Raw genomic sequence first — 57,671 nt, forward strand, 5'->3', positions numbered from 1 at the left:
CAAACCTGACGCAGACGTGCTGGATCATAGTCGATCCCTTCAACAGCATCTTTGTGGACAAACCATTTGGTCGTCACAATCGATTCTTGAGCCGAGACCGGCAGCACACGGAAGACGATAAAGTGATCGGACTGCATATGGTTCCATGAGTTCGGCAGGTGCAAGATTCGCATCGAGCCAAGCTGTGGATTTTTGATGCGGCCGAGGAGTTTCTGACAGGCGGCTTCACCATCGAGGGTCATTACCTGAGTGCCTTTTTTCAACGGCATACGCACAATACGGTTGCGCAGGCCAGGGCCAAAGCTGCGGTGTTCATGAGGGATTCCCTCAGCATCCCATTGCTCGGCTTGCTGTTTACAATGATCGATAAACTCTTGTGAGGCCCGTGGATCGTTGGTGTCATCCCATTCAAGCAGGGTATTGAGCAGTTCCGGATGGCTACCAGCGCAGTGATAACACTCACGGTTATTTTCCAATACCAGCTTCCAGTTAGCCTGCTCATACATGGTAGATTCCACCGCGAGTTTGGTGTTTTCCACATCATAAGGGGCCATGTACTCTTCAAGTGTGGTTAAAAACTCATCGAAGTCGCCTTCGGGTTCATTCTTACCTAAGCAAACGAAGATGAAGCCGCCAGCGGTTTTACAGAACGCTTTTTTCAGGCCGTGTTCTTTATTATCAAAGTTCTCATTCATTTCGGTGCCGGCGAACAGCAGATTACCTTTTAGATCATAGGTCCACTGATGGTAAGGGCATACGAGATTCGCGACTTTACCGCGGTGTTCGGTGCAGATACGCGAACCACGATGACGGCAGGTATTGTGGAAGGCATTGATACTGCCGTCAGCATCGCGGACAACTAATACCGGGTTTTGAGCAATTTCAACCGTAAAGTAATCGCCACGGGCGGGGATCTCGCTGGTCATGCCAACAAACAGCCACTCTTTCTGAAACACCTCTTCCACATCGATACGGAACATCAACGGATCGTTATACAGGGGTTGTGCTAGCGAGTAGTTTGCGGGGCGTGCTTCAAGCAGATTCGCCATCTCCTGGCGCGCTTCATGAATCGTGGCGCAGGTCGTATTGAGTAGGTCATTTGGGTTCATCAGTTGGGTCTTCCTTCAAAGCACGGTGTGCCGCTTAAATAGGGGATCAGGATTCACCCTGATCGGAATAGTGATATTGCATGGGTTTATCTTCTACCGAGGTGTGTTTTTGAGGTTGACTGTTAGCGACAGCATTCAGTACCTTTTTCGACCTATTATCGGTGCTGTTGTGCCGCTAGCGTTCCGCTTAGCACGGATCTGGTCGCAATAAGCAAATAAATGTCGTTAATGGTTAATAGCGCAAGGCGGTGTCGGCAGACAATGCAATATATGAGTATGAATTGATGGATCACGGCGTTTGTTCTGACCTGTAATGGCATGTTGGGGCGGGCCGCTGAGCTAGATAACTGAACCGATGCATTCCCGCGCACTGATGAGAGATACACCATGACTAACACCATTCCTGCTACCGTTGGTTCCGAGAGTTTTATTCCGGTTAATACCCAAACTTGGGTTAATGGTCGACACAATGTTCGTTGTGTCAAAGTGATTCAAGAAACCTGGGATGTGCGTACCTTCTGCTTTATGTCAGAACAGCCGGTAATGTACTTCTTTAAACCAGGTCAGTTTGTCACCCTTGAATTAGAGATTAATGCTGAGATGGTGATGCGTTCCTATACCATTTCCAGTTCACCGTCGGTGCCTTATAGCTTCTCGATCACCGTTAAGCGAGATCCTAACGGTTTAGTTTCTAGCTGGTTACATGACAACATGAAAGAGGGGGATGAACTGGCGGTGCATGGGCCTGTTGGGTTGTTCAACTGTATCGACTATCCCGCTAAAAAAGTGCTGCTACTGTCCGGAGGCGTGGGTATCACGCCGATGATGTCGATGGCGCGTTGGTGGTTTGATACTAATGCGGATGTGGATGTTGCCTTTGTGCATAGTGCCCGTACACCTCAGGATGTTATCTATCCGCGAGAGCTAGACCATATGTCGTCTCGGGTGGGAAATTTTGGTCTGCACCTTATTTGTGAAAAAATTGAAAGTGGTCAGGCGTGGCACGGTTATCGGGGTTATCTCGATCAGACTAAACTGGATATCATTGCGCCTGATTTCATGGAACGTGAAGTCTTCTGCTGTGGTCCCACCCCTTATATGAAGGCGGTTAAAGCACTGTTAGAGAATAGTGGCTTTGATATGAGTCATTATCATGAAGAGTCATTTGGTGCGACGCCGGTTGGAGTGGAAGAAGACGCGATAGAGAATGCTGAAATCGCTCAAGAAGAGGCGGATTTGCTGACGCAGGAGGATATGCTGCGGGTTGAGTTTGCCGATAAGGGTAAGAGTATTCAGGTCGCTCCCGGTGAAACCCTGCACACGGCGGCGGCTAAGCTGGATCTATTGATTCCTAAAGCGTGCGGTATGGGTATTTGTGGCACCTGTAAAGTGATGGTGAAAGAGGGTGAAACCAGTATGGAACATAACGGCGGTATTACAGATGATGATGTTGCGGCGGGCTATGTGCTGTCCTGTTGCAGTGTGCCGCTAACCGATGTGGTGATTGAATACTGAGTCGAGTGATTCCTTGCCCTCAAGCTAGCAGGGTACCGCGCTGTCGAGCGCGGTATCGCTGCCACCCTCTATAAGCCTCCTAGGCTCGATGTGCGCCTCTTTTGTCATTAATGATAACTCTCCTGTCGTGTGCCGTTTAGCCTGCGCCGGCGGATGATAACGTTGCTGCTTCAAGACAGTACCTCAAGACAGTACCGGCAAGCTAGTCTAACCTGAACTCAATGATCGCAATTTTAGGTGTCTGTATACCTGAATGCATAGCTTTGGTTAAGTTAACGGGTGTTTATAGTGTTGAATTAAACCGATGTAAGGCTATTCAGCGAGTAGTAGGCTTTACATCATCCGTTTTATCAAAGTGGCTATCATGATTGTGCATCAGCCGCTAAGCTTGCAGAGGTGAGCCGTCTATTGATATTAGGAGCGTTTATGAGACATGAAGAGTTACCTGACAATACAGCCGATGTACAATTAAACCTCCTGCATCGTTTGATTCGTGTTGCGATAAGGGTGCTGGCCCTATTGATGGTATTGGTCATCTACTGGAGTATCGCAGATGTTATCTATGTGCTTTATCTTAAACTCTCGACGCCCCCTTATTTTCTCTTAGATGTGGAAGATATCCTGCAGACATTTGGCGCTTTCATGATTGTATTGATAGCCGTTGAAATCTTTATCAATATTCGCTTATATCTTGGTTCGAATACAATTCCGGTGGAGTTAGTGGTGGCCACCGCACTCATGGCGGTGGCACGGAAAGTAATTGTATTAGATCTTAAACTCGTCTCGGCAGAACAGATCTACGGCCTTGCCTTGGTCACCATCGCTTTGGGGGTGACTTACTGGTTAGTCAAACAAAAAGCGGATTCTCGAACGAAGATATTCAAATCTGATACGCATAGCTGATAGAGTGGCTTAAGCGTCAGATGACCATGTGTTAACCATTAAGCCGTGCAGGGCTGCGACAATCTCGACTGAGGTTATCGCTTTCGCCCTGTTCACGGTATCCCTTATGATCGTTCTCTCAGGTTTAAACGGAAGCATCGATGCAGGCAGAGCAAGTTGAAATTGCAGGTTTTTTGAAACAGTATCCCCCCTTTGATGAACTACCCGATACCGAGGTCGATCAGGTCGCCTGTCAGGTAGAGATCAGTTATTACCGGGCTGGCAGTGATATTTTTCAGTTTGGCGATGAGATTCATGATCTGGCGGTAATCCGCAGTGGCGCCGTCGAAATCTATCGCCGTAACGGGGCGCTGTATAATCGACTCAGCGAGGGCGAAATCTTTGGTCAGTTAAGCCTCTTAATGAGTCAGCGAGTGAGATTGCCGGCTCGAGCGATAGAAGATACCTTGCTCTACTTTATTCCCGAATCTGTCTTTATGTCACTGTGCGAGCGTTATGATTCATTTGCCTACTTTGTCGAGGTGGATGACAACATGCTGCATCAAGCGGTGGTGAATAAGCAGGAAAAAAGTGATCTGATGGTGTCTAAGGTGACGGCGTTGATCTCTCGTTTACCGGTGATGGCTGATACCTCTGCGACGATACGTGAGGTGGCGCAAAAGATGACGGCAGCAGGGGTTTCTTCATTACTGATTATGGATTGTCCTCGTGATGGGCTTAATGAAGCCGCGACAATGGAGACCGATCAGTGTGCTGAGATGACATTGGCAGGCATTATTACCGATCGTGATTTACGCACGCGGGTCGTGGCGCCAGGGCTGGATCTGGAGGCTTCGGTGACCGATGTGATGACGGTTGATCCTATCACTCTCGATGTCGACGCCTATGCTTTTGAAGCGATGTTGACCATGTTGCGTTATAACCTCCATCACTTGCCGATACTGGAAGATGATCGGCCTGTGGGCGTATTGGCGACCTCCGATATTATTCGTTATGAATCGCAAAGCAGCTTGTATATGGTGAGCACGATTTTGCGTCAAACCAGTGTTACTGAGCTGGCACAGCTACAGCCGCAGATTAACGCTTGTTTTGTCCGCATGGTGGGTGAAGGGGCGAATTCGCATATGATCGGCAGTGCCATGTCGGTGATTGGTCGTACCTTTAAGCAGCGTTTGCTAGAGCTGGGCGAAGCTACCTTGGGGCCTGCACCTTTGCCCTATTGTTTTTTGGCGTTGGGTTCAATGGCGCGTGATGAACAGTTAGTGGTGACCGATCAGGATAATGCGCTGATTTTAGATAATCGTTATCTGCCCGCGTTACATGGCGAGTATTTTCAACAGTTGGCAGCCTTTGTCAGTGATGGGCTCGATCGGTGTGGTTACACTTATTGCACGGGTAACATTATGGCCACCAACCCTGAATGGCGTAAAACGCGGCAGGAGTGGCAGCAAACCTTTGCCGATTGGATTGATAACCCCAATCCTGAAGCATTACTCAACTGTTCGATCTTTTTTGATCTCGATGGCGTGTGGGGAAAACTCGATTGGGCTGCCCAATTGAATAGCTTTATCGCCTTAAAAGCGCGGCATTCTCCCCGCTTTTTGGCCAGCTTAGCGCGTAACGCCTTGAATCGGACGCCGCCATTGGGATTTTTTAAAGACTTTGTTATGGAGCAAGATGGTCAGCATGGCAGCTCTATTAATCTGAAACGTCGAGGCACTGCGCCGTTAACCGATCTGATCCGCGTCCATAGTTTAGCCGTTGGCGCAAAGGTGCAAAACTCCTTCGAGCGCTTGGATGATGTCGCCGACGCGGGCATTTTACCGCCGGGTATCGCCACGGATCTACGTGATGCATTGGAGTTTATTTCGATGGTCAGAATCCGTCATCAAGCGGCCGATGTTGAGGCCGGCAGAACGCCCTCGAATAATATTAAACCTGAAATGCTAACGGACTTTGATCGCCGTAATCTGAAAGAAGCGTTTAAAGTGTTGAGTAATAGTCAGCGCTTTCTTAAATTCCGTTACCCGATGGCGGGACGCTAGATGGTTAATAAACAAGCGATTGACTGGGCCGCACAGTTTCATGAAAGGGCGTTAAAAGCGACTGATGAGCGCTTACAGCGATTTTATCAACGGGGTGTGGTCGCTGCCGATACGCCGTTAGCTGAGGTACCGCTGGTGGCGCTAGACTTTGAAACCACCGGACTCGATCCCGCCCATGATGAGATTATCAGCATTGGCTTAGTGCCCTTTGATTGGCAGCGTATACGCCTCAGCGAAAGTCGCTATTGGTTACTCAAACCCAATCGAGGCTTGACAGAAACCTCGGTGCCTTTTCATGGTATTACCCATTCACAGTTAGATGATGCGCCGGATCTGATGCACATTTTAGAGGCCGTATTAGAAGCGATTGCGGGTAAAATCGTGGTGGTGCATTACCGTAATATCGAGCGGGAATTTCTCCATAGCGCGGTTAAAAAGCGCTTGGGGGAGGGGATTCGTTTTCCTATGATCGATACCATGGCGCTTGAAGCGATGCTTTATCGATATGGGCTGCTGAGCTTACTGAAACGGTTGATCGGTTGGCGACGAGAATCGATTCGCTTAGGCGATAGTCGTCAGCGTTATCATCTACCTCATTATGGTCAACATCATGCACTGACCGATGCGATTGCTACGGCGGAATTGCTTCAGGCACAAATTCGCCATCGTTACAGTGCTACAACACCGCTCAGTGAACTGTGGGTTTAGCCGAGTCTAGGTAAGTCTAGGTAAGTCTAGACAGTCTGATGCTTAACACCGCTATAGAGAGGGGCGTGCTATGGTTCACCACCGACGCTGATGGCCGGTGGTGAGTTCTCGGCTTGAATATTTGAATTTAAGCGGCAACACTGCCGTGTGGATCGATGACAAATTTCTTCGCCGCACCGCCATCGAAATCAGCATAACCTTCGGGGGCTTGATCTAGCGAAATCATCTGTACATTGACAGCCTTAGCGATATCGACCTTATCAAACAGAATCGCTTGCATTAGTGGGCGATGGTATTTCATCACCGGGCATTGACCGGTATGGAAGGAGTGCGATTTTGCCCAGCCTAAACCAAAGCGCATACTCAGCGCACCCTGTTTGGCGGCATCATCAATAGCTCCAGGATCTTCGGTGACATACAAGCCAGGGATACCGATAGCCCCGCCCGCGCGAGTCATCTGCATCGCAGAATTGAGTACGGTTGCTGGTGCTTCAGCGCCATGATTACAGCCACAGGCGTGAGCTTCAAAACCGACACAGTCAACAAAGGCATCCACCTCGCGCTCACCGAGAATCACTTCCAGCTTATCGGCCATCTCACCCTCTTGACGCAGATCGATGGTTTCACAGCCAAAGCTACGTGCCTGTTGTAAGCGCTCATCAATCATATCTCCCACAATCACGCAGGCCGCGCCTAATAGTTGTGCGGAAACGGCAGCGGCGAGGCCAACCGGTCCAGCACCGGCAATATAAACCGTCGAGCCTGGGCCCACGCCAGCGGTGATACAACCATGAAAACCCGTCGGAAATATATCGGATAGCAAGGTTAGATCGCGAATCTTTTCCATAGCTTGATCCGAGTCGGGGAACTTCAGTAGGTTAAAATCGGCGTAGGGCACCATCACATATTCCGTCTGACCGCCGACCCAACCTCCCATATCGACATAGCCGTAGGCAGCGCCTGGACGGGCGGGATTAACGTTGAGGCAGATACCCGTATTACCCTCTTTACAGTTACGGCAGCGACCACAGGCGATATTGAATGGCACGGAGACGATATCGCCAGGTTTAAGAAATTCGACATCGCTACCGCATTCGATAATTTGTCCGGTGATCTCATGACCTAGCACTAGGCCGGCTTCGGCAGTGGTACGACCACGCACCATATGTTGATCGGAACCACAGATATTGGTGGTTAGTACTCGCAGGATAACGCCGTGCTGACACTGACGTTTACCCATGGATAGTTCTGGAAAAGCGATCGCTTCAATCGCAACTTCGCCCGCACCTTTATAAACAACACCTCGGTTGGCATGATGGCTACACATGGTCACACTCCTATTATTTTTGTATTTTTATCACCCTTAAATGGGTGTCAATGCATGGTATTACGGCGCTGTGGCTTATGACTGCCTCGCACCGCGCAGGAGTTGATCAGACGCGACATTTTTGCCCGCCTTTTATTAGTGCAAGTGCGGTTAATAATGGCTGAAAAGGCCACCTCATGGGGCATTGCTCTGTCATGGCGTAAGCCGATTACTGGCGCGTCGTTTAGAGATAAGTAAAACCTGCAGAGAGTCGTTTTTAGATATTCTGCGGCTGAAAAAAATCAAATAATATGGATTCCATCAAGCGATCAGCGATACGGCTTAGGTCGAGATAATAAACTCAATAAGAACGATAAAATCGATCTGTGAATTGACCCTGTTGTTAGTTCATCGGTTGCCTTTTAATGTCCAAAAAAATAACAAATAACGTGAGTCATAAGCATCGGTGCGACGTTGCTTAACTCTTTGCATCTAGCATTAATGACGCGTTAACAGAGGGCACTGCCATGAATTCATCTACCGCTTTGGATCCTATTAAGGATTATCAAAAAGTCACTCGTGTGGGTTTTTTACTGCTCGATAACTTTACCATGATCGCTTTAGCTTCAGCGATTGAACCGCTGCGAATGGCTAATCAACTGTCTGGCTATGAACTCTATAGCTGGCATGTGGTTTCAGAAAACGGTACCGCCGTGAGCGCCAGTGATGGCTTAAGCTTTACCCCTGATTTTTCGATTACCGATATGCCAGAGTTAGACCTGCTGATTGTTTGTGGCGGAGTGGATATCACTCGTAGCTTTACGCAAAAGCAGGTGAGTTGGTTACAGTTGTTGGGGCGTCGCGGAGTGACCTTGGGTGGCATCTGTACCGGCGCCTACTTGCTCGCTCATGCTGGCTTATTGAATGGTTATGATTGCAGCACTCACTGGGAGTGTATGGCCTCGCTGCAAGAACATTACCCGAAGGTGAATTGTAATAATCGTCTGTTTAGCATCGATCGTAATCGCATGACCTCCTCTGGTGGTGTCTCACCGATGGATATGTTGCTGCATATGGTGTCGTTACAGCATGGCCCCAAACTCTCGATGGCTGTTTCGGATATGTTTATCTGTGATCGTATTCGCAGTGAGTTTGATCAGCAGCGCGTGCCTCTGCGTCAACTGCATAATGGTGGTGACAGTAAGCCCAAGTTGGTGGATGTGATTGAGTTGATGGAAAATAACCTAGAAGAGCCTATCGGCTTGGATGAACTCGCCGCCTTTGTCAGCGTGTCTCGTCGGCAACTCGAACGCATGTTTCTTAAATACCTTAACTGCTCACCGTCACGTTATTACCTCAAACTACGTCTCGACCGAGCGCGGCAATTATTAAAGCAATCGAGTATGCCCATTGTCGAGATATCCACCGCATGCGGTTTTGTTTCCACGCCACATTTCAGCCGTTGCTATCGTAAGCATATTGGTATCTCGCCCAGAGATGAACGAAAAGGGGGCGTGCCAAGCGTCACGCCGACCCATGAAGACGCTGAGCCGCTCAATGACACAGGCTTCTTTGCCAGCATGAAACGCTCGGTGGCGGTGCTTAACTCGGCGCAAACAGAGCCGAGTTTTGGCTCGGTGGCGATTTAAGCGGCACGACCTTGAGTACCTCGCGGCGATAGGGTTCGCCTTTTGCTGATATTGGGTTATCGGCACGGGGGCGTGCCTCGCTACAAAGGTAGTGCATTTGTGGGAGCCGTGCCCTCACGGCGATGTGTTTTATTTGTGGTTCAATCGCGACGAGTACCCAGAGGGCATGCTAGCGTCGCTCGCTACAAAGGTAGTGCATTTGTGGGAGGCGTGCTGGCATGCCCCTTGGGTATCTCGCGGCGATAGGGTTCACCTTTTGCCGATATTGGGTTATCGGCACGGGGGCGTGCCTCGCTACAAAGGTAGTGCATTTGTGGGAGGCGTGCTGGCATGCCTCTTGGGTATCTCGCGGCGAAAGGGTTTACCTTTTGCCGATATTGGGTTATCGGCACGGGGGCGTGCCTCGCTACAAAGATATTGCACACCGATGGCACCGCCGGTGCGGTTCATGCTTCACCGCACCCTTGTATCTCTACGGGGATTGATTTGGTTTTTGGTAGGAGCCGCCTTTGGCGGCGCTGAATGGTTGATACCCTGTGGCCGTGATTAATCTTTTAGCAGCGACACGGCTTTTTGAGCAATGGGCAGTAATTCGCTGCCGTCTTGTTGTAGATATGCCTTAATCTCAACTTTCATGGTGCGGGCCCAGAATTTGGTCATATGATTGGCGACCATTTCGGCTTCGGCTATTTCATCCCCGATATGGGTGTTGTTGGCGGCGATCTGATTGGCCATTCTGATTAGGCTGGTGAGTTGATGATTACCCATATTTATAATTCCTCTGAATCATCGAAAGATTGAGTTGTACCCGTCGTGATCGATTGGTGGTAGATAACGTGTCGGCCAGGCCGAGCAAAGCCTATTAAGTTGAGCCCTGCTTGTTGCGCCAGTTGTAGTGCTAAACCGGTGGGGGCAGAGACGGCGACGAGTGAGCTAATACCGCAGCTGGCCGCTTTATGCACCATTTCATAGCTGGCACGGCTCGAGACCAAGATAAAGCCTTGGCTGAGATCGGTAGCCGCGCGTTGTAACGCACCGACTAATTTGTCCAGTGCATTATGACGCCCGACATCCTCTCTTAAAAGTTGAATGTTGCCCTGTAGGTCGCACCAAGCGGCGCCATGACAGGCACCGGTAATGGTTTGTAGGGGTTGATTCGCTTGCAGTTGTTGTAGTGCGTGTTCCACTGCCGCCGGTGAAGCGGGGGGGAGGCAAGGCACCTGCTTGACGGGGCGGATCGCCTGTTGCAGTGATTCGGTGCCGCACAAACCACAGCCGGTACGGCCTGTTAAGTTGCGACGTCGCTGCTTCAGTTGCATTGAACGTTGAGTGGTGATCGATAACTGTATTTCGATACCGGCGGCTAAATTGTCAGCCTCAGCCCTGACTAATTCCAGCCCGTAAAGCTCGTCAGCGGTTTTGATAATCCCTTCACTGAGGCTAAAGCCCAGCGCAAAGTCGTCAAGATCGCAAGGGCTGGCCATCATCACGGCATGAGAGATACCGTTATAGACCATCGCTACCGGCACTTCGTCGGCAATTTGATCCAACGCCGTCAGCGTTTGATCGGCCTGCCAACGATTCACCGCCGCTTGTGTATAACAGTCTTCCAAAGACAGCGCTAGGCTGTCTTCAGAAGTCTCTGTTTTCGGTTGCTTCAACGCCATGTCACTCTCCGGCGGCGGATTCCGCACTTTTATCTCGACGGGCGGAATCCAGGTGACCAATCTGTTCCTGATGGAACTCATGATAACGCTGTTGCCATTCAGAAGGCTGATTGACTTTGATCACCTGAATCGCCGTGACTTTATACTCGGGACAGTTGGTCGCCCAATCTGAGTTATCCGTCGTCACAACATTAGCGCCACTATGAGGGTGATGAAAGGTGGTATACACCACACCGGGTTGCATTCGATCAGAGATTTTCGCCAACATGACCGTTTCGCCGGAACGGCTGGTGAGCCCGACCCAATCATTATCTTTAATGCCACGATCTTCCGCATCTTGAGGATGCAGTTCTAACACATCGTCATCATGCCAAACCTGATTGTCCGTGCGTCGAGTTTGCGCGCCAACATTGTATTGTGACAGCGTACGACCGGTGGTTAGCAATAATGGGTATTTACGCGTAGAACGTTCTTCGGTCGCCACATACTCGGTAATAGCGAAGTGGCCTTTACCAATCGGGAAGCTATCCAAGTGCATGATCGGCGTGCCCTCGGGAGTGTCGTTATTACAAGGCCACTGCAGGCTGCCCATCTCTTCCAACTTCTCATAGCTAACATTGCTAAAGGTCGGTGTTAGCTGCGCGATCTCATCCATGATTTCCGATGGATGGTTATAATTCATCGGATAACCGAGGGCATTGGATAGCGCCTGAGTAACTTCCCAATCCTGCTTACCTGCCAGCGGCGGCATCACTTTACGCACGCGGTTGATACGTCGTTCAGCATTGGTGAAGGTGCCATCTTTCTCGAGGAAAGAGGAGCCCGGCAGGAAGACGTGAGCAAACTTGGCCGTTTCGTTGAGGAAAATATCCTGTACCACCAGACATTCCAAGGCGCGCATGGCAGCATGCACATGGTTGGTGTTGGGATCGGATTGCGCGATATCTTCGCCTTGACAGTACATCCCCTTATAGGTGCCATCCATCGCGGCATCAAACATATTCGGGATACGCAGGCCCGGCTCATTGTCGAGTTCGACACCCCACACCGATTCAAACCGCGCTCGTACTGCATCATCCGAAACATGCTGATAACCGGGCAGTTCGTGAGGGAAAGACCCCATATCGCAAGAGCCCTGAACATTGTTTTGGCCCCGCAGTGGATTCACACCCACACCTTCACGGCCGATATTCCCGGTCGCCAGTGCGAGGTTAGCGATACCCATGACCATACTCGAGCCTTGACTGTGTTCAGTAACCCCTAGTCCATAATAGATGGCGGCATTTTTCGCATTGGCATAGATGCGCGCGGCACTGCGTAACTCTGCGGCTGGAATGCCGGTAATGGATTCGGTGTTTTCCGGTGAATGGCGTTCTTCAAGGATAAAGTGACGCCACGCGTTAAACGCCTCGGTTTGACAGCGTTCAGCGATAAAGTCCCTGTTTTCTAAACCTTCGGTCATAATGACGTGGGCCATGGCGTTTACAAAGGCAACGTTACTACCGGGACGCAGGGTTAGATGGTGATGGGTTTCGACATGCGGTGTTTTCACCAGATCGATACGGCGTGGATCGGCAACAATCAGCTTGGCGCCCTGACGCAAACGTTTCTTCAGTAGCGAACCAAATACCGGATGAGCATCGGTCGGGTTGGCACCGATCACCATGATGGCATCGGCATGCATGACGGAATCGAAGGTTTGTGTCCCAGCGGATTCACCCAGCGTGGCTTTTAGGCCGTAACCGGTCGGTGAATGACAGACTCGTGCACAGGTATCGGTGTTGTTGTTACCGAAGGCGGCGCGAATCAATTTTTGTACTAGATAAGTTTCTTCGTTAGTACAGCGGGATGAGGTAATACCGCCGATACTTTCGCGGCCATACTTTTCCTGAATGCCGCGCAACTTGGTGGCGGCAAAGTTCAGCGCTTCGTCCCAGCTCACTTCCTGCCATGGCTCATCAATAGAATCACGGATCATCGGCTTGGTGATACGGTCTTCATGCGTCGCATAACCAAACGCAAAACGGCCTTTCACACAGGAGTGACCGTGGTTAGCCTGACCGCCTTTATAAGGCACCATGCGAATCACTTCAGCACCTTTCATCTCCGCTTTAAACTGACAACCCACGCCGCAGTAGGCACAGGTGGTGACGACGCTGTGTTCTGGCTGACCCACTTCGATGACAGATTTTTCCATCAAGGTTGAGGTAGGGCAGGCTTGAACGCAGGCACCACACGAGACACATTCAGAATCGAGGAAATCTTGATTTTGTCCCGGCGAGACTTTGGAATCAAAGCCGCGACCATCGATAGTCAAGGCGAAGGTGCCTTGTACTTCACTACAGGCGCGCACACAGCGAGAGCAGACGATACATTTGCTCGGATCGAAACTGAAATAAGGGTTGGAGTGATCTTTTTCGGCCTGTAGATGGTTTTCACCACTAAAACCATAGCGGACGTCACGCAAACCCACTTCACCGGCCACATCTTGCAGTTCGCAGTTACCATTGGCAGGACAGGTTAGGCAATCCAGCGGGTGATCGGAGATATACAGCTCCATAATGTTGCGGCGCAGTTTACCCAGTCGTTGATTCTGCGTGGTAACTTTCATGCCCGCTTCCGCAGGGGTGGTGCATGACGCCGGTGTACCGCGACGGCCTTCGATCTCAACGGCACAGATACGACACGAACCAAACGCCTCTAAGTTATCGGTGGCGCAGAGTTTAGGGATATTGATATCCGCTTGCGCTGCTGCGCGCATCACCGAGGTGCCTTCGGTAACGGTAATCGATTGACCATCGATCTCTAAGGTAATGAGATTTTCGGAAACACTCGCAGGGGTGCCATAATCTTTGTTGTAATCGACTTTGGGATCAAAAATCTGAATCATGACCGAGCCCCATTATTGTGTGCAGGTTGCTGGAAATCTTCTGGAAAATGCTTCACGGCACTTTGTACGGGGAATGGCGTCATGCCACCCATCGCGCACAATGAACCATAGATCATGGTATCGCATAGATCATCGAGCAGTTCCATATTGGCTGCACGGTTTTCATCGTTACGAATACGGTCGATCACTTCAACGCCACGGGTTGAACCGATACGGCAAGGGGTACATTTACCACAGGACTCTGCCACGCAGAACTCCATGGAAAAGCGTGCCTGAGCGGACATATCCACGGTATCGTCAAACACCACAATACCGCCGTGACCCAGTGCCGCACCGATCGCTTGAAAGGATTCATAATCCATCGGCGTGTCCCACTGACTTTCCGGTAAGTAGGCACATAAAGGTCCACCGACCTGTACCGCCCGCATCGGTCGGCCGCTAAAGGTGCCACCGCCATACTCTTCTAACAGTTCACGCAGGGTCACGCCGAAGGCGAGCTCAATAAGACCGCCGCGTTTAATATTACCGGCCAGTTGAAAGGGTAGCGTGCCCAGTGAGCGACCCATACCATAATCCGCATACGCCTGACCGCCTTGCGATAAGATATAAGGCACGGCCGCCAGTGAGAGCACATTATTAACAATGGTGGGTTGACCAAAAAGACCGACAATTGCCGGCAGTGGTGGTTTTGCTCGCACCATGCCACGCTTGCCTTCGAGGCTTTCTAATAGCGATGTTTCTTCGCCACAGATATAGGCTTTGGCGCCGAGGCGTACTTCAAGATGGAAGTTTTTGCCGCTATTAAGAATATTGTCGCCGAGAAAGCCCGCCGCTTCGGCGTTGGCAATCGCTTCGTTAAGAATTTGATAGGCAACGGGGTATTCAGAACGTAGATAGATATAGCCTTGATCAGCCCCCACGGCAAGGCCAGCAATGGTCATGCCTTCGATCAGCATAAAAGGATCGGCTTCCATGACCATGCGATCGGCAAACGTACCGGAATCGCCCTCATCGGCATTACAGACAATATACTTCTGGTTTTTCGGTGAAACCGCATCTAGTACGGTTTGCCATTTAATTCCAGTGGGGAAAGCCGCGCCGCCACGACCGCGTAAGCCAGAGGCTTTGACTTCATCGACAATTTGCTGGCCATCTAACTGTAATGCTTTTTTAAGGCCATTGAAGCCATCGAGCTGTTGATAATCGGCGAGTGACACCGGATCGGTAATGCCGGCGCGAGCGAAGGTTAGCCGTTGTTGTTTCTTCAGATAAGGGATCGCTTCGGTTAATCCCTGACAGAGTGGATGACGAGTGTCACCCTGCAGGAAGCCTTGATCAAATAGGCTATCGATCGCTTGACTATCTACAGGGCCATAAGCCATACGTCCATCGAGGGTATCGACTTCTATGAGCGGCTCTAGCCAGAACAAACCACGGGAACCGTTACGGATAATTTCAACACTTTCGCCACGTTTAGCCGCTTCGGCGGCGATCTCTTCAGCAAGGCGTTCAGCGCCCATCGCTAGCGCGGTGGTATCACGAGGAATATAAATAGTTACAGGCGAAGACATTAGAGCACCTCCAATGTTTGTGAGCGCAGCCCGTCAATGAGCTGATCGAATTTATCTGGCGTTACTCGGCCAACGATCTCATCGTTAATGCGCACGGAAGGGGAGCAGGCACAGTTGCCAAGGCAATAAACCTCTTCGAGGGTGATATTGTTATCACTGGTGGTGCCATGATAATCCACACCCAGTGTGGCTTTAGCGTGGGCTTCTAGTTGACGTGAGCCCATCGCTTGACAGGCTTCGGCACGGCATACCTCAACCGTATGCTTACCCGGTGCGGTGCTGCGAAACTGATGATAAAAACTGATCACACCGTGGATATCCGCACGAGATTGATTCAGTGATTCAGCAATCAGTGGCACGGATTCAGGCGGGATATAACCGAGGCGATTTTGGATCTCATGAAGGATCGGCAGCAAAGCGCCCGGTTTATGATTCAGATCGGCAATGACATCGCTCACTACCGGTAATAACTGCTCTTTGGCTGCGGTCATTTTTTCATTCTCATATGTCATATGAAGTAAAGTTCATATGTTGTTATTCTGGTGTCTTAAAACTCAATTTATGTGCTTTATGCTAGCGTTTAAAGTAGCATTAGTTGGTCCTCTACGAAATATGAAATATTGTGCATATGAAGCGAATTCAGGTTGTTCCTCATTGGTCATTCCGAGACGCTGGCGGTAACCAGTTGAATCCTCAGTTATTTTCATTACTGGCGGCGATTCATGACACGGGTAAGTTAACCGAAGCGACTAAAAAAATTGGCATCTCCTATCGGCATGGCTGGAATCTGCTGAATACCTGGGCTGCGTTTTTTGGTCTACCGTTAGTCGATATGCAAAAGGGTAAAGGTGCAACGTTATCGGCCTTGGGTGAAAAGCTGTTATGGGCTGAACAGCGAGTACTGGCGCGGCTTGAGCCTCAGCTAGATAGTCTCGCTTCAGAGTTGAATCTTGAAATTCATCGTGCCCTCGAAGGGGTCAATCCGTTATTACGATTGCACGCCAGTTATGGTTATGCGGTGGCATTATTGCCGAATTTTAGCGGTGATATTCAACTGGATTTGCAGTATAAAAGTGCCGAAGCCACCCTAGCATCGCTTAACCGAGGCGGCTGTGATGTGGCAGGGTTTCATGTGCCAGCCAATGGCCGCGCGGGCGGTATGAGTGATACGTTATATGAAACCTATAGTCGTCACCTCAAACCACGGGTGCATAAGATCATTAAATTTATCACGCGTCAGCAGGGCTTGATGGTCAAACCGGGTAATCCAAAACAGCTGACCGGTCTACAAGATCTTGTGCGCGAAGACGTCACGTTTATTAATCGTCAGAAAGACTCCGGTACGCGGGCATTACTCGATGAATTATTGATTCGCGAAGGAATTAACAGTAAGCACATCAAAGGATACACCGATGAAGAGTTTACGCATTCGGCGGTGGCTGCTTTTGTCGGCGCGGGTATGGCCGATGTAGGCATGGGCGTTAAAGCCGCAGCGAGTCAGTTCGGGCTTGATTTTATACCGTTATCTTCAGAGTACTATCTGTTTGTCTGCCATCATAAAACCCTCAAACAGGAAGCGATGCTGCGGTTGTTGGCCAGTATTCGTAGCAGCGCTTTTCAAACCGCAGTACTGCAACTGCCAGGTTATTCACCCGATAATTGCGGTGAGGTCGTCTCGATCGATACAGTTTTTACCGGGTAAACGTTATTGTTGGGTTGTCAGCAGCACATCATGTGTAACAATATCGGTGCAGTTCGCAAGCTCACCACATCCTACAGTGGGTGATTCGTAGGGTGGTGAAGCATAAACCGCACCATATCTTTGTGGCGAGGCACGCCCCCGTGCCGATAACCCAATATCGGCAAAAGGTGAACCCCATCGCCGTGAGGTACCCAAGGGGCATGCCAACACGGCTCCTACAGATTATTTCTTAGCATTGCATTTGTGTAGGGTGTGGTGAAGCATGAACCGCACCGGCGGTGCCAAAGCCATCGGCGTGCAATATCTTTGTAGCGAGGCACGCCCCCGTGCCGATAACCCAATATCGGCAAAAGGTGAACCCCATCGCCGTGAGGTACCCAAGGGGCATGCCAGCACGGCTTCTACAGATTATTCCTTAGCACCGTATTTGCGTAGGGTGGTGAAACATGAACCACACCGGCGGTGCCAAAGCCATCGGTGTGCAATATCTTTGTAGCGAGGCACGCCCCCGTGCCGATAACCCAATATCGGCAAAAGGTGACCCCCATCGCCGTGAGGTACCCAAGGGGCATGCCAACACGGCTCCTACAGATTATTCCTTAGCACCGCATTTGTGTAGGGTGTGGTGAAACATGAACCGCACCGATATGCCATCCAACCCTCAATCAACAGGAGGTGATGATAATATCAGCAGGCTAGGTGCCGTGAAGCATCACCGCAGCCTAGCTTACCTAGCTTACGCCGTTAAACGACGGTTGATTGACTCAACCCTTAGCGGTACGTTTTTTCTTCTCTGGATCATCAAATGGCAATGAGTGAGCAATAGCTGAAACATTCAGGCTGCCTTTCACTTCCAGTGGTTTACCTTGTACCGCATAGTCGGTATCAAAGCGTACTAACGCCATAGACTTTTCAGTCAAGCGTGAATACATAGCGCAGGTAATCACGCCTACTTGCTTGCCATCAGCCCATAAGGTATCGCCTTCTTGAGCTGCTTGATTGCCTTCTAGCAACGCACCAAAAATCTTGAAGCGTTCTTGGCCTTTTAATCTAAAGTGTTCATTGGCACCGCGGAAGTCGGTCTTATCTTTAGACACGGTAAAGTCGAGGCCGAGTTCCCATAAGGTGTCGCCTGCCGCTTCATCAGCAAACGGATACATCTCAGAGTTATCATATGGGAAGAACAGCAGGTAGCTTTCAACACGCAGCATATCCAAGGCTGTAAAGGCACAAGGAATAATCCCTTGTGATTCACCCAGTTCCAGAATGGTGTCCCAGATAGCAGGCGCATCGGCGGCTTTACAGAAGATTTCATAGCCGCGTTCGCCGGTATAACCAGTACGAGAGATCATCACCGGTAGACCGAACAGGCGGGTCTGCATATGGTGGAAATAAGGCAGATCGCGAATCCCTGGAACATGTTCAGCCAGAAAATCGACAGAGATTGGGCCTTGTAGCGAGAGATCGTGTAGATCGTCATCAAACAGCACGGTGACTTGACGGCCTTGAGCGGCGCGAACCAGCATTTCATAACCATTACCCGCGCCAAATACCACCATGAAGGTGTTTGGCCCCATGCGGTAAACGACGCAGTCATCTACAAATTTGCCAGACTCGTTCAGAATCGTCGCATAGACAGATTTACCTGGATACAGTTTTGAAATATCGCGGCTGCAAGCATATTCAAGCAAGCTTTCTGCATGAGGACCAACGAAGTGTACTTTCTTTAGGCCGGATACGTCCATCAGACCCGCTTTGGTACGAATAGCTTCATGAGCTAGCGATAAGTCGCTATCGTAGCTCCAAGGAGTACCCATACCGTTCCAATCTTCCAATTTTGAACCCAGTGCTCGATGCTTCTCTGCTAGCGCAGAATGACGCCACGAATTTGCCATGTTGCGTTTCCTTTATGTCGATGAATAAAAAAACCAGTAGGAAATAATATTTCCTGCTAGGAAAAGCAATTAATATGCCACACCCTAGCTGTGATTGAAAAAATGACCTTGAATGAGGAAAATACTGAAGCGCGCTCGAGGTTATCGGGTTGTCGTTGTTGTTAGCATAATGTCTGTGTCATGCACGTTGATGGCGGCACCGTTATCCTCAAGAGGGATACTTACAAGCCGCCTAGAAGCCTGAAATACCTTGATATCAGAGGCTTCAGTCACGCATTTAAATGCCCCGTCCTAGTGCGGAAGGCGAGGGGTGTGGGCGTTAATCATCCCTACGTCAAATGACCCGCGATGAAACGACGACTCAGGATTGATTAGATAGCGCTAACGGTGCATTCGGTGTGCGCTACTGCGACTCATGATCAAGATTGTGAGGCAGAATCCGTTCGCGTGGCACAATTATGTTACATGGAGGGGCGTTACCGGTGCATTGTGCGCCATGGTTGTGCGACTCAATGTTTCTTTGTGCATCTATGGCTAAGCGAATTAGCCTCATAAAAGCGTCGCGCCGCTAATCTTTGCTTGTTTTTAATCTGCGGCGTGACTTGTCGTCGACGGCCGCGAGCTTCACCACGCCCTTAAGGCACCGTCAGCACGGCACAATTACATAGATCATCACTCTCAAATTGAGTTAGCTCACCAGCACTCAATCCCGGTACGGGAAACAGCCGAACGGTAAGCGGCTTATTCAAACGAAACGCCATGGTACCGGTATCTCGCATGAGGGCGCTGATTTTGTTGATGCTGGTATCACCGGGGATTGGCACGGTATCGAGGCCAATGCCACAGACCGCACTGTAGGTAAGCAGTGCACGAATATCGAAATGATCTTTGAGGGTGCCTTCCGCAAGGCCAGTATCTTCGGTTAAGGCGAGCATTAATCCTGAAAAGCCGGTTAGCTGGACACCCTGTATCGATTTAAACACACGGGTTAATAGGGCAGAGGCCTCCACGGTTCCCGAGGCACCAAAGTAGTCAACGCCCATCTGTTCATAAACCGCCGTCATGCTGGCGCAGCTTTTGGAAGGTGCCGCCGAACTGTCAAAGCCTGCAAACATAAAGTCAGCCGGTAGCGCTGTGTGTGTAACAATCGTATCGATAGCGGATATATGATGCTGCAGCGCTTCCCTCATTACCGTGTAATAGGCATGGTAGCGCTCATTGTGTGGCGGTATCGCTGAGTGCTGGTTGAGTTCTTCAAGCACGGCTACCAAGAGATCGGGTGTTTCTAAGCCGATGACAAAGCAGTTTTTGAGCTCTTTTTTATGGTAGCTGGCCGGAAAATAGGGTATCCATGGGGCGCAGTTAAAGTTGACTGTGAAATTAAAATTGCCTTCGCCTCTAGGCGTTATTTCACTGATTTTCTTAACCGCCTCTGCCGCGTGAGTCATTAACCTATTATCGAGTATGCCGTGCTCATCTAAACCAACATTGACACACACATTACAGAGATCGCCAAATTCTTGAATCAGGGCTGGAATCAGCGAAATCTCATGTGCGGTTTTTGCTTCGCCAATGGCAAATCGAATCCGTATGTCTGATATCTCGGATGTGTTAAGTAGGTTGCTGAGGTATCTCAGCCCTTCGCGAGCACTCTCAAGGCTTTCTGTATTTAAGTATTCGCCAAAAGGATTGGTGACAATCCTATTGGATTGCACATGATAACCATGTTGCTGTAGCTGTTTGGATAGCGTTGCGCAAACTGCCGAGGCCTCGATGATTTCCTCTTTCCAGAGGGCTTGATGGGGGCTTAAAGTGACAAAGGTGGTGACCGTTCTCACTTTACATAACGCTTTATTTTCTAATAGATTACTCATGAATGGATCACTCAACATCTTCGTTATTTGACACTTACGCTGACTAAAGCACGGTTTACAAGAGCACGGTTTACAAAAGCATTGTTAACTAGAGAATCATTTATAAAAGTAGCATTGACAAGCGTACCGCAGACAAGAGAGTCATTTACAAGTGAACCCTTTTAAGCACAGCGCTTAGTCGAACACGGTTTAGTTTGCCTGCTGAACACTCGCTGTCGGTTTCGCTGGTGGTCGGTCGCGCTGTTTTAGGGGCGCGCGAGCCGGGGTTTATCTCGCCACGTTTCACGGTGCTAGTTTCACGGTGTTTGTCTTGCAGGGTTTCACGGTACTGCTTACTCGCTACAGCTTTTACTATGCTATTGATCGCGACGTCAGCTGGCTTCAGCATAGCAGGCGCTATGATCGCTGCAAATACCTGAACGCTGAGTGACGTTGCCTTGGGGCCATGATGGTTTTTGTCAGCCTGCATGTTCCTGCCTCTTAACCGATAGATATCGATACGGTTGTTTCCCTTTACTGGCATAATGTGTGCAATATTAATGCTATTTGATGCTGTTGTTGATAATAGCGCCTGACAGCATGGTTATGTACGTTGCTTTTGTACCGATGGGTGGATTATGTCCGGGTTTCAAAAAATCCTTAAAGTTAGGCGTCACTACAATAAGTGGGTGGCCGATCAGACCTTAGAGGATTACGCGTTGCGTTTTACCGCGCGTAAAGGGCGGCATATGAGTATCTCCCGCGTGGGCAAAACGGCATTGGGCGCGGCCTCATTTTTGGCGTTAGAGGGGTTAGCCGCCGCAGTCACGCTGAGTTATGGCTTCACCAATACGGTGTTGGCAATGATCGCGGTATGTGTGGTGTTGTTTATCACCGGTTTTCCGATTGTCTATTATTCGGCTAAACATGGCTTGGATATCGATCTGCTCACCCGCGGGGCAGGCTTCGGGTATCTTGGCTCGACGCTGACGTCGCTGATCTATGCCTCCTTTACCTTCATCTTCTTTGCCATTGAGGCGGCGATTCTCGCTTCGGCGCTTAAAGCGCTATTTGGTATTCCGCTAGCGGTGGGGTATCTGCTGTGTGCGGTGGCGGTGATTCCGATTGTGACACACGGTATTACGGCGATTAGCCGGTTTCAAGTGGGCACACAAAACCTTTGGCTAGGGTTGCAGTTAGCGGCCGTGGTGGTAGCGCTGTGGTATGAAGCGGATAGCTTAAAGGGCTGGACGGAGTTTAGTCCGAGTGCGACTGTCTCGGGTAGTGGTGAATTTGACCTCATCATGTTTGGCGCGGCGGTGTCGGTATTTTTTGCCCTGTTTGCGCAGATCGGCGAACAGGTGGATTATCTACGCTTCATGCCGGAGAAAACCGAACAGAATAAGCGGCAGTGGTGGTTTTGGTTGATTATTGCCGGCCCCGGTTGGGTCTTTACCGGCTTTATTAAAATGTTGCTGGGATCTTTTCTCGCCTACTTGGCCATCACTCAGGGAATCAGTGCGGTTGAGGCCGCCGATCCTACCTATATGTATCAGCGCGTGTTTCAGTTGATGACCGGCTCACCCGAGATCGCCCTGCTGTTGGCCGCATTGATGGTGGTGGTGTGTCAGATGAAAATTAATGTCACCAATGCCTATGCGGGCTCTATTGCGTGGTCGAACTTCTTCTCACGTTTGACGCATAGCCATCCAGGGCGAGTGGTCTGGTTGGTCTTTAATGTCACCATCGCCCTGATTTTGATGGAACTCGGAATCTATCAGGCGCTGGAAGCGATCTTGGGTATCTTCGCTATTATCGCGATTAGTTGGCTGGCATCGCTATCCGCCGATTTGTTGATTAATAAACCGCTGGGGCTAAGCCCGCCGGAAATCGAATTTAAGCGGGGGCATCTATACGATATTAATCCGGTCGGCATGGGGTCGATGATTATCTCGACGACCTTGGGGATGTTGAGTTACTTGGGATTGTTTGGCGAAGAAGCGCGCTATCTCTGCCATTTTGTCAGCTTGCTCAGTTGTTTTATTTGCGTGCCGCTAATCGCCTGGTTAACCGGCGGGCGTTACTATATTGCTCGTTCGAACGAAGATTTAAATCAGTATATTCGCTTAGTGCCGGTGAACGACGATCGGCATCGGGCTATTGTCACCTGCGGTATCTGTGAAAATGATTTCGAGCGGGAAGATATGAGTTTCTGTCCCGCTTATGATCTACCGATCTGTTCACTGTGTTGTTCGTTGGATGTGCGCTGCTTAGATAGCTGTAAACCCAAGGCACGACTCTCACGGCAGATGATGGAATTTTTACATCTCATTTTACCCCGTCGAGCGGTGAAATTAGTCAGCTCTCGTTTGGCTAAGTTTGTGGTGCTGTTGCTGGTAGTCAATCTGATCTTTGCGGCCTTGCTGGCGATCATTTTTCGTCAGTTAGCGCCAGCCACCCCAGAGGAAACAGCCTTAGTGTTACAAACGATTTGGACGCTATTTTTCACGCTGTTTATCGCCTCAGGGGTGGTGACCTGGTTGTTTTTGCTGACTCACGAGAGTCGCTTGGTGGCGCAGCAGGAATCCAATCGACAGACCATGAAACTCACCCGAGAGATAGAAGCGCACGAACAAACCGATCTTGAATTGCAGCAGGCTAAAGAGTTAGCCGAGCGGGCAAATGCGGCGAAAAGCCGTTATTTGTCGGGTATTAGTCATGAGCTGCGTACACCCTTACAGTCGATTCTGGGTTATGCACAGTTATTGCGCGAACGTTCTGAATGGTCGGCTGATCAGCAGCGAGGGTTGGATATTATTCATCGCAGTGGCCTTTATCTAACCGATTTGATCGAAGGCTTGTTGGATATTTCCAAGATTGAAGCCGGTCGTTTAGATCTGCATCGCAATCAGGTTAACCTGCCGGAGTTAATTGAACAGCTGGTAGAGATGTTTCGTATGCAGGCGCTGCAAAAAGGCATTGAATTTAACTATCATATCGCCACGCCACTGCCGCAGCGCATTGTCACCGATGAGAAACGGCTGCGGCAGATTCTCATTAATTTACTCTCGAATGCGGTGAAATATACGCCGACAGGGCGGGTGGATTTCGATATTCGTTATCGTAATCAGGTGGCTGAATTTGCGATTCGCGATACCGGGCCTGGGATCGATGAATATCAGTTGCAGCGGATTTTTGCCCCGTTTGAACGGATTCGTAATCGCGATACCGCACACCTACCGGGCACTGGGCTGGGGCTGACCATCGTTAAACTGCTGACTGAGATTATGGGCGGCGATCTGCAAGTAGAGAGTCATCCAGGTAAGGGCAGTTGTTTTCGCGTGTCGATGATGCTGCCTTGGGTGAGTAGCGAGGCGTTGACACCGGTGCTGCAAGAACATCGGATTATTGGTTATGAGGGTTATCAGCAAACCCTCTGTTTAGTGGATGATGATCCGGTATTGCGCGGTCTCTTGGCGGATATTCTCATGCCGCTCGGGTTTAGTATTCTCGAAGCTCAAGATGCCGAAGCCTGTTTAGCCTTATTGCAGCAGAGTGAGCCGGATCTATTTTTGCTGGATATTTCGATGCCGGGCATGTCGGGCTTACAGTTGGCAAGTTTACTGCGACAGCGTAAAGTGCCGGGTAAAATTGTGATGCTATCGGCGGATGCCCGTGAACTGTCGGCCGACGATGAAGGCCATGATAGCTATGATGATTATCTGGTTAAACCGGTAGCCAATCATCAGCTGCTTGAAGCGTTGGGACGACAGCTGGAGCTAAAATGGATCTATCGAGGTGAATCTGAATCCTTGCCGCGCAAGGAGAACCGAGGATTAGCGGAGACGGGATCGACGCAAGCGGTCGGCTCGATTGAACAGGGGCAAGAGGCCCGCGATCATCGAGTGCTAATTCGACAGCCGGATCATCCGCTTATCCTAGAATTGAAAAATTGCGCCGAACTTGGCTATCGAAAAGGCGTGATACAGTGTTTGAACGAGCTAGAAGGGCTGGATATCCTATCGTTAGAGACCTTGAGTCATCTACGTCAGCTCAGTGATAATTTTCTGTTTGATAAGCTGGTGAGCTGTTTGGAGACTCAGAGCCGATGACTCTCAGTGATAAGGCCCGAATAATCGGTGATCAACCGAATGACATGAGTGGAGATAAAGCCTCAATGCGTAATGATGTGGTGTTAGTAGTGGATGATTCACCCAATGCACTGAGTCTAATTAATGATGCCCTCGAAGGCGCGGGATTAGATATCTTGGTGGCCCTCGAAGGGCGTCAAGCGTTGACCATCTGTCAGCGCATTCGGCCAGATATCATCTTAATGGATGCGGTGATGCCGGTAATGGACGGTTTTGAAACCTGCCGCGCATTGAAAGCAGACCCGCATCTGGCCGCTATCCCCGTCGTCTTTATGACCGGCTTAACGGATACCGATGACATTGTACGTGGCCTCGACAGTGGCGGCGTTGATTACCTTATCAAACCGATCAACCCGAATGAGTTATTGGCGCGGATTCGCGTGCATCTAAATAATGCGCGGCAAACCAGTAGTGTGCATAGCGCGCTAGATAGCACCGGTCAGCATCTATTGACGGTAGGAGAGGGGCAGATACGTTGGGCGACCCCCAGAGCCTATGCGTTATTGCATCGTGCCGAAGTGACTGAGGCGGTTCAGGCCGAATGTTTATTGCCTCAAATTCGTAGCTGGTTGGAACATCATCCGAGCGAGCAAGACCGGATGCGGCTTCGCGATTTAGATTATCCACTGACACTGAAATTGATTGGTTATCAGAGCAGCGGTGAAGTGTTAATGCAGTTAATCGACGGTAGAAAGCCAACCGGAGCCGAGTTATTAAAACTCGAGCTAGAATTGACTGAACGGGAAGCCGAAGTCCTGTTCTGGTTAGCGAACGGTAAAACCAACCGTGAGATCGCCGAAATTCTTGAAATCAGCCCGCGTACCATTAACAAACATCTAGAACAGATCTTTCCCAAGCTCGGCGTCGAAAACCGCACCGCCGCGGCGGGCGTAGCGTTAAGACTGATTGCGAGTCATGAGTAGAGTCGAGATCCGAACATCACTTTAATTGCCGAGGTCCGAACGTCACAGACCGCGTGACTTGATCGAGGTTCGAAACAGCGGTTGTCCGTGCCAATGCTGGGCATCTGCGCACTATTTTTATACTCAGTGTTCCGCTGGGTAATAATATGTTTCGGAACGAGCTTGGATCAAAAAGGGCTTTGACCCTGTGGTATCCTTAGGAAGGTGCGAATAAGTCAATTATGCCTCAAGCTTTGTTTCACATCATTATGCATTGTGATTAAACTGAAATAGGTTCAATGAAATATGGATTTAAAGTGATTCATCAGTATCATAAAAATTTGCTTCTTTTTTCTGTCATCTTAATAGTGTTCGCTTGGACGGTTACTATTGTTTCGGTGGGGGGCTTTAACGCACAGAAGTATTTCAAAATAGCAGAGCAATTGGCATTGAATGAAGCTGAAGTCAGTGTAAAAAAGGACTTGGCCTATCGGACTTGGGTTTCCATTCATGGCGGTGTTTATGTTCCAGTGACTGAAAAAACTCCGCCTAATCCTTATTTAAGTCATCTGAAAAACCGTGATGTTACTATCAATGGTAAACCTTTTACTCTGATGAACCCAGCGTATTCTTTGTCGCAAATGATGCAAGATTATTCACAGTTATATGGCATTAAGGCGAAAATCACGAGTAAAATATTGCTTAACCCTAAGAATGCTTCTGATGTTTGGGAAGCGAAAGCTTTGGATGAGATAGATAAAACTCGTGAACGATTTTATGAGATTGCACAAATTAAAGACAAGGGTGAGTTTTTACGATATATGAACCCGCTGGTGACTAAGAAAAGTTGCTTGAAATGTCATGGACATCAGGGATACAAAGTGGGTGATATTCGTGGTGGAGTTGCGGTATCGATACCTATGAAAAAACACTACGCTTTGGCTAAGCAAGAAACCGTGTACCTGCTGGGATCACTATTGGTTATTTGGGTATTGGGGTTGATACTGCTTTTGTTCGGATATAGACGATTGCAATTTAACATTAAACAAAAGTTTTCGATGTATGAGCAGTATATTTACTCTTTGGTTGATATTATTGAGCAACGTGACAGTTATACCGCAGGACACACGCGTAGGGTCGCTGAATACAGTCAAGTAATCGCTAAGGCGATGCATTTTAGTGATAATGAAGTGTCGGTCTTGTATCGTGCCGCTATGTTGCATGACATAGGAAAAATCTCAACGCCAGATGCTATTTTATTGAAACCAGGTCGTTTAAGTCCGTTGGAATATTCCTTAATCCAAGAGCATGCTACTGCCAGTTATGATATTTTGAAATCAACGGATCTTTTTGCTGAGCTGGCTGAAATTGTGCGCCACCATCATGAACGTTACGATGGTAAAGGCTATCCTCAAGGCTTAAAGGGTGATGAAATCCCGGTAATTGCCTATGTTTTGTCGCTTGCAGATGCTTTTGATGCCATGACGACGGATCGTATTTATAAAGGCCGTAAAACCGTACCAGAGGCACTCAAGGAAATTAAAGCGATGAGCGGCACTCAATTTCATCCGTTGGTTGCTAAATTTGCGCTTGATGCTTTAAAAAATATTACGATTGAAAGAACCCCGTTTCAAAAACCGAAAACCAATATTGAAAAAGAGCGTTTTGCCTATTTTTATAAAGATCAACTCACAGGGCTTTATAACGGTAGTTATTTAAAGTTTATTCTTTCCCATCAAGATTCTGAGTTTAAGAATTATAATTTTGCTTATGGGGTGTATCTTCACCATATCACTAAATACAACGCGGATAATGGTTGGAGTCAGGGAAATACTTTACTTTATAATTTTGCGAATGAACTGGTAACGCAATTTCCGAATGCATTGATATTTAGATTGTTTGGGGATGATTTTGTTGTGCTTCATCAAGAGCATATCCCTTTTCCTGAGGCCGACTTATTCAAGTCGCTGCAAGACAGTGGTGTCAGTTTTACCATCAAGCATATTGATATTCGCGAAAAAAGTTTATCAGTTAGCGATTTACAAAATTTTCTACAATCGTTGGAAAAAGGGGACGCTAGCCTTTTATTCCACAATGTAACTAAAGATTAAAGGCAAAAGACTAAGGGAGGTGCGAATAAGTCAATTACGCCTCAAATCAAACCTGCGGTACGGGTGGATAAAACACACCGACTTTAATGCTCTGTTTGTTGAAATGCTAAGCGGTTCTCGAAGAGGCGTGTTTCTTGGCGCTAGACACTCTCAAGAGGCCTCGGAAAGTCCATTGCCTCGCTTGACAGTGTTGCGCAACGCGCCGCACGCAGCACGCCACGGATAAGCCGATGTTAAGTCATTCAAACACAAAGGATTAACAGGCTTGTGCGAAAACCGAGGCGCTCGGGGCATCCAAGCCAAGCATGAAGAGCGACGTCACGCGCAATTGGACCGCCTAAGCGATTAATGACTTAGGTATTCCTGAGTATAAGCTTCATCCTGTAACAGTCTCGCCAGTCAAATTGCATTGCTGCAAGCGCAAGGCAATCACAAAAAATATTAAGCCCACCGTAGTCGTTGCTGCCCCCACATACCCCGTCGAGCTCCAGCCAAAACCGGCGGTAATGGCTAGGCCGCCCAGTAGCGGCCCAATGGCATTCGCGGTATTAAAGGCGGCGTGATGCGAGGCGGCGGCGAGGGTTTGTGCGCCGGGCGCGGCATCCATAAGGTGTGTTTGCAGCGGTGGAGAGACGGCGACAATAGTACCCACCAAAAAGGCCGCCAAAGAGATGCTCCATAATTCGGAGGTGGCTTGCGGGTAGAGCAATAAAATAAAAATACTCCAAAGCAAAACGCCGCCCACCGCTTTAAATTGGTATTTATCAAACAGCCAGCCACCGGCGATATTACCGCAAAAACCACCCAACCCGAAGGCGGCCATAACGATGGGAATCCACATTTTGTTCTCGCCGGTAACCTGCAAAATTGTGGGCGCAAGATAGCTAAATACGGCAAACACACCAGCAAAACCGGTGGCGCCAATAAACAGCGCTAGCCACACTTGCAGCCGGTTAAAGGCTTTAAGCTCAAGCAGTGGATTATTGCGTATTTGCTGTTTGTTAAACGGTACAAAAAGGCTGATAAGTACGACGGTGAGTATGGAAACGCCGCTCACCAGTACAAAGGCGTAGCGCCAGCTCATGGATTGGCCCAGCCAAGTGGCCAGAGGGTTACCAATTAATACGGCGAGCGTAAGGCCGATCATCATTCGGCTGACGGCTTTACCTCGCTGATTGGGCGGCACTAGACTGGCCACTACCAGCGCTGCTACACCAAAGTAGGTGCCGTGCGGCAGGCCGGCCACAAAGCGCATGGCCACTAAGCTTTGGTAACTAGGGGCGAGCGCGCTGGCGATATTGGCCAGTGCGTAAAAGCTCATCAGTAATAACAATAAATGGCGATGAAACAAACGCGCGCCGGCGATGGCGAGCAGCGGCGCACCCACCACCACCCCCAGTGCATAGGCGCTGATAACGTGGCCTACTTGTGGCTCGGATACGCCCAAGTTGCCGGCAATACTGGGCATTAAGCCCATCGCGGCAAACTCACCGGTGCCAATGCCAAAACCGCCAATAGCGAGGGCAATTTCGATCATCAATAGCGCGCCTTTGCTAAGTTGTGGGGCGTTTTGCGCTGGGATCGTGTCGTTCATGGGTGATTCCGTTTAATCCGCTATAACAGTAGCGCCGGTAACACGAGAGCGTGAACCGGCGGCTAAAAGTTATCGGTGTTTTAATTATGGGATTGGTGTAACGCTGGCCAACAAGGTGGCGTTATTGGAACGCGGCCTAGGGGGCGTCTGTTAGTAACGCTGGCCTAATAACATCCGCCGGTAGTGCGTAGTACCGCCGGCGGATGTTTTACTTGGCGTCGGGCAACGTGATGTTTAGCTCTAGCACCGAACAGTCGTCGGCGGTATCAAGCTGTACGGACACTTGATCTTGCTCGATATCGACGTATTTGCGAATCACCTCGATGATTTCTTTTTGCATCAGCGGCAAATAATCGGGTTGGCCACGGGTGCTACGCTCGTGGGCAACAATAATTTGCAGTCGCTCTTTGGCGGTTGAGGCCGACGAAGAGGGTTTGTTTTTCTTTAAAAGGTAATCGAGTATGCCCATTACTTACCTCCTAGCAAGCGCTTAAAAAAGCTTGTCTTGGCTTGCTCTAAAAAGCGGTGTTCTACGTCGTCGCCCAATAGGCGCGATACGGCATCTTGATACGCTTGCCCAGCCTGTGACTCGGTATCGAGAATAACCGGTGCTCCTTGGTTAGAGGCTTTAAGTACGGCCTCGGACTCGGGAATAACCCCCAGTAGTGGAATAGCCAAAATCTCCTCGACATCGGCCACGCTTAGCATCTCGTCGGTGGCTACGCGGGCTGGGTTGTAACGGGTGAGCAATAGGTGCTCTTTGATCGTTTTGCCTTGCTCGGCCAAGCGCGACTTGCTTTGCAAAATACCTAAAATACGGTCGGAGTCGCGCACCGAAGACACCTCGGGATTGGTGACGACGATGGCCTCTTCGGCAAAGTAGAGCGCCATTTGCGCGCCTTGCTCGATACCGGCTGGCGAGTCGCAGATAATATAGTCAAATTCTTCGGCCAGCTCGTTCAAAACGGCCTCGACACCTTCGTAGGTGAGAGCGTCTTTGTCGCGGGTTTGTGAGGCGGGCAAAATAAACAGCCCTTCGGTGCGTTTGTCTTTAATCAGTGCCTGCTTAAGGCTAGCTTCTTTGTTAATAACATTAACAAAGTCGTATACCACTCGGCGTTCGCAACCCATAATTAAATCTAGGTTACGCAGGCCCACATCAAAGTCGATGACCACGGTTTTGTGGCCGCGCAAGGCAAGACCGGTGGAGATAGCCGCACTTGAGGTGGTTTTACCAACGCCACCTTTACCTGATGTTACTACTATTATTTTAGCCACGTGTTGTCCTTTATTAATCGTCAGTGGTGTTACAGCGCTGCCACTTGGAGGGAGTCATCTTGCAGATACACCTGTGCCGCTTGCTTCCAGCAGTGCTCACGCAGTTTGTCGTTTAACATAAAATGCCCGTTAATCGAGACCAGCTCGGCCTCGAGTTGTTGGCAAAAAATACGCGCGTCGGGGTTGCCGCGCACGCCGGCCAGTGCGCGACCGCGCAAGGCTCTGTATACATGAATATTGCCATCGGCGATCACCTCGGCACCCTCGCTGACCGGCGCGAGCAAAATCAAATCGCAACCCTCGGCGTATATTTGTTGGCCCGAGCGCACAGGGCGGTCGACTATCCGAGTCGGCAGTGCTGGCGCGGTTGCCTTCGGGGCGGCCGCTTGGGGTTCGGCTGGGGCTTGGCTTGGTTCTTCAGCTGCGGGTTTTTCAACGCGCGGGCGCGAAGCGGGCAAGTGTATTAGGCCTAAGTCTCGCGCCTGTTGCGCGACTTTATCATCGGTACCTTTGCAGCCAAATAACTGAAAACCAACACTGCGGCATTGTTTAATCACATCTTGCAGCAGCTCGCGGTTTATCTCGCCGCTAAAGTCGGCCAAATTTAAAAACAGTGGCGAGCCGGTAAAAAACAGCGGCGCGGACTCGACTTTTTGGCGCAGCTGCTCGGCAAACGCTTGCGGCTGATACTGATATAAGTCCAGCGACATAAGCGTTAGATTGGTGCCTTTTATTTGAAAGCAGGCGTCTGCCATTGGAGTGTCCTAGTGTTTAGTGTATGTCTGGCGCATCGCTTGGCGCTGCAGCGCAATATAACAAATCACCGCCCGCGACGATACGGGCGATGCTGCCTGAGTGCTACCAGATTAAATCGTCGGGTATCACATAGTCTTGGTACGGATCGTCTTCGTCCGGCTCAGCGTTCGCCTCGACCTTAGGCAAAATAATACTGGCCTAGACTAAAGGGGTCAAAGCCCTTTTCTATGTTATGACGGTAATGAGGTACATTGAGCTGAATCCGGCGCGGGCCGGTATGGTTGAGTTATCCAGTCATTATCGTTGGTCGAGCTTTTGTCACAATGGTGGAATAAAAATTATCGAGTTCCTCATATTGCACGCATCATATGCAGCACTTGGCAAGTATCAGGAAAAAAGCATCGGATGTATCAGGAGCCATTTAAAGGGCCGATTGAAGAGGATACTATGAAACGTATTCGAGAAGCTTGGCAGATAGCTACCCCGCTGGGTAATGATATGTTTCGGGACGAGCTTGGATCAAAAAGGGCTTTGACCCTGTGGTATCGCTGTGGTGTTCCAGTCATTGTGAAAGCAATGACTGGCTACAGATACGGGCTGCCGTTAATCAAGGCTTGGCTTTAGGGGATAACTGATTTAAGCAACAGATTGAGCCATTGTCAGGTCGGCGTGTGACGGTGTTGAAATGAGGGTTAAGGCCTAACAATGAAACGCTATAGTTTTTACCCTGACCCCAAATAAGTACTACCCCAAATAAGTACTACCCCAAATAGGTAAAGATAATGGAAAATGTAATGAAAATACTCATATTGGGTGTCTTTGCGACAGCAATGATTGATATGTGGGTGATTTGTTCACACAAGGCTTTAAAGCTACCGAAAACTAACTGGGCAATGGTGGGCAGATGGCTAGGACATATGCCAAAAGGAACGTTAGTTCATCGTTCGATTGCTTCTTCTGCCGCGGTAAAATATGAACGTTTTATGGGGTGGGCTTTTCATTATATCATCGGTGTTGTTTATGCTTATATTTACGTAGTGTTTGTTATTTGGGGGTTAGGTGCATCGACATTGTTATCGGCATGGTTGTTTGGCTTAATCACTATTTTAGCCGGTTGGTTGATCCTGCAGCCTAGTTTGGGCTTAGGTATCTGTGCATCTAAAGCTCCTCAGCCGAATATTATGAGACTACAAAATTTAGCTATTCATACCGTCTTTGGTGTGGCGCTCTATTATGGTTGGCTGTGGGGGCATGTTGATCAGTAAACTTCAGCAGTGTTGCAGTGTTATCCAAAGACTGAACAGCTTATTTTGACTTTCTGGGCCTAACTCTTATAGAGGTTGGCCCTAGGAGTTAAGTCGCTGCCTTGGCTTTAAGATGACGGGCGTCTTTCATCCATAAAGTCAGAGCAATGAGTCCGCTAAGGGCTACATTACCTATAAATACATTGTCGATGCCGCCGGGCATGTAATCAATAAATGAGGTTAAGAACTGGCCAGAAAATACAGCCATGGTGAAATAGGATAAATTACGGCCGCGGACGGCGGGATCACTTAGCTCTACTGTCATGTGATTTAAGAGGGGAATGCTAAAACCAAAGCCAATACCGATGAGTATCGCACCTAAAACTAACAACATCGTGCTGGCTTGTAAGAAAAATAGATAGGATATGCCATAAGCGATAAAAGCCAGTGCTAATGTTTTTTGTTCACTGAGTAAGTTGGTTATTTTCGGCATAAGCGCCGCGGTAGCAACCGCTGTTAATGAGATAAAAGCGAGCAGTTGGCCAATTTGCGATTCGTTAAAACCTTGTGCACTCATGGTCATTGGTAATGCAACGGTGGAGATAAAAAACACACTCATCGATAGGATAGATGCTGCATATACCATTCTAAGCGAGATCGTTTTGACGGGCTTGTTTATATGTTCTGCTGCTTGATGAGTATTAGCACTCGGCGCAACTTTTGCGGGAACAAAGGCCAGTAGCATGGCTAAAAATAGCCAAGCGATGAGGTAAAGCGTCAACGGTAAACCCCAGAACAGTGATGCGAGCAGCCCGCCTAAAAACAGAAAGATAACCCCGCCAAGTTCGATCGCCATACCTTGTTTTGCGAGCATTTTTAAACGTTCTTCACCTTGAAACCAGTTTGAGATTAAAACAGTAGAACTGGCCATCACAACGGCAGTGATACCGCCGAGCAAAAACCGGTTAGTGAAGACAAGTTTAGCGCCGCTGAGAAAATAGAGGCTGGAACCCAGTAACCCATAGAATAATAATCCAATGATGAGCAGTCTATAGGCACCATATTGATCGATTAGCTTACCGGCCAGTGGGGCAAAGATAACGGCACCGAGGGAAGGCAATGTAACCAAAAGTATAGGGTTGCTCTGTATAGCTAAGCCTGCCGAGATGCTTAACAAACCTGGTGCAAGTAAGGTACCCACCATAATGGTTAAGCTTGAGATGCATAGCAGTGTCAGCTTGCCGGTGGTGTTTAGTGGGCTATTGGAAGAGTTCATGAGTTGTCCGCTAATGAGTTAAAGAAGGCACTTAAGAGAATAAAGATAATGCTGACGATCACCGCGCCTGGCCATTGGTAGAGTGAAAAGGCCTGCACACCAGCAAAAGAGCCCACAGCACCACCGAGGTAATAGCCCAGCATATAGATACCGTTGATCCGGCTTTGGGCGGCGGGATCGATACTGAAGACCCGTACCTGATTGGCGACCTGCGCACTGAAGATGGCAAAGTCGATCAGAATAATGCCAATGATTAAGGCAATGAGGCTGGCTTCAAAAACGCCGGTCACCGCAAAGCCTATCGCCGCTAGTATCAGAGCCATTAACACTAACCGTTTTGAGCCGAGTTGATTTACCCACTTGCCCGAGGCTTTAGCGCCGATGACACCTGCGAGGGCAATCACACCAAACAAGCCTGCTTGATCGGCGTTGTAATGAAAGGGGTCACCACTAACATAGAGAGCCAGTGTGGCCCACAAGGCATTGAAAGCGGCAAACCAGCAAGCGCCTGCTAGAGTGAATTTTTGCAGCGATTTGTGCTGAGCCAACAAACGCAGTGTGCTTTTTATCAGGGGCCAATAACGTAACTGACTGTGTGGTTTGTTGACGGGTAAAAATAAGTGCAACAACACACCGAATATAACCGCCAAAATAGCGGCCATCATAAATACGCTGCGCCAACCTAAATGCTCGCCAATAAAGCCACTGAGGGTACGTGAAAGTAAGATGCCGAGGGTTAAGCCCATCATGACGGTACCAAGAGTCGCGCCTTTTTGTTTGGCGGGCACCATTGAGGCGGCAAATGGGATGAGCTGTTGGGTAATGTTAGCACTCAGCCCAATTAAAAAAACGGCGACTAGTAATAGTGTTAAGTTGGGAGCGATGACGGCAAAGCCACAGGCGACCACCAAGATGCAGGATAGGATGCCGATCAAGCGTCGGCGCGCTATTGAATCACCTAAGGGGGAGATAAACAGAAGGGCAAAGGCGTAACCCAACTGCGTGAGCGCAGGGATGCTGCCTATTTGAGCATGGGTTAACGAAAACTCCTCAGCGATTAACGGTAAAATCGGTTGGTTGTAATAAAGGTTTGCCGCGGTGGCGGCAATAGCCGTCGACATTAATAATAAAATGAATCGACTTAACGTGGGGGTGTGTTCCGGCGTGCTCATTTTTTCTCTCAAAGGGATCAAACATGCAGGCAGGATAGGGCTTATAGCTCTATAATAAAAATGATAATATTTGATAGAATCTATAAGAATAATGTATAGAAGGTCGAGCGTGGATATTAAACTACTAAAAAGCTTTGTGGCGGTGGCAAAACATAAGAGTTTTTCACAAGCGGCACAGGCGCTTCATACGGTACAACCCGCGATTAGCCGACACATTTTCGCATTAGAGCAGGAGCTCGATGTCAGTTTGTTTAAGCGTAATTCGCGTGATGTGGCGATTACGCCAGCGGGAGAGCAGTTGTTAAAGGATGCTAAGGCTATTTTAGCGCTCACCGACGCGGCTAAAGCACAGGTTAAACGAGCGGATAATGGGCAACTGGGTACACTGAGAATTGCTCACTTAAGTTCGGCGTGTTTAACCTTTATGGCGTCGTTGGTACGCCGTTATAGCTCACAATTTCCCCATGTACATGTCACCTTAGTTGAAATGACTGTGACGGAGCAGATAGAGGCCTTTAAACAGGATCAAATCGATATCGGCTTCTCTAGACCGCTACCTAGTTCAATCGCTGATGAGTTTATTAGTCATACTATTTATATTGATAAACTTGTTGTCATCGTCAACCAAAGTCATGAATTGGACGGCCAGGAAAGCATCAATTTGACGCGCCTCAAAAATGAAAAATTCATTATTTTTAACCGTGATGAAGCGGCGGGGTTGTTTGATGAAACCATTATTCTCTGTAAGCAAGCAGGGTTCTCGCCTAATATCATTAGTCAGCCACGCCATATGCAAACCTTAGTGACTGAAGTTGCTGCGGGGTTAGGTGTTGCTATCGCCCCTTACTGTGTGCGTAAACTGTATAGCGAAGGCTGTCATTTTATCCGTTTAGAGGGCGTGAATAGATCTATACCGGTAGACATTCAATATAAACCCGGTAATCGTTGTGCCACGGTCAATGCGTTTGTCGATATAGCATTACATTGTAAAGATGAGATTCAGCAGAGCATGGCTCTTTGATGAGGCTAGTCGGTTAGATTCACCGTTGAGCAGAAACCTTTGCTGGCGACACGCTGTTTCAGTGAATCCATTAACTCAGGTCGATCGATGGTATTGGGCCATTGGGTTTATGGCGAGTTTGTTGCAGAGAGTCATTCCTCACTGTTCGCACCCAGCACACACTTACCGTTGGTCGATCGATCATCGGTTAACTCTATCATAAACTTGTGGGCTTACAGGCTGTGCAGTAACCAGGTTTGGTAAGGCTGCTTGCTATCCTGACAGGCTTGCAATGATAACGGCCGCATCACATGCACCGGCGAGCCGCCACGTCCTTCTTTCTTTTCTGTGCTGCTAACAGTGACGCACAGCGAAGGCTGAGCCTGAATGACGATCTGACCACTGGCGTTGAGTTCAAAGGATTGTGTTGCTAAGTTTTCGCACTTGGCTAAGTTGACCGCGGCGCCGGCCTGAACGGATCGCACCGTCATACACCTATCAAAGTAAGGCAGCACAAATTCGCCTTGTTGGATCTTGGCTAAATCAAAGCCTTGATCCTCAAGAATACCGCACAGGCCATCACCGAGCTTTTTATTACCATTTTGATAGGCATAATATATTCCTCATTATTCAATGGATTGAATGTTAACTGGCATCACAACGAGCGGTATAGCGGAATAACACGCGATTATCACGCTTCAGATCAGCAGCCCAAATAAACTGCGCAGTAGAGTCTGTAAACTCGACTTTTGGGTTTAAACATTGCTGTTGCGATACCGAACGGTTGCAGCCTAAGCTTGAGCGATCTAAGGGGGATGTCAGCGTGCAGCAGCCTTCATTGGCAGACCAGCTTGGCGGCCGTCCCCAACCCGCTTCTGCGGCGCTGTAAACGGTGGCATGCGGCCACTGGGCATCATTAAACCCTGACTGAGTCCAGCCTTCGGGGATGCCTCGGTCTTCTACCACACACTGTTCGAGGTCATCGCTCGAACAACCAGCGGCTAAGCTGGCCTCGGTGGGGCCAAAAGTGGCGGTATACACCTTCCAGTCAGCCGAGCTAACCGTGCCTAGAGCATCATCGAATTCGGCGATGAGGGCGCCATCACCGAGTTGCGGTTTTCTAGACTCGATGTATTCATATCCGGACGTGGAAGCATAATCTTCACATTGAATCGCATAGTCGATGTTGCTGTTGCCATCCCATTCAAAGGCGACTTTAACGGCTTGGTGAGGCGTGAAATCGATAGGGTCGGTTGCCACCTCCTCGCCATTGACCCATAGCGTAAATTTATTGTCGCAATACACGGTGCCGACGACTTGTTGAGGCGAGCCAGGACAACTATTGGCGCTGATGACCGAGCTGAACAGCAGCAGTGCAAAACCGCTCGCGGCAGGCAACAATACATTTTTATACATGTTCTCTTTCCTATGAATGCTGACATAATCTTATATCATCAATCTTACGAGGTATAACGGCACTTATATAGCTATGAATCAGTAGTTTAAGTACACCTTGAGCTGTCTAGAAAAGCCGTCGGTTGGCCCAAGCTCACCTTAGTTAAGGTAAGCTTGGGCGGTTTAGCAAGGAAATTTAAGAGGGGGCAGTGTAAAAACTAGAGGAGATATTGACGGGTCAAGTTTGATAACCGAGGGGTACTGTTTTAACAACTCATGATCAAGGACGATCAATGGCCCGTTGCCTCGCTTCTTTTCAGGTTTTTGATAGCAATGATTTACTGCCGATAGGGGCTGCCGTTAATCAAGGCTTGGCTTTAGCTTTAAGTAACAGATTGAGTTATTGTCAGGTCGGCGTGTGACGGCGGTGAAACGAGGGTCAAGGGCTAAAAATGAAGCTTTATAGTTTTTACATTGACTCCAGATAGGTAGACTCGAAACAGGTACAAGTGCAAATAGGTAAGCTATGTCTGAAATCGAACCCACATTCTTCCCATCACAGGGTGACTTCCACGCATGGCTCGAACAGTACCATGCTTCGGCAAGCCACCTCTGGGTAGGTTACTACAAGAAAGCGACCGACAAGCCATCCGTTATCTGGGAAGAAACCGTCGAAGAAGCGCTGTGCTTCGGTTGGATTGACGGCATTCGAAAGTCTCTGGGTGAAGAGAGTTACGTCATTCGCTTCTCGCCAAGGAAGCCGAGCAGCGTCTGGAGTCAGCGAAATATCGACTTGGTTGAGCGGCTCATAGCAGATGGCCGCATGAAGCCCGAGGGCTTGGCGGCTTTCGCTTTTAAGGATAGTCACCCAGACAGTGGTTATGCTACGTCTGACTCGTCAGGTGAGTTGACCGAGACGATGGTGGCCCGATTTAAGGAAATGACTGAAGCCTGGGATTTCTTCCTACAACAGCCGCCGGGCTACCGTAAACAGGCGGCGCGCTGGGTGACGAGCGCTAAACGTGATGACACCAGAGAGCGACGGTTGGCGACGCTGATTGACGATTCATTGCACGGTTTACGCATCAAGCAACTTCGTAAGGCGGGTGCGTCTTAGGCAAATATGATACAAAGCGCTTAAATTAGCGTTACTATTTCTCGGGGAGATTTAACTTATGCAAAGCAATAACAGCCACAGTATCGTCATCGGCTATATTCTGTGGATTTTTGGTTTTATGGGGGCTCATCGTTTCTACTATGGACGGCCTATTTCTGGGATCATTTGGCTGTTCACACTAGGGTTTTTCTTGATTGGCTGGATTATTGATTTATTTCTTATCCCAGGCATGGATCGAAGTGCGGACCGCCGTTATCTCAATGGCCCCATTAACTACAATCTCGCTTGGATTCTGCTGACCTTCCTTGGTGTGTTTGGTATACACCGGTTCTATCTAGGAAAATGGATCAGTGGGATTATTTATCTTCTGACGCTTGGTCTTTTCGGTTTAGGGGTTATTTACGATTGGTGCACCTTGAACGATCAGATAGATGATCTGCATCGTCAAGCGGGCAGAATTTAGATTAGCAATAATCGGCAAGAGGTACCCAGAGGGTATGCTAGCGTGCCTCGCTACAATGGATTTAGCGAATGAGCTGCGGGGGGTTGAGTCAAGAGTGATATGGTACCTCGTCGAGCAATGAGCCTTATTCGCACCTTCCCTAACATAAAGTGAGCTAACATAAGATTACGTAACATTAAGCTGAAGCAACACCAGGTGGAGTAAGCTAGTTAAGATGAATATATTCATACTCGATGAAAACATCCAAACCTGTGCTCAATATCATTGCGATCAGCACGTTGTAAAGATGATTCTAGAAAGTGTGCAGATGCTATGCACAGCCTTAAATAAAAAAGGCTTTACCACGCCGTACAAGTCTACCCATGTGAAACATCCTTGTGTGCTCTGGGTGGAAGAATCATTTGAAAATTTTTTGTGGCTACAAAACCTTGCCATCGAATTGAATACCGAATATCGATTCAGGTTTGCAAAGGATTCCGATCATAAATCAATGCTTGTCCTAAACGAAATTTCGAACTACAACTATGATAATCGAGGCTTAACCGAATTTGCTCAAGCGATGCCGCATCATTACAAAGTGTCGGGGGATGCGGTTAAAGCCTATCGGCAGTTTTACTTGGGCGAAAAGATGGGGTTTGCAAAGTGGACCAAAAGAAGCCTTCCCGAGTGGGTAGATGAGCATTTTAAGTTAACCACATCTACCTAAACCGTATGCCGTCAAAGGCGGCTGAGCCACGCCGATAATGCGAGCATTTAGCTTGCCATATTGACGCTAACTGTGAGGCAAGAATAATGAGCGATGATGCATGGGCATTTTTCACTGAGACTGTTACTGCCCCTACGTTTATAACCGGTATTGTCTGCTTGTTACTGGTGCTTGCCGGGTTATCGGTTATCAAAAACATGAAGCGTGGTAGTCCGTTAGAACCCTATATTTTACAAATACTTGGATTGCTCTTCATTGTGCCTGTCGTGGCGTTATTAGCGATAGTTTTAGAACTGGAAAGTGAAGCCATCACCGGTATTTTGGGTACGATCGTCGGCTATATTTTCGGCACCTCATCGAGTCAGCAAAAGGCAAGCATTGAGCAGCAAAGTTCGCCTACCGTGGCAGAGGAGGTCGAAGGCGCTGCGGATAATACAAATATTGTGCAACAGCAACCTATCAAGCCAAAGCCGCCGAAGCCATAAACTGAGTGGCTGATGGGGGGTTATGGTATTTGCGTTAGGATTTTTGGTATAGGCGCTTCTGTTGGGTATTTCGGGTCAGTTTCATAACGCTAGGAGGATTACTGACGATGATGATCGACTGCCGCTTGATGGTGTTAGCTTGCATCCATAGTTGGAAAGAAAAACGCTAGCAAATGATTGCATTCTCGCGTATTAAACTCCGTTATGCATCAAATGCTGCTATCCGCACGATAGAAAATATCAGAGATTCCTCTGTGAAAACCAAGCGTTATTAAAGTTTTTCACTCAAAGCCTCGTTATTCTCCGCCACGCACCCCTATACGTCATTTGACGTATAGGGGTGCGTCAATCACCCCATACCGCAGCGCAACACAATTCCTAATAATGATTGAGTGACTTTTATCAATGACCGGGACTTTAGTTCCACCCGGAAAAAATTGACGTTTAACCTCAATAAGGGAAGTGGATATGAAGATCAAACATCTGGTTACGGGTATCGCTCTATCAATGGGCGCAACGGTATTTAGTGTCAGCGCGATGGCGGCTGATACGATTAAAGTGGGTGTCTTGCACTCGCTGTCCGGCACCATGGCGATCAGTGAAACGACGCTGAAAGACACGGTTCTGATGATGGTTGAAGAACAGAATAAAAAAGGCGGCTTGTTAGGCAAGCAACTTGAAGCCGTGGTGGTTGACCCCGCATCAAACTGGCCGCTATTTGCCGAGAAAGGCCGCGAGCTGCTAACGCAAGAAAACGTAGATGTTATTTTCGGTAGCTGGACATCGGTATCGCGTAAATCGGTATTGCCGGTATTAGAAGAACTCAACGGTTTGATGTTCTACCCAGTGCAGTATGAAGGTGAAGAGTCGTCTAAAAACGTTTTCTACACCGGTGCTGCGCCTAATCAGCAGGCCATTCCTGCGGTTAATTACCTCAAAGATGAGCTTGGAGTTGAGCGTTGGGTACTGGCGGGAACGGATTATGTTTATCCACGTACCACCAACAAAATTCTCGAAGCCTATCTGAAAGCCAATGGTGTGGCTGCAGAAGATATCATGATCAACTACACGCCGTTTGGTCATTCTGATTGGCAGTCCATCGTCTCCGATGTTAAGAAGTTCGGTAGCGAAGGCAAGAAAACCGCGGTTGTTTCAACCATTAACGGTGACGCTAACATTCCTTTTTATAAAGAGTTGGGTAACCAAGGTATCTCTGCAGAAGATATCCCCGTGGTCGCTTTCTCGGTGGGTGAGGAAGAGTTATCCGGTTTAGATACTAAGCCGCTGGTGGGTCATCTAGCCGCATGGAACTACTTCCAGAGTGTCGAGAGCGACGCCAATGCTGACTTCATTGCTAAGTGGAAAACCTTTACCGGCAATCCGGATCGTGTCACCAACGACCCGATGGAAGCGACCTATATCGGCTTCAAGATGTGGACTCAAGCGGTAGAGAAAGCCGGCAGCACCGACGTTGATGCGGTTGAACAAGCGATGATTGGTCAGGAAACCGAAAATCTGACCGGTGGTATGGCATATATGAACAAAAATCATCACCTGAGCAAGCCGGTACTGATTGGTGAGATTCAGGAAGATGGTCAGTTGGAAGTGGTTTGGGAAACGGAAGGTTTAGTGGCCGGAGATGCTTGGTCTGACTTCCTGCCGGGTTCTAAAGATCTGATGGCTGATTGGACCGCACCGATCTCTTGCGGTAACTACAATGTTGTCACTAAGACCTGTTCTGGTCAGACCTATTGATGACATGGGGCTTTGCCTCTTGTTGAAAGGTCAACTTGCCTGAGTTCTTCAGGTTGTAAAACGCAGGCTTCCATGGGAAGCCTGTATGCCAACTAGACAGCTGAGCGGTTTAAATCCAACGTTTTAACCGATGCTGTTAATAGATAGTTTAAACCGCTCAGTTGCCTTATCCGGACGGAGAATACCTGTGAGATATCTAAATGCGATCTGCACCTGCCTGCTCGGTTTGCTGATCAGCACCAGTGTCTTGGCCGAGTCGCCTTCGGCGACGCAAGCGCCTTTATTGCTGCAACTGACCAGCGTTAAGCTAAACCAGGCACTGCCGGTTTTACAGCAGCTTGAAGCCAGTGAAGGGGCCGATATGCTAGCCCTGTTTAAAACGATGCAGCGCGGCAATCTGTATTATGAAAAAGCGACCAAACGATTAATTGCGGTGCGCAAAGTACAGGGTGAACGTCATTATTCTGATCTGTTTTCCGGCGAAGAGCTAAGCGCTTTGAGCAGTAAGCAGGTCAAAAAAATCCGCGTGAATAATAAGCTACGAGGTTACCTCGGAGAGGCGATTGCTCGGATTCAGTTACATCATGCCGACTCTGAGGTGCGCGCGGCAGCGGTTCGCTCACTACTGGCTGATCTGGATCAGCCGACTATCGAGTTGATTCGTGAGGTGCGCCTGAATGAATCGAGCCGATCGGTACAAGCGGTGATGGATGTTGCGTTGGCGCTGCATCGTGTCATGCATTCACAGGAGGCCACCGAGCGGCTGCAAGCGGTTAAGACGTTACAGGGCAGTCTAGAGCCGGAAGTGCGCAATCAGTTGACTCAATTAGCCGCGCAGGATGAATCACAAAGTGTCCGCAAAGCGGCGCAAAAAGGGCTGGATAAGATCGCTCAGCAGGCGGAGATGTATAGCTTTGTTAATCAGCTGTTTTTTGGTTTGAGTCTGGGATCGGTGCTGTTATTGGCGGCGATTGGCTTGGCGATTACCTTCGGTGTGATGGGGGTGATTAACATGGCGCATGGCGAGATGATTATGCTCGGCGCTTATACCACCTATGTGGTGCAACTGTGGTTACCGAATATGATCGAATATTCGCTATGGATCGCCGTACCGCTGGCCTTTATGGTGTCGGGGTTGGCGGGTGTGTTGATCGAGCGTTTGGTGATTCGTCATCTGCATGGTCGCCCCTTAGAAACGCTGTTGGCCACCTTTGGTATCAGTCTTATTTTGCAGCAGTTGGTGCGGAGTGTCTTCTCGCCACTCAACCGACAGGTGGCAACGCCGGATTGGATGAGTGGTTCTATTGAGATCAATCCACTGCTGAGTTTAACCTTGAATCGTCTCTATATCGTGGCCTTTGCACTGTTGGTGTTTATGTTATTGCTGCTGGTATTGAAGAAAACCTCGCTGGGTTTGAATGTGCGAGCGGTATCGCAGAATCGTGATATGGCTAAAGCGATGGGTATTCGCACCGATCGCGTGGATGCGCTGACCTTCGGTTTAGGATCGGGTATCGCGGGAATCGCCGGTGTGGCCTTGAGTCAGTTAACCAATGTGGGACCGAACCTCGGACAAGCTTATATTATCGATTCCTTTATGGTGGTGGTGTTTGGTGGCGTGGGTAATCTTTGGGGCACATTAGTCGCAGCCTTTACCTTGGGGATTGCCAACAAGTTTCTTGAACCGGTCACGGGGGCCGTATTGGCCAGTATTCTGGTGCTGGTATTCATTATTCTGTTTATTCAGAAACGTCCTAAAGGGTTGTTTCCTCAGAAAGGGAGGGCTGCAGAATGAGTAACGCGATGAATAATCTACTGGGCCGTTATAGCGGCTGGGCGCGTCTTAATGGAGACAGCAAAGTTGCCCCCTTTGTGGTGCTGTTATTGGCGGTGACGGTTTTGGCGTCTGCCAGTAATCTGTTATTGCCAGCGGATTCGATGTTTTATGTCTCTACCTACACCATTACCCTGTTAGGTAAGTATCTGTGCTATGCGATGTTGGCATTGGCGGTGGATGTGATCTGGGGTTATTGCGGTATTTTGAGCTTGGGACACGGGGCGTTTTTTGCTCTCGGCGGTTATGCCATGGGCATGTATCTGATGCGTCAGATCGGTGATCGCGGCGTCTATGGTAACCCTGAACTGCCTGACTTTATGGTGTTCCTCAACTGGCATGAACTGCCGTGGTTTTGGCAGGGCATGGATCAGTTCTGGTTAGCGATGATCATGGTACTGTTGGTGCCGGGTGTGCTGGCATTTGTGTTTGGCTGGTTAGCGTTCCGTTCACGCGTGACCGGGGTGTATCTGTCGATCATGACGCAGGCGCTCACTTATGCATTGTTGTTAGCCTTTTTCCGCAATGAGATGGGCTTCGGCGGCAATAATGGCTTGACCGACTTTAAAGATATTGTGGGCTTTGACCTGCAAGCCGATAGCACGCGTGTATCGCTCTTTATCATCACCGCACTGCTACTCTGCGGGCTGTTGGTGTTGAGTAAAAAAATCATGCAAACCCGCTTTGGTAAAGTGATTGTGGCGGTGCGTGATGGCGAAAGTCGGGCGCGCTTTATCGGTTATCGTACCGAACATTACAAGGTATGGTTGTTTGTCTACTCAGCGATGATTGCCGGGATTGCCGGTGCTTTGTATGTCCCTCAAGTGGGTATTATCAATCCCGGCGAGTTTTCACCGATCAATTCGATTGAAGTGGTTATTTGGGTGGCGGTGGGTGGCCGAGGCACCTTAATTGGCGCGATTATCGGTGCGATTTTAGTGAACTATGCGAAAACCAAGTTCACCGCCATCATGCCCGATGGCTGGCTGTTTGCCTTGGGCGCGATGTTTGTCCTGGTGACACTGTATTTGCCGAAAGGCTTGATGGGACTCTTCTCGCAAATAAAAGAGTCGCAACTGAAAGGCGTTAAGTCAGCGTCAGTGAGTGATCATGATTCAGCCAAGCAGAAAAGTGAGGGGCAGGTATGAGTGTTTTAGAGACTACCCGTGAGGTGATGCGACGAGATCAGGTATGGCCGTTTCTGCAAGATAATGAGACGCAGGTGGATATTTCCCATCAGGTATTGCTGTATGTTGAAGGGCTGAATCTTAGCTTTGATGGATTCAAAGCGCTGAATGATCTGAACCTGTATATCAACGATGGCGAACTGCGCTGCCTGATTGGCGCTAACGGGGCAGGTAAAACGACGTTGATGGATGTGATTACCGGTAAAACTCAGTGCGATAGTGGCACGGTGTATTTTGGTCAATCCATCAATCTGTTGAATAAAGATGAAGCGGAGATCGCACAATTAGGTATCGGCCGTAAGTTTCAAAAACCCACGGTGTTTGAAGCCCATACGGTGATGGATAACCTTGAGCTATCACTCAAGAGTAATAAATCGGTATTGCCGACGCTATTGGCCACCTTAACCGGTGAAGAGTATGACCGCATCGATGAGGTATTAGAAACCATCGGCCTGCAAGGGGAGCGGATGCTGTTGGCCGGTTCGCTGTCTCACGGGCAGAAGCAATGGTTAGAGATTGGTATGTTGCTGATGGCTAATCCGCGCTTATTGCTGGTGGATGAGCCGGTGGCAGGTATGACCGTTCAGGAAGGCGAGCGCACCGCCGAACTGCTGACGTCACTGGCCGGTGAACGCACCGTAGTGGTGGTTGAGCATGATATGGAGTTTGTTCGCAGTATTGCGCGCACCGTCACGGTGTTACATCAGGGATCGGTATTAGCGGAAGGGACCATGGATGACGTGCAGAACAATCAGGATGTGATTGAAGTTTATCTGGGAGAAGCGCCATGATCAGTATCAATAAGGTTAATCAGGTATATGGTGGCACGCAGATTCTCTGGGATCTCAATCTAGATATTAAGCCCGGTTCATGTACCTGTATTATGGGACGCAATGGCGTGGGCAAAACCACCCTGCTGAAATGTATTATGGGGCTATTGCCGGTGAGTAGTGGTGAAATTCTGTTGCAGGGCGAGCCGTTACAGAAGAAAAAAGCCGAGTATCGTGCCTCAGCGGGCATTGGCTATGTGCCTCAAGGGCGAGATATCTTTCCGCTGTTAACGGTGGAAGAGAATCTAAAAGTGGGGCTACCGATTCGCAAGGACGGCGCCAAAGAGATTCCAGATAAAATTTTCGAGCTGTTTCCGGTATTAAAAGAGATGCTGCAGCGCCGCGGGGGAGACCTTTCTGGCGGTCAGCAGCAACAGTTGGCGATTGGGCGAGCACTGGTATTAGAGCCGAAAGTGCTTATTTTGGATGAACCCAATGAAGGCATACAACCGAATATTGTGAAACAGATAGGAGATGTTATTCTAAAGCTCAATCAGGAAGAGGGGCTGACGGTGATATTGGTGGAACAAAAATTGGGTTTTGCTCGTCGAGTAGGTGAAGAGTTTAGATTAATGGAGCGCGGCCGTGTGGTGGCCAGCGATCGAATGGATAACCTGAGTGAGGATCTTATCCGTCAATATCTGGCGGTGTAAACGATGAATAGCCTGTCCCCGTTAACGACGGAAGATACTAACGTTCAGACACCGCCATCGGCTTGGAATGCTGAGCTGTCATTACAGTTTGCTCGGACTGCACGGGGTTCGGTACTGCAACGTGCCGATCACCGTGGGCCGCTGTATGTGCAAAAAGCGTTTTATCCTGAAGGGCCCGATCTCGCTCAGGTTTACTTACTGCATCCGCCGGGCGGATTAGTCTCTGGCGATCGTCTCGATATCTCGGTGCATACCGGCAATGATAGTCATGCGTTATTGACTACGCCAGGGGCGGGTCGCGTTTATCGAGCGCGGCCTGATCGGGCTTTGCAGCATCAGATTAATACCCTTAACTTAAGCCCCGGTAGCTCTATCGAATGGTTACCGTTGGAGACGATTCTTTATCCGGATGCCTGCACGCGTCTCGATACACGCGTGAATCTGGCGGATAACGCGCATTTTATTGGTTGGGAAATTACCAGTCTGGGCTTACCCAATCGAGCGTTACCCTTTAACGATGGTCAGCTATCTCAAACACTCCAAATTAATCGTGGTGAGCGGATCTTGCTACGTGAACGATTGCAGATTGATGAGCAAAGTCGGGCATTGTTACAGGGGCCTGCGGGATTACGCGGCAAACCTGTTACTGGGCTGATGGTTGCTGGCCCTTTTGATGTTGCGGTTGATGAAAACAGCGAACATGTGCTTGAGCCGTTAATCAAACAACTGCGTCAGCATGCCCATGATTGTGACGCGTTGGCGGCGGTGAGCTTAACCGGCGAATTTATGACGATTCGTTACCTTGGCGATCAAACCGATACCGCGATGCAGTTATTTGTGCGTTGCTGGCATGATATTCGCCCCGCACTATTAGATCGACCGGCGTGTGAACCTCGTATCTGGGCGACTTGATAGCGATGATCAGATGTTTTTGCGCCATGAACGAGATACGTAAAAAGGATAGATTATGGAACTGCTGCCAAGAGAAAAAGATAAATTACTGGTATTTACCGCGGCCTTGCTGGCGGAACGGCGTTTAAATCGCGGTCTTAAACTGAACTACCCCGAAGCGATGGCCTACTTGACCATGGAAATCATAGAAGGCGCACGCGATGGTAAAACGGTGGCCGAACTCATGGGGTATGGCAAGACGTTATTGACGGCAGATCAAGTGATGCCCGGTGTGATTGAGCTGATTCATGAAGTTCAGGTTGAAGCGACCTTTCCCGATGGCACCAAATTGGTGACCGTTCATAACCCGATCTGTTGAGAGGAGATAGCCATGATTCCTGGAGAAATTAAGCCTGTCAAAGGCGATATTCTACTCAATGAGGGGCGTAAAACCGTCTCTATACGGGTGGAAAACCGTGGTGACCGACCGGTACAGATCGGTTCTCATTATCATTTTTATGAAGTGAATCCCGCGCTAGAGTTTGAACGTGAAAAAGCGCGCGGATTCCGCTTGAATATCGCCTCGGGGACGGCGGTACGTTTTGAGCCAGGTCAGGGACGAGAAGTCGAACTGGTTGAATATGCAGGCAGTCGCACGATCTACGGTTTTCGCGGTGACGTGATGGGGCCATTGGATGCAGGGGACGACGTATGAGTAAGATGGATCGCACAGCCTATGCGCAGATGTTTGGCCCTACGACCGGTGACCGCGTGCGGCTCGGAGACACCGAGATATGGATCGAAGTGGAAAAAGATTTTACCACTTACGGTGATGAAGTTAAGTTCGGTGGCGGTAAAGTCATCCGTGATGGTCAAGGGCAGAGTCAGTGTGACAATGATATCGCCGTTGATTTAGTCATTACCAATGCCCTGGTGCTAGATCACTGGGGCATTGTTAAAGGCGATGTTGGTATCCGTGAAGGGCGTATCTTTAAAGTGGGCAAGGCGGGCAATCCCGATACGCAGGATAACGTGGATATTGTCATTGGCCCCGGCACCGAGGTGATTGCCGGTGAAGGCAGTATTCTCACCGCCGGTGGTATTGATGCGCATATTCACTTTATCTGTCCGCAACAGATTGATGAGGCATTGATGTCCGGTGTCACCACTATGCTGGGGGGCGGTACTGGGCCGGCGACCGGCACTAACGCCACCACCTGTACGCCGGGACCTTGGAATATCGGTAAGATGCTGCAGGCAACGGATTCGATGCCGATGAATTTTGGCTTTCTCGGTAAGGGAAATGGCAGTTTGCCTGGCCCGTTGGAGGCGCAGCTAGAGGCGGGTGCCTGTGGTCTGAAGCTGCACGAAGATTGGGGCACGACGCCGGCTTCGATTGATAACTGCTTATCGGTTGCCGAGCAATATGATGTTCAGGTGGCGATTCATACGGATACCTTGAATGAGTCCGGTTTTGTCGATGATACTCTGGCGGCCTTTAAAGATAGAGTGATTCATACCTATCATACGGAAGGTGCCGGTGGTGGCCATGCACCGGATATTATTCGTGCCTGTGCGTATCCTAATGTGCTGCCATCTTCCACCAACCCGACACGTCCCTTCACCCGTAATACGGTGGATGAACATCTGGACATGTTGATGGTCTGTCATCATCTGGATACCAATATCCCTGAAGATGTGGCGTTCGCCGATTCACGTATTCGTAAGGAAACCATCGCGGCGGAAGATATTTTCCATGATCGCGGCGCGTTCAGTATGATCTCGTCGGATTCGCAGGCGATGGGGCGTGTGGGTGAGGTGGTGACTCGAACATGGCAGACCGCCCATAAGATGAAAACTCAGTTTGGTTTGCTGCCAGAAGATCAAGCCTTAGGCTGTGATAACTTCCGCGCCCGACGTTATATCGCTAAATATACGATTAACCCCGCGATTGCGCATGGTATATCCCATGAAGTTGGTTCGATTGAACCGGGCAAACTGGCTGATTTAGTGTTGTGGAAACCGGCTTTTTTTGCGGTTAAACCCTCGCTGATTATTAAAGGCGGAATGATTGCCGCCGCACCGATGGGTGATCCCAACGCCTCCATACCCACGCCACAGCCGGTACATTATCGGCCGATGTTTGGCTCTTATGGTCAGGCACCGGCGAAAACCTCGGTGACCTTTGTCTCGGGTGCCGCACTAAAGCGGGATGTCGCGACGCAGCTGGGCTTAAACCGTCGCTTGGTGGCCTGTGGTAATACCCGCACGATTGGCAAGAAAGATATGGTGCACAATAGCTGGATGCCCGATATTACCGTTGATCCGCAAACCTATGAGGTGCGGGCGGACGGTGAGCTACTCACCTGTGAACCCGCTGAGGAGTTACCTCTGGCGCAGTTATACAATCTGTTCTGAGATCGAGAACTTGTTAAGATTATTTGTTGTAAGGGAATCGAATGCTTGAAGTGTATGAACGTTTAGGCGATCACTGTCACGAAGTGGTGTATACCACCGTGGTGTTAACGCATGAGCAGCGTGATCGGGGGCGGCTAAAGCTGACCGGTGAAAACGGCGAAGAGGTACGCCTGTTTTTGGAGCGTGGTAAACCGTTATTAGTGGGGGAATATCTTAAAACTACCTGTGGTAAATATGTTCAGGTGGAGGGGGCTATCGAGCCGGTGACCTATGCCAGCTGTGAGGATTGGCATACCTTTGCGCGTGCGTGCTATCACCTCGGTAATCGCCATGTGAAATTACAGGTGGGTGAGCGTTGGTTAAAGATGCAGCCTGATCATGTACTGGAAGAGATGTTAGTGTTGCTCGGACTCACGCTGAGCCATCAGCAGGATGTGTTTATCCCGGAATCAGGAGCCTACAGTCATGGCGGCCATCACCACCACTGATACCGCGCTATTACGGTTGATGCAGCTGAGTAGTGTGAGCTTACCGATTGGTGGCTATGCCTTCTCTCAAGGGTTGGAATATGCCATTGAAAGCGGCTGGATTAAGCGCTCAGAACAGGTATCGGAGTGGTTAGAACAGCAATTACTGTATGCGGTTGCACAAACCGATCTGCCCTTATTAAAGCGGGCGATGATGGCGGCAAAACAACAGGATGTTGCCGCATTAAGGCGCTGTAATGATTTGGCATTGGCCTGCCGAGAAACCCGCGAACTGCGATTAACCGACAGTGCGATGGGGGAGGCGATGAATCGATTACTGGTGAGTCTTGCAGTGCCTCAGCCACTGCCGACAGCGGCTGAATTAAGTTATGTCGTGCTGTTTGGTATTGCCGCACAGCATTGGCAGATTGACTATTCCGTGGCGGCGCTCGGGTTTCTTTGGGCGTGGCTAGAGAATCAAGTGGCCGCCGCAACGAAGCTAGTGCCGCTGGGTCAAACTCAGGCACAGCAATTATTGGGTGAGCTGCAGCCTTTATTATCACAGGCCATGAATCGTGCTGAACGAGTTGCAGAAGACGAGATTGGTAACGGTTTACAAGGGCTCGCCATTATCAGTGCGGGCCATGAAACACAATATTCAAGATTATTTCGTTCCTGATAAAATCAGCAGCGCTAGGTATTTAGGAGAATTAGATTGAGCACAGAGACGAATTCAGCGACTCATAAACCCAAACAGACGCTACGCATCGGTGTGGGCGGCCCAGTCGGGTCGGGTAAAACTGCATTGTTACGCTCGCTTTGTTCAGCGATGCGTGAACACTACGATATTGCGGTCGTGACGAATGATATCTACACCAAGGAAGATGCTAAGTTTTTAACGCAACATGAAGCGCTGGAAGCCGATCGTATTATTGGTGTGGAAACCGGTGGCTGCCCGCATACGGCGATTCGGGAAGATGCATCGATGAATTTAGCGGCGATTGATCAACTGATCGCGCGTCATGGTGACCTCGATGTGGTGTTTGTTGAAAGTGGTGGTGATAACCTCAGCGCGACTTTCAGTCCAGAACTGTCTGATCTGACGATCTATGTGATCGATGTCTCGGCGGGCGATAAAATTCCACGTAAAGGTGGCCCCGGTATTACCCGTTCAGATTTATTAATTATTAATAAAACGGATTTGGCTCCGCTGGTGGGTGCCTCGCTTGAGGTGATGGATGTTGATGCCAAGCGGATGCGTGGTGAGCGTCCCTTTGTGTTTTCAAACCTAAAGAAAGCCGAAGGTTTGCAACAAATTATTGAATTTATCGTATCCGAAGGGATGCTGGAATCGAAATCGCTGCCGCCCGCTAAGGCCGTTGTGTAATATTGAGTTGGATTTTTAAGGAGCACACTATGAATAAACGCAATCAACTACGCCTGCTAACCCTCGGTGCCGCGTTGGCACCTCTGTCGGCTATGGCACATACGGGACACCAAGTGAGTGGCTTTTTTCAGGGCGTTATGCATCCACTGTTAGGCGCAGATCATCTATTAGTTATGTTGGCGGTTGGCTTGTTAGCAGCCGGTCGCAGCCGAGTGAGTCATCAAGCGAAAGCAGGGCTGCTGGGCAAACAAAGCATTGTGATTGCGGCGGCGTTTTTATTAGCGATGGTTGCCGGTGCATTATTGGCCGTGGCGGGTGTGGCCGTGCCGTTTGTTGAGCAAGGTATCTTAGTGTCGGTGATGGCTGCGGGTGTATTATTGGCCTTAGCGGTACGTTTTTCGCGCATCGCTGGCGCGCTGATGGCGGCTAGTTTTGCCCTGTTCCACGGTTTAGCGCATGGTGCGGAACTGCCGCTGGCGGCGAGCCCATTAACTTATATCGCGGGTTTCTTGATCACCACTACTGCGCTGTTAATGGCTGGCACTAAGCTAGGTCAACTGGCCGATAGCTATAGCATGGGGCTGATCTCGCGTATCGCCGGTGTAGCTGTCGCTGCGTTTGGTGTTTTCGCGGCGGTGTAAAACACCGGTCCCGGTAGGGCTACCGGGACCGGTGTTTATCCATTGATGTTTGATGGATCGTGTTTTATGACAATGTTGAACAGGCCTTCTGAGTTATCAGAAAGCTCTTGTAAGCGTATTTTCAGTAGCTTAAAAAAATCGACTGCCAATTGTGAAGCGGGTCGCGTCGCTGGATAGATCAGGTTGTAATTGAAACGTATCGATGGGGCGAAGGGTTTAACCACTAGCCCTTGTTTTATAAAGCTGATGGCTGTTATTGGGTCCACCAGCGAAACACCTGAGCCAGAGAGTACATAGTTACACGCGACGTGTGACACTTGAGTATCAAACAGCATTTTTCTGTTTACTTCAGCATGCTCAAAGACATCGTCAACTTTGTAACGAATACTTTGCTCCGTGCCTAACGATATAAACACCTCGCCTTCTAAATCTTGTGGCTCAATACTCACTTTGTTTTTAAGGGTGTGTCCCGGCGGCAGGATACAGACTAATTCACTGCGAGCTAACGATTCTGTTTTGATAGCCGGATCTGAAACGGCGATAGCAGAAAAACCGATATCGAAGTGTTGGGTTGCGATCCAATCGACGACTTGCTGCGAGCTACGAACCTGCAATGTCATCGATATTCCTTGATTTAATTCCATAAATTCGCGTGATATTCGTGGTAAGAACTCATGAGCGAGAGCCGGCATGCTAGCGATACGCAGTGTACCCCGGTGAAATGCCCGCAACTCTTCTGCAGTTCGTGCTAGTTTTTCGATACCGACGAATGAGCGTTCTATTTCTTCAAACAATATCTGAGCTTCGGGTGTTGGAATCAGTCTTTTTTTCTGTCGCTCAAAGAGTGGCACTTTAACTGAGTCTTCAAAATCACTGAGTAAGCGGCTGACGGCGGGTTGAGAAATATAGAGAATTTCTGCCGCTCCTGTCGTGGTACCTGCAATCATTACCGCGCGAAACGCTTCGACTTGTCTGAAGCTTAACTTAGCCATAGATACCCCTCCAAATGGTTCAATAATATAACATTATATTATCAACTGTGTGATATTTGATATTTGATATTATTTGTTTGATTTATGATCATGTAACAACAACATTAAGGGTGCTTCTTAGGAAGCACTGGTTATGGGCTCCAGCATAGAGACAATAATTATGGAGACACTCTTTAAATACATTTTGGCGATATTGATCAGTACGGTTGCAGGTATGCAGTTTGTGCAGGTGATAACTCGGTATGTTTTCGAGACTCCCGTTATGGGGCTTGAAGAGATTGCGGTTATTCCGACTTTATGGCTTTACATTCTGGGGGCGGTCAACGCTTCTCGAGAAGACACACAGATCAGAGCGAATGTTCTGGAAATATTCCTTAAAACGGAGCGTGCACGGCATATTCTGTTAATCATTTCTGAGTCTATTAGCTTAGTGATTTCAAGCTGGCTGACATATTGGGCTTGGGATTACTTTAAATATGCCGTGAGGGTATCGAAAGAAACGCCGACCCTCTATCTACCCACGCTGATCTATGAATCTGCTTTGTTTATCGGTCTGTTGCTGATGACATTGTATGTCTTATTGCATCTTTCTCGGCATGTACGGCTGTTGCTCGCCGGTGGCGTTGACGTCGAGAAGTTAATTGATCATGAGCATCCTCATACGAGTGAGCTTGATGAGTTCCCGCTGCTGTCCCCGAAGGAGGAGCGCAACAATGGTTGAAGTCGCACTATTGGCATTTGCTGTCTTGGTCATTCTCCTGAGTCTTGGTGTGCCACTGCCATATTGTTTTGGCGCCGGTTTAATGGTTATGGCGTTGATCGGTGAAGCCACTTTTAAAGGGATGATGTTATGGGGCTTTAGTCAGTTGACGAATCCGGTACTGCTCGCCATTCCACTGTTTGTGTTTGCCGGGACGATCATGAGTGTAAGCGGTATTGCCGCGAGCTTACTTAAATTCGTTAACGTTTTTGTGGGCAGAGTGCGTGGCGGTCTTGGCGTAGTTGCATCGATTAGTTGCGCTATTATTGGTGCGATTTCTGGCAGTGGCCTGACCGGTATTGCGGCGATCGGCCCACTGCTGATTCCAGAGATGGAACGTAAGGGCTATCCTCGGGCTTATGCAACGGCATTGATCGCTAACTCGTCGATACTGGGTTTGTTGATTCCGCCGAGCGTCACCATGATTGTTTATGGCTGGGTTACAGAAACATCAATCCTGGCGAGTTTTTTGGCAACGCTGGGGCCTGGTCTGCTGATTATGCTGAACTTTGCCATTGTGAACCTCGTCATGGCACGTAAGTTTCCACTGGTCATGGATGACAAGGTCTCTTTCACCGAGACGGTTAAGTTGGCGGGGAATAATACGGTTCATGCGATTCCTGCATTGTTGATGCCAGTGATTATTCTCGGAGGGATCTATGGCGGCATTATGACGCCGACAGAAGCGGCGGCCGTGGCTGTGATATATGCGCTGCCGGTAGGGTTCATGATCTATAAGGGCTTGACTTGGAAAGCCTTCCTTGAAGCTGGCAAAGAATCGGCTACGGCGGTAGGGGCCATTCTAATCATGATTCTGTTTAGCCTAATGCTGAGTCAGATCTTCGTGATGGAGGATATTCCACAGGCATTGGTTGAATCGATTTTTGAAATTACTCAGAACAAAACAACCCTGTTGATATTGGTCACGCTGTTCTTGTTTGCTATCGGCATGGTGGTGAACGATATCACCGCCATCATCTTAACGGCGCCGTTGCTGATGCCGCTGATGAGCGCATTGGGTGTTAGCCCAGTCCAGTTTGCGGCCATTATGGGGGTGACAACTGCGATGGGCGGTGTCACGCCACCCTATGCCAGCATCCTCTATCTTGGTGCACGGATCGGTAATGTGAAATTTACCGAAGTCATCAAGCCCGCCATGATCCTGTTGCTATTTGGCTATCTACCGGTGGTGGTGCTGGTGTTGGTGTGGCCTGAACTGTCTGAATATATACCGGCAATGCTCGGTTACTAAGCTAAACGACTGAATCTTAAATGTGAAACTACCGTCCCCTGGACAACAACAAAAATGAGGAAAGTTATGTTGACTTCACTGTCTAAAAAGCTAGTTCTAGCCGCGTCTTTATCATTGGCTACGCTGGGTGTAGCAGAAGCTGCTACCTTGAAATTATCTCACGTGCGTCCGCAGGGCACAGCGATTGATAAGGATGCTACTCAGTTTGCCGAAGCGGTTAACGCGGCTACTGATGGCAAATTAAAAGTGAAATTGTATCCGGCAAATGCGCTGGGTGATTATACGGTGGTTCAAGAGCGAGTGGGCTTAGGGGCCGTTGATATGGCGGTTCAGCCTATCGCTTCTAGCGTCGATAAGCGCTTTCAGATCGTTTCTTTGCCTTATATGGCTCAGGACTGGGCGGATGCACAAAAGAAATTTGGGCCGGGCTCAGTGATGCGAAACACCGTATCAGATCTGTATCAGCAGCAAGGCATCAAGGTGTTGGGTGCATGGCCGGTTTATTTTGGCGGTGTTGCTCTGAATCAAGATGTTGAGGGTGCAGCTGACTCCGGTGTGAGTAAAGCCGCAAAAGTCCGTGTACCACCGATCAAGGTATTTCAACTCCTAGCGGATAGTTTAGGTTATATCGCTTCACCATTGCCGTTTTCTGAGGCGTTTACTGCGGTTCAGACGGGTGTTGTTGATGGTGTCATTGGCTCGGGTGCCGAGGGTTATTATGCCTCTTTCCGTGATGTGACTAAGTACTATGTCCCCATCAATACGCATTTTGAAGTCTGGTATTTGTTAATTAACGAAGAGCGCTTTAATGACCTTAAAGCGGATCAACGACAGGCCGTTGCTCAGGCGGCGCTTGAGTTTGAAAACCGTCGTTGGGAAACCGCCGAAAAAGATCAGGCAGCGAATGAGCAACGTCTGGTGGATGCTGGCGCAACGATCGTTGAAGTGACGCCTGAACAACTGGCTGCGACGGCGGCAAAAATTAAGCAAAACGTATGGCCTGAAATCGTTAATGATATTGGTAAAGAGTGGGCTGATGAAATTCTGAAAGCTGCATTATCTGAGTAGCACTGTTTCACCGGTTAGGCATTCTCCTGACCGGTCTTTTAATGCAAGCAATCTTTTGTCTGGAGAGAGCATATGACGGAGAGTATGCGGAGCCCCCGTGGGAGCTCGGAGGTGGCTGTCATTGGCGGTGGTCTAGTTGGACTGTGTATCGCGCTTGGTATACAGCGGCAGGGGCTAGAGGTGACGGTATACGATGAGGGGGATATAGCGTTACGCGCATCACGTGGAAATTTTGGCCTTGTGTGGGTGCAGGGAAAGGGGGATAACCTGCCTGAATATGCCCGTATCACCCGTTTATCGGCCAAACTATGGGCTGGCTTAGCCGATGATCTGACACAGCATACCGGTATCGATATTCAACTGCAGCAACAGGGCGGCTTGTTCGTCTGTTTAACCGAATCCGAGTTGCAACACCGACAGCAGATGTTGGCAGCCATGGCGCAGGAACATCCTGAAGGCTATCCCTTTGAAGTGCTTGACCTGCAACAATTACGCGAGATGATGCCGGATATTGGTCCCGAGATAGCGGGCGCGACTTGGGGCCCCGAGGATGGTCATGTCAACCCGCTTTATCTCATGCATGCTTTGGTGAACCGGTTTGAGTCTCTCGGTGGACAGTTTGTCAATGCCGGCAAAGTGAATAATATTGTGCCGCAATCAGGGCAATTTTTACTCCAGGCTACGCAGGGCACGTTTAGCTGCAATAAAGTGGTGTTGGCGGCGGGACTGGGGAATAAAGAGTTGGGGCCTATGGTTGGCATCGAGGCGCCCGTTTCGCCGAATCGAGGCCAAGTCTTGATCGCTGAACGAGTGCGGCCTTTTATCAATTACCCCACCGGGCATGTGCGGCAGACAGTGGAGGGCACGGTGCAGTGTGGCGATTCAAAAGAAGATGTCGGCCTTGATACGGGTACGACAACGAATATCTTGGCACAGATTGCTCGGCGTGCAATCACCATGTTTCCGTTGTTAAAGGATGTGAATTTGGTACGTTCTTGGGGGGCATTACGGATTATGACACCGGATGGCAATCCAATATACCAACAGTCAGAACAATATCCAGGTGCTTATCT

General features: G+C 49.2%; 52 protein-coding genes (2 of these 52 cut by a window edge). 33 read left to right on the forward strand and 19 right to left on the reverse strand.

Annotated features, from left to right (window positions below; all coding sequences use genetic code 11):
* Window positions 1-1,109, reverse strand: the 5' portion of a protein-coding gene (locus tag Q4488_RS00970; RefSeq protein ID WP_303578570.1) for an aromatic ring-hydroxylating dioxygenase subunit alpha. The gene continues 166 nt to the left of window position 1, outside the view; only the first 1,109 of its 1,275 coding nucleotides appear in the window; the start codon lies at window positions 1,107-1,109; its stop codon lies off the left edge, out of view.
* Window positions 1,110-1,496: 387 nt separating this feature from the next.
* Here Q4488_RS00970 and Q4488_RS00975 point away from each other — a divergent pair, with 387 nt between their 5' ends.
* The 4 genes from Q4488_RS00975 to Q4488_RS00990 all read left to right on the forward strand — a co-directional run bounded on the left by Q4488_RS00975 (window position 1,497) and on the right by Q4488_RS00990 (window position 6,280).
* Window positions 1,497-2,624, forward strand: a complete 1,128-nt coding sequence (locus Q4488_RS00975) for a hybrid-cluster NAD(P)-dependent oxidoreductase (protein WP_303578571.1) — start codon at window positions 1,497-1,499, stop codon at window positions 2,622-2,624.
* 426 nt (window positions 2,625-3,050) lie between these two features.
* Complete coding sequence (locus tag Q4488_RS00980; RefSeq protein WP_303578572.1) at window positions 3,051-3,527, forward strand: phosphate-starvation-inducible PsiE family protein; 477 nt, start codon at window positions 3,051-3,053, stop codon at window positions 3,525-3,527.
* Between the two features lie 140 nt (window positions 3,528-3,667).
* A complete protein-coding gene (locus Q4488_RS00985) occupies window positions 3,668-5,572 on the forward strand; it encodes a DUF294 nucleotidyltransferase-like domain-containing protein (protein WP_303578573.1) in 1,905 nt (634 codons plus the stop codon).
* Window positions 5,573-6,280, forward strand: coding sequence for a 3'-5' exonuclease (locus Q4488_RS00990; RefSeq protein ID WP_303578574.1), 708 nt, complete (start codon window positions 5,573-5,575; stop codon window positions 6,278-6,280).
* A 127-nt stretch (window positions 6,281-6,407) separates the two neighbouring features.
* Here Q4488_RS00990 and fdhA read toward each other — a convergent pair whose 3' ends face one another.
* Window positions 6,408-7,607 (reverse strand): formaldehyde dehydrogenase, glutathione-independent, encoded by a 1,200-nt coding sequence (fdhA, locus tag Q4488_RS00995; protein WP_303578575.1) that lies wholly within the window; start codon window positions 7,605-7,607, stop codon window positions 6,408-6,410.
* 506 nt (window positions 7,608-8,113) lie between these two features.
* Between fdhA and Q4488_RS01000 the strand changes: the two genes are divergently transcribed.
* Window positions 8,114-9,235: a GlxA family transcriptional regulator gene (locus Q4488_RS01000; RefSeq protein WP_303578576.1), complete on the forward strand. Its 1,122-nt coding sequence runs from the start codon at window positions 8,114-8,116 to the stop codon at window positions 9,233-9,235.
* 546 nt (window positions 9,236-9,781) lie between these two features.
* Here the strand turns inward: Q4488_RS01000 and Q4488_RS01005 are convergent.
* From Q4488_RS01005 to Q4488_RS01025, 5 genes are read right to left on the reverse strand one after another with little or no spacing between them, the layout of a single operon-like run.
* Window positions 9,782-10,003 carry a formate dehydrogenase subunit delta gene (locus tag Q4488_RS01005; protein ID WP_303578577.1) on the reverse strand — a complete coding sequence of 74 codons (222 nt, stop codon included), beginning with the start codon at window positions 10,001-10,003 and terminating at the stop codon, window positions 9,782-9,784.
* Between the two features lie 2 nt (window positions 10,004-10,005).
* A complete protein-coding gene (fdhD, locus tag Q4488_RS01010) occupies window positions 10,006-10,902 on the reverse strand; it encodes a formate dehydrogenase accessory sulfurtransferase FdhD (RefSeq protein ID WP_303578578.1) in 897 nt (298 codons plus the stop codon).
* Window position 10,903: 1 nt separating this feature from the next.
* The gene (gene fdhF / locus Q4488_RS01015) at window positions 10,904-13,792 is read right to left on the reverse strand and encodes a formate dehydrogenase subunit alpha (RefSeq protein WP_303578579.1); all 2,889 of its coding nucleotides are present in this window, start codon (window positions 13,790-13,792) and stop codon (window positions 10,904-10,906) included.
* Window positions 13,789-15,363: an NADH-quinone oxidoreductase subunit NuoF gene (locus Q4488_RS01020; protein WP_303578580.1), complete on the reverse strand. Its 1,575-nt coding sequence runs from the start codon at window positions 15,361-15,363 to the stop codon at window positions 13,789-13,791. Before Q4488_RS01020 ends, fdhF begins: the two co-directional genes overlap by 4 nt.
* Window positions 15,363-15,854 carry a formate dehydrogenase subunit gamma gene (locus Q4488_RS01025; protein WP_303578661.1) on the reverse strand — a complete coding sequence of 164 codons (492 nt, stop codon included), beginning with the start codon at window positions 15,852-15,854 and terminating at the stop codon, window positions 15,363-15,365. Before Q4488_RS01025 ends, Q4488_RS01020 begins: the two co-directional genes overlap by 1 nt.
* 137 nt (window positions 15,855-15,991) lie before the next feature.
* Between Q4488_RS01025 and Q4488_RS01030 the strand changes: the two genes are divergently transcribed.
* Window positions 15,992-17,065 (forward strand): substrate-binding domain-containing protein, encoded by a 1,074-nt coding sequence (locus tag Q4488_RS01030; RefSeq protein ID WP_303578581.1) that lies wholly within the window; start codon window positions 15,992-15,994, stop codon window positions 17,063-17,065.
* 764 nt (window positions 17,066-17,829) lie between these two features.
* On the opposite strand, the gene Q4488_RS01035 is transcribed toward Q4488_RS01030, so the two are convergent.
* Together Q4488_RS01035 and Q4488_RS01040 are read right to left on the reverse strand one after the other, a co-directional pair.
* The gene (locus Q4488_RS01035; protein WP_303578582.1) at window positions 17,830-18,960 is read right to left on the reverse strand and encodes an aminomethyltransferase family protein; all 1,131 of its coding nucleotides are present in this window, start codon (window positions 18,958-18,960) and stop codon (window positions 17,830-17,832) included.
* Between the two features lie 635 nt (window positions 18,961-19,595).
* A complete protein-coding gene (locus Q4488_RS01040; protein ID WP_303578583.1) occupies window positions 19,596-20,834 on the reverse strand; it encodes a DUF711 family protein in 1,239 nt (412 codons plus the stop codon).
* Between the two features lie 617 nt (window positions 20,835-21,451).
* Between Q4488_RS01040 and Q4488_RS01045 the strand changes: the two genes are divergently transcribed.
* The 3 genes from Q4488_RS01045 (at window position 21,452) to Q4488_RS01055 (ending at window position 27,977) form a co-directional block, all read left to right on the forward strand.
* Complete coding sequence (locus Q4488_RS01045) at window positions 21,452-24,925, forward strand: ATP-binding protein (RefSeq protein WP_303578584.1); 3,474 nt, start codon at window positions 21,452-21,454, stop codon at window positions 24,923-24,925.
* Between the two features lie 44 nt (window positions 24,926-24,969).
* Window positions 24,970-25,887: a DNA-binding response regulator gene (locus tag Q4488_RS01050; protein ID WP_303578662.1), complete on the forward strand. Its 918-nt coding sequence runs from the start codon at window positions 24,970-24,972 to the stop codon at window positions 25,885-25,887.
* A 278-nt stretch (window positions 25,888-26,165) separates the two neighbouring features.
* On the forward strand, window positions 26,166-27,977 hold the full coding sequence (locus Q4488_RS01055) for an HD domain-containing phosphohydrolase (protein ID WP_303578585.1): 1,812 nt from the start codon (window positions 26,166-26,168) through the stop codon (window positions 27,975-27,977).
* A 376-nt stretch (window positions 27,978-28,353) separates the two neighbouring features.
* On the opposite strand, the gene Q4488_RS01060 is transcribed toward Q4488_RS01055, so the two are convergent.
* The 5 genes from Q4488_RS01060 to Q4488_RS18820 all read right to left on the reverse strand — a co-directional run bounded on the left by Q4488_RS01060 (window position 28,354) and on the right by Q4488_RS18820 (window position 31,791).
* Window positions 28,354-29,571, reverse strand: coding sequence for an MFS transporter (locus Q4488_RS01060; RefSeq protein WP_303578586.1), 1,218 nt, complete (start codon window positions 29,569-29,571; stop codon window positions 28,354-28,356).
* 208 nt (window positions 29,572-29,779) lie between these two features.
* Window positions 29,780-30,040, reverse strand: a complete 261-nt coding sequence (gene minE / locus Q4488_RS01065; protein ID WP_303578587.1) for a cell division topological specificity factor MinE — start codon at window positions 30,038-30,040, stop codon at window positions 29,780-29,782.
* Window positions 30,040-30,849, reverse strand: a complete 810-nt coding sequence (gene minD / locus Q4488_RS01070; protein WP_303578588.1) for a septum site-determining protein MinD — start codon at window positions 30,847-30,849, stop codon at window positions 30,040-30,042. Before minD ends, minE begins: the two co-directional genes overlap by 1 nt.
* Before the next feature lie 29 nt (window positions 30,850-30,878).
* Window positions 30,879-31,604: a septum site-determining protein MinC gene (gene minC, locus Q4488_RS01075; RefSeq protein ID WP_303578589.1), complete on the reverse strand. Its 726-nt coding sequence runs from the start codon at window positions 31,602-31,604 to the stop codon at window positions 30,879-30,881.
* A gap of 103 nt (window positions 31,605-31,707) precedes the next feature.
* Window positions 31,708-31,791 carry a DUF2058 family protein gene (locus Q4488_RS18820; protein ID WP_368411562.1) on the reverse strand — a complete coding sequence of 28 codons (84 nt, stop codon included), beginning with the start codon at window positions 31,789-31,791 and terminating at the stop codon, window positions 31,708-31,710.
* 129 nt (window positions 31,792-31,920) lie between these two features.
* On the opposite strand from Q4488_RS18820, the gene Q4488_RS01080 reads away from it, so the two are divergent.
* The gene (locus tag Q4488_RS01080; RefSeq protein ID WP_303578590.1) at window positions 31,921-32,229 is read left to right on the forward strand and encodes a hypothetical protein; all 309 of its coding nucleotides are present in this window, start codon (window positions 31,921-31,923) and stop codon (window positions 32,227-32,229) included.
* Between the two features lie 158 nt (window positions 32,230-32,387).
* Complete coding sequence (locus tag Q4488_RS01085) at window positions 32,388-32,870, forward strand: DUF2938 family protein (protein WP_303578591.1); 483 nt, start codon at window positions 32,388-32,390, stop codon at window positions 32,868-32,870.
* Window positions 32,871-32,958: 88 nt separating this feature from the next.
* On the opposite strand, the gene Q4488_RS01090 is transcribed toward Q4488_RS01085, so the two are convergent.
* Together Q4488_RS01090 and Q4488_RS01095 are read right to left on the reverse strand one after the other, a co-directional pair.
* Complete coding sequence (locus Q4488_RS01090; RefSeq protein ID WP_303578592.1) at window positions 32,959-34,125, reverse strand: MFS transporter; 1,167 nt, start codon at window positions 34,123-34,125, stop codon at window positions 32,959-32,961.
* A complete protein-coding gene (locus Q4488_RS01095) occupies window positions 34,122-35,297 on the reverse strand; it encodes an MFS transporter (RefSeq protein ID WP_303578593.1) in 1,176 nt (391 codons plus the stop codon). Before Q4488_RS01095 ends, Q4488_RS01090 begins: the two co-directional genes overlap by 4 nt.
* A gap of 109 nt (window positions 35,298-35,406) precedes the next feature.
* On the opposite strand from Q4488_RS01095, the gene Q4488_RS01100 reads away from it, so the two are divergent.
* Complete coding sequence (locus Q4488_RS01100; protein ID WP_303578594.1) at window positions 35,407-36,318, forward strand: LysR family transcriptional regulator; 912 nt, start codon at window positions 35,407-35,409, stop codon at window positions 36,316-36,318.
* A 212-nt stretch (window positions 36,319-36,530) separates the two neighbouring features.
* Here the strand turns inward: Q4488_RS01100 and Q4488_RS01105 are convergent, their stop codons facing one another.
* Window positions 36,531-36,788 (reverse strand): hypothetical protein, encoded by a 258-nt coding sequence (locus Q4488_RS01105; protein ID WP_303578595.1) that lies wholly within the window; start codon window positions 36,786-36,788, stop codon window positions 36,531-36,533.
* 154 nt (window positions 36,789-36,942) lie between these two features.
* A complete protein-coding gene (locus tag Q4488_RS01110; protein WP_303578596.1) occupies window positions 36,943-37,713 on the reverse strand; it encodes a hypothetical protein in 771 nt (256 codons plus the stop codon).
* Window positions 37,714-38,218: 505 nt separating this feature from the next.
* On the opposite strand from Q4488_RS01110, the gene Q4488_RS01115 reads away from it, so the two are divergent.
* From Q4488_RS01115 to Q4488_RS01195, 17 genes are all read left to right on the forward strand, one after another.
* The gene (locus tag Q4488_RS01115) at window positions 38,219-38,809 is read left to right on the forward strand and encodes a YdeI family protein (protein WP_303578597.1); all 591 of its coding nucleotides are present in this window, start codon (window positions 38,219-38,221) and stop codon (window positions 38,807-38,809) included.
* Window positions 38,810-38,867: 58 nt separating this feature from the next.
* Complete coding sequence (locus tag Q4488_RS01120; RefSeq protein WP_303578598.1) at window positions 38,868-39,272, forward strand: TM2 domain-containing protein; 405 nt, start codon at window positions 38,868-38,870, stop codon at window positions 39,270-39,272.
* 214 nt (window positions 39,273-39,486) lie between these two features.
* A complete protein-coding gene (locus tag Q4488_RS01125) occupies window positions 39,487-39,978 on the forward strand; it encodes a pyrimidine dimer DNA glycosylase/endonuclease V (RefSeq protein ID WP_303578599.1) in 492 nt (163 codons plus the stop codon).
* 86 nt (window positions 39,979-40,064) lie between these two features.
* Window positions 40,065-40,463 (forward strand): hypothetical protein, encoded by a 399-nt coding sequence (locus tag Q4488_RS01130; RefSeq protein WP_303578600.1) that lies wholly within the window; start codon window positions 40,065-40,067, stop codon window positions 40,461-40,463.
* 468 nt (window positions 40,464-40,931) lie between these two features.
* Window positions 40,932-42,218, forward strand: a complete 1,287-nt coding sequence (urtA, locus tag Q4488_RS01135; protein ID WP_303578601.1) for an urea ABC transporter substrate-binding protein — start codon at window positions 40,932-40,934, stop codon at window positions 42,216-42,218.
* 130 nt (window positions 42,219-42,348) lie between these two features.
* On the forward strand, window positions 42,349-44,013 hold the full coding sequence (gene urtB / locus Q4488_RS01140) for an urea ABC transporter permease subunit UrtB (protein WP_303578602.1): 1,665 nt from the start codon (window positions 42,349-42,351) through the stop codon (window positions 44,011-44,013).
* Window positions 44,014-44,021: 8 nt separating this feature from the next.
* Entirely contained in the window at window positions 44,022-45,200 is a 1,179-nt protein-coding gene (urtC, locus tag Q4488_RS01145) for an urea ABC transporter permease subunit UrtC (protein WP_303578603.1), read from the forward strand.
* Complete coding sequence (gene urtD / locus Q4488_RS01150; protein ID WP_303578604.1) at window positions 45,197-46,030, forward strand: urea ABC transporter ATP-binding protein UrtD; 834 nt, start codon at window positions 45,197-45,199, stop codon at window positions 46,028-46,030. The genes urtC and urtD overlap by 4 nt, the downstream gene beginning before the upstream one ends.
* The gene (urtE, locus tag Q4488_RS01155) at window positions 46,027-46,722 is read left to right on the forward strand and encodes an urea ABC transporter ATP-binding subunit UrtE (protein WP_303578605.1); all 696 of its coding nucleotides are present in this window, start codon (window positions 46,027-46,029) and stop codon (window positions 46,720-46,722) included. The genes urtD and urtE overlap by 4 nt, the downstream gene beginning before the upstream one ends.
* Window positions 46,723-46,725: 3 nt before the next feature.
* On the forward strand, window positions 46,726-47,634 hold the full coding sequence (locus Q4488_RS01160) for an urease accessory protein UreD (RefSeq protein ID WP_303578606.1): 909 nt from the start codon (window positions 46,726-46,728) through the stop codon (window positions 47,632-47,634).
* Window positions 47,635-47,689: 55 nt separating this feature from the next.
* Window positions 47,690-47,992, forward strand: coding sequence for an urease subunit gamma (locus tag Q4488_RS01165; RefSeq protein ID WP_303578607.1), 303 nt, complete (start codon window positions 47,690-47,692; stop codon window positions 47,990-47,992).
* A gap of 12 nt (window positions 47,993-48,004) precedes the next feature.
* Window positions 48,005-48,328: an urease subunit beta gene (locus Q4488_RS01170; RefSeq protein ID WP_303578608.1), complete on the forward strand. Its 324-nt coding sequence runs from the start codon at window positions 48,005-48,007 to the stop codon at window positions 48,326-48,328.
* Window positions 48,325-50,031 (forward strand): urease subunit alpha, encoded by a 1,707-nt coding sequence (gene ureC / locus Q4488_RS01175; RefSeq protein WP_303578609.1) that lies wholly within the window; start codon window positions 48,325-48,327, stop codon window positions 50,029-50,031. Before Q4488_RS01170 ends, ureC begins: the two co-directional genes overlap by 4 nt.
* A 41-nt stretch (window positions 50,032-50,072) precedes the next feature.
* Window positions 50,073-50,519 (forward strand): urease accessory protein UreE, encoded by a 447-nt coding sequence (ureE, locus tag Q4488_RS01180; RefSeq protein ID WP_303578610.1) that lies wholly within the window; start codon window positions 50,073-50,075, stop codon window positions 50,517-50,519.
* Window positions 50,497-51,177: an urease accessory protein UreF gene (locus Q4488_RS01185; RefSeq protein WP_303578611.1), complete on the forward strand. Its 681-nt coding sequence runs from the start codon at window positions 50,497-50,499 to the stop codon at window positions 51,175-51,177. Before ureE ends, Q4488_RS01185 begins: the two co-directional genes overlap by 23 nt.
* 36 nt (window positions 51,178-51,213) lie before the next feature.
* Window positions 51,214-51,885 (forward strand): urease accessory protein UreG, encoded by a 672-nt coding sequence (ureG, locus tag Q4488_RS01190; protein ID WP_303578612.1) that lies wholly within the window; start codon window positions 51,214-51,216, stop codon window positions 51,883-51,885.
* A 29-nt stretch (window positions 51,886-51,914) separates the two neighbouring features.
* Complete coding sequence (locus tag Q4488_RS01195; protein WP_303578613.1) at window positions 51,915-52,526, forward strand: HupE/UreJ family protein; 612 nt, start codon at window positions 51,915-51,917, stop codon at window positions 52,524-52,526.
* 35 nt (window positions 52,527-52,561) lie between these two features.
* Here the strand turns inward: Q4488_RS01195 and Q4488_RS01200 are convergent, their stop codons facing one another.
* Entirely contained in the window at window positions 52,562-53,518 is a 957-nt protein-coding gene (locus tag Q4488_RS01200; protein ID WP_303578614.1) for a LysR substrate-binding domain-containing protein, read from the reverse strand.
* 160 nt (window positions 53,519-53,678) lie between these two features.
* Here Q4488_RS01200 and Q4488_RS01205 point away from each other — a divergent pair, with 160 nt between their 5' ends.
* The 4 genes from Q4488_RS01205 to Q4488_RS01220 all read left to right on the forward strand — a co-directional run.
* Complete coding sequence (locus Q4488_RS01205; RefSeq protein ID WP_303578615.1) at window positions 53,679-54,239, forward strand: TRAP transporter small permease; 561 nt, start codon at window positions 53,679-53,681, stop codon at window positions 54,237-54,239.
* A complete protein-coding gene (locus Q4488_RS01210) occupies window positions 54,232-55,530 on the forward strand; it encodes a TRAP transporter large permease (protein ID WP_303578616.1) in 1,299 nt (432 codons plus the stop codon). Before Q4488_RS01205 ends, Q4488_RS01210 begins: the two co-directional genes overlap by 8 nt.
* Before the next feature lie 66 nt (window positions 55,531-55,596).
* A complete protein-coding gene (gene dctP, locus Q4488_RS01215) occupies window positions 55,597-56,598 on the forward strand; it encodes a TRAP transporter substrate-binding protein DctP (protein ID WP_303578617.1) in 1,002 nt (333 codons plus the stop codon).
* Window positions 56,599-56,709: 111 nt separating this feature from the next.
* Window positions 56,710-57,671: the 5' portion of an FAD-binding oxidoreductase gene (locus tag Q4488_RS01220; RefSeq protein WP_303578618.1), read on the forward strand. The gene runs 127 nt beyond the window's last position; 962 of the gene's 1,089 nt are visible here — the first part of the coding sequence; it begins with the start codon at window positions 56,710-56,712; the stop codon falls past the right edge of the window.

Origin of the sequence: Amphritea sp. 1_MG-2023 (genome assembly GCF_030547545.1) — a bacterium.
Lineage (GTDB): Bacteria > Pseudomonadota > Gammaproteobacteria > Pseudomonadales > Balneatricaceae > Amphritea.

What these genes read in the sequence shown, in the direction of transcription:
- Q4488_RS00975 (WP_303578571.1), top strand. Translation starts at nt 1,497, where the DNA reads ATGACTAACACCATTCCTGCTACCGTTGGTTCCGAGAGTTTTATTCCG.
- Q4488_RS00980 (WP_303578572.1), top strand. Translation starts at nt 3,051, where the DNA reads ATGAGACATGAAGAGTTACCTGACAATACAGCCGATGTACAATTAAAC.
- Q4488_RS00985 (WP_303578573.1), top strand. Translation starts at nt 3,668, where the DNA reads ATGCAGGCAGAGCAAGTTGAAATTGCAGGTTTTTTGAAACAGTATCCC.
- Q4488_RS00990 (WP_303578574.1), top strand. Translation starts at nt 5,573, where the DNA reads ATGGTTAATAAACAAGCGATTGACTGGGCCGCACAGTTTCATGAAAGG.
- fdhA (WP_303578575.1), bottom strand. Translation starts at nt 7,607, where the DNA reads ATGTGTAGCCATCATGCCAACCGAGGTGTTGTTTATAAAGGTGCGGGC.
- Q4488_RS01000 (WP_303578576.1), top strand. Translation starts at nt 8,114, where the DNA reads ATGAATTCATCTACCGCTTTGGATCCTATTAAGGATTATCAAAAAGTC.
- Q4488_RS01005 (WP_303578577.1), bottom strand. Translation starts at nt 10,003, where the DNA reads ATGGGTAATCATCAACTCACCAGCCTAATCAGAATGGCCAATCAGATC.
- fdhD (WP_303578578.1), bottom strand. Translation starts at nt 10,902, where the DNA reads ATGGCGTTGAAGCAACCGAAAACAGAGACTTCTGAAGACAGCCTAGCG.
- fdhF (WP_303578579.1), bottom strand. Translation starts at nt 13,792, where the DNA reads ATGATTCAGATTTTTGATCCCAAAGTCGATTACAACAAAGATTATGGC.
- Q4488_RS01020 (WP_303578580.1), bottom strand. Translation starts at nt 15,363, where the DNA reads ATGTCTTCGCCTGTAACTATTTATATTCCTCGTGATACCACCGCGCTA.
- Q4488_RS01025 (WP_303578661.1), bottom strand. Translation starts at nt 15,854, where the DNA reads ATGACCGCAGCCAAAGAGCAGTTATTACCGGTAGTGAGCGATGTCATT.
- Q4488_RS01030 (WP_303578581.1), top strand. Translation starts at nt 15,992, where the DNA reads ATGAAGCGAATTCAGGTTGTTCCTCATTGGTCATTCCGAGACGCTGGC.
- Q4488_RS01035 (WP_303578582.1), bottom strand. Translation starts at nt 18,960, where the DNA reads ATGGCAAATTCGTGGCGTCATTCTGCGCTAGCAGAGAAGCATCGAGCA.
- Q4488_RS01040 (WP_303578583.1), bottom strand. Translation starts at nt 20,834, where the DNA reads ATGAGTAATCTATTAGAAAATAAAGCGTTATGTAAAGTGAGAACGGTC.
- Q4488_RS01045 (WP_303578584.1), top strand. Translation starts at nt 21,452, where the DNA reads ATGTCCGGGTTTCAAAAAATCCTTAAAGTTAGGCGTCACTACAATAAG.
- Q4488_RS01050 (WP_303578662.1), top strand. Translation starts at nt 24,970, where the DNA reads ATGAGTGGAGATAAAGCCTCAATGCGTAATGATGTGGTGTTAGTAGTG.
- Q4488_RS01055 (WP_303578585.1), top strand. Translation starts at nt 26,166, where the DNA reads ATGAAATATGGATTTAAAGTGATTCATCAGTATCATAAAAATTTGCTT.
- Q4488_RS01060 (WP_303578586.1), bottom strand. Translation starts at nt 29,571, where the DNA reads ATGAACGACACGATCCCAGCGCAAAACGCCCCACAACTTAGCAAAGGC.
- minE (WP_303578587.1), bottom strand. Translation starts at nt 30,040, where the DNA reads ATGGGCATACTCGATTACCTTTTAAAGAAAAACAAACCCTCTTCGTCG.
- minC (WP_303578589.1), bottom strand. Translation starts at nt 31,604, where the DNA reads ATGGCAGACGCCTGCTTTCAAATAAAAGGCACCAATCTAACGCTTATG.
- Q4488_RS01085 (WP_303578591.1), top strand. Translation starts at nt 32,388, where the DNA reads ATGGAAAATGTAATGAAAATACTCATATTGGGTGTCTTTGCGACAGCA.
- Q4488_RS01090 (WP_303578592.1), bottom strand. Translation starts at nt 34,125, where the DNA reads ATGAACTCTTCCAATAGCCCACTAAACACCACCGGCAAGCTGACACTG.
- Q4488_RS01095 (WP_303578593.1), bottom strand. Translation starts at nt 35,297, where the DNA reads ATGAGCACGCCGGAACACACCCCCACGTTAAGTCGATTCATTTTATTA.
- Q4488_RS01105 (WP_303578595.1), bottom strand. Translation starts at nt 36,788, where the DNA reads ATGACGGTGCGATCCGTTCAGGCCGGCGCCGCGGTCAACTTAGCCAAG.
- Q4488_RS01110 (WP_303578596.1), bottom strand. Translation starts at nt 37,713, where the DNA reads ATGTATAAAAATGTATTGTTGCCTGCCGCGAGCGGTTTTGCACTGCTG.
- Q4488_RS01115 (WP_303578597.1), top strand. Translation starts at nt 38,219, where the DNA reads ATGTCTGAAATCGAACCCACATTCTTCCCATCACAGGGTGACTTCCAC.
- Q4488_RS01120 (WP_303578598.1), top strand. Translation starts at nt 38,868, where the DNA reads ATGCAAAGCAATAACAGCCACAGTATCGTCATCGGCTATATTCTGTGG.
- Q4488_RS01125 (WP_303578599.1), top strand. Translation starts at nt 39,487, where the DNA reads ATGAATATATTCATACTCGATGAAAACATCCAAACCTGTGCTCAATAT.
- Q4488_RS01130 (WP_303578600.1), top strand. Translation starts at nt 40,065, where the DNA reads ATGAGCGATGATGCATGGGCATTTTTCACTGAGACTGTTACTGCCCCT.
- urtA (WP_303578601.1), top strand. Translation starts at nt 40,932, where the DNA reads ATGAAGATCAAACATCTGGTTACGGGTATCGCTCTATCAATGGGCGCA.
- urtB (WP_303578602.1), top strand. Translation starts at nt 42,349, where the DNA reads ATGCTGTTAATAGATAGTTTAAACCGCTCAGTTGCCTTATCCGGACGG.
- urtC (WP_303578603.1), top strand. Translation starts at nt 44,022, where the DNA reads ATGAATAATCTACTGGGCCGTTATAGCGGCTGGGCGCGTCTTAATGGA.
- urtD (WP_303578604.1), top strand. Translation starts at nt 45,197, where the DNA reads ATGAGTGTTTTAGAGACTACCCGTGAGGTGATGCGACGAGATCAGGTA.
- urtE (WP_303578605.1), top strand. Translation starts at nt 46,027, where the DNA reads ATGATCAGTATCAATAAGGTTAATCAGGTATATGGTGGCACGCAGATT.
- Q4488_RS01160 (WP_303578606.1), top strand. Translation starts at nt 46,726, where the DNA reads ATGAATAGCCTGTCCCCGTTAACGACGGAAGATACTAACGTTCAGACA.
- Q4488_RS01165 (WP_303578607.1), top strand. Translation starts at nt 47,690, where the DNA reads ATGGAACTGCTGCCAAGAGAAAAAGATAAATTACTGGTATTTACCGCG.
- Q4488_RS01170 (WP_303578608.1), top strand. Translation starts at nt 48,005, where the DNA reads ATGATTCCTGGAGAAATTAAGCCTGTCAAAGGCGATATTCTACTCAAT.
- ureC (WP_303578609.1), top strand. Translation starts at nt 48,325, where the DNA reads ATGAGTAAGATGGATCGCACAGCCTATGCGCAGATGTTTGGCCCTACG.
- ureE (WP_303578610.1), top strand. Translation starts at nt 50,073, where the DNA reads ATGCTTGAAGTGTATGAACGTTTAGGCGATCACTGTCACGAAGTGGTG.
- Q4488_RS01185 (WP_303578611.1), top strand. Translation starts at nt 50,497, where the DNA reads ATGGCGGCCATCACCACCACTGATACCGCGCTATTACGGTTGATGCAG.
- Q4488_RS01195 (WP_303578613.1), top strand. Translation starts at nt 51,915, where the DNA reads ATGAATAAACGCAATCAACTACGCCTGCTAACCCTCGGTGCCGCGTTG.
- Q4488_RS01200 (WP_303578614.1), bottom strand. Translation starts at nt 53,518, where the DNA reads ATGGCTAAGTTAAGCTTCAGACAAGTCGAAGCGTTTCGCGCGGTAATG.
- Q4488_RS01205 (WP_303578615.1), top strand. Translation starts at nt 53,679, where the DNA reads ATGGAGACACTCTTTAAATACATTTTGGCGATATTGATCAGTACGGTT.
- Q4488_RS01210 (WP_303578616.1), top strand. Translation starts at nt 54,232, where the DNA reads ATGGTTGAAGTCGCACTATTGGCATTTGCTGTCTTGGTCATTCTCCTG.
- dctP (WP_303578617.1), top strand. Translation starts at nt 55,597, where the DNA reads ATGTTGACTTCACTGTCTAAAAAGCTAGTTCTAGCCGCGTCTTTATCA.